Source organism: Methanobacterium petrolearium (assembly GCF_017873625.1).
GTDB classification, from domain to species: domain Archaea; phylum Methanobacteriota; class Methanobacteria; order Methanobacteriales; family Methanobacteriaceae; genus Methanobacterium; species Methanobacterium petrolearium.
Genome location: NZ_JAGGKL010000011.1, coordinates 1 through 57671 on the forward strand (window position 1 = coordinate 1; position 57671 = coordinate 57671).

A 57671-nucleotide genomic window follows, 5' to 3' on the forward strand; every position below is an offset into this window, starting at 1 on the left:
ACTAAAAACTTTTATAAGACTAATCAAAAACACAAAAACTTTAAAATTCTCATTTTTGGAAAAAAACTACATCACTAGAAAAACAGACAGTGTCGGGGTAATAAAAGAAATTTACAATGAAAGTTCGGGGATTTACACTAATCTGACAGATGCCATTCCGGTTAATGGTGCAACAGTAACCATAAAAAATCCCGCTGATGACTCAGTAATTGTTACTGGAACCACCAACACCAAGGGAGAATATGATATCTATTTCTCATCAGCGCTGACCCAGTTCAAGGTGGAAATAGCCTACTCAACATACAAGACCTATCTGGAAAATGTAACACCAACTGGTACACCCATACCAGAATATCAACTGAACCATACTTTCATGCCAGACATTGCCATGTTATTTTCAGATTCTGAAAGAGCAATGGCAATAAAGAGTCTAAATAATCGTAGATTGATCTGTTTAGATATATGGTATGGTTCTTCAGAAAATGACTGGATCATGGAGTACGTGAACTTTGCCTACATAGATATGGCTATGCCCGGATCAGGATGGGGTGACTCATGGTATGGTGAACTACTGCAGAGTCCTGCCAATGCCAACTACATGATCTCCCATGCCCATGGATATCCCTGTGATACTGACACAGATTCTTATGGTGGGGATGGACTGCATATGGTAGGTGGTCATGACACCAGCGATACTGAAAATTCCTTGGAAAACACTTACCTGGGTTCTTACTATAGTTTAGCCACTGGAACTGCTGTACAAACAAACTTGCAGTACATGGTGGAGTATATCTATTACCTACTTGGAGAAACAGCCATTAACCCTACCCATAATGGAAACGGCCCATTGATAGAGACACCTAGCTGGGGCATATATCATCCAGACTATCCCACCAAAACAATGTCTGCTGTCCCGACCCAGGAACAGATAAAAACATGGATAGAATCTAATCAGGGATATACAGATTATGGTAGTTTAAAATGGATGGAAGAGGATTACAACTACTGGTCAGCAACATCAAGAGATACATTATACCAAGAATTCGAAAACTGGTACGATAACAATAAAGCCAGTATTACTGGTCCATATATAGTAATCGTCAGTTACGGTCCTGGTGGTGAAACCATAGATGCCCTGATAAGAAAATATGAAAGTCAGGGTAGAGCGGTTTTAAACCTGTTTCAGAGTGAACAAACCCCTGCTACCAGTGTTTTACTGGAAGAACTGGTGATTGGGATTGGTGGTAATGGACCCCTGGAAAGGGGAGTTTCGGCAATCACATCACTCTACAGTTTTTCACTAAACTATGCAAACTTCACAAATGGAAACGGAGCCCTAAGTGAACTGGAAGCCATTAATCTGGCAGTAATCAAAGGGATCCAGTTATACGAGGAGAGCAGTTTAACCAGTCCACTGGGTGCTCAGGCAGAATGGACCTATGCTGTAACATACCCTTACTTTGAAGGAGTTTTCAGTCCCATTGTAATATCTTACAATGATGAAAATGGAGTGGAACATCCCCTGGATGCAGGAGTGCAAAAATTAGTCACCATGACTAACATGTGGGCCAAACTCAAGGAATTACCCAATACTGAGAAGAAAATAGCCATAATACTCTACAATTATCCACCAGGAAAGGCAGAAATGGGAGCATCCTACTTGAATGTTTTCCAGAGTGTGCATGACCTTCTGGTGAAACTGAAGGATGCCGGTTATGATATTGGAACTGAAAAAATACCCACTGCCAGTGAACTCTTCACACAGGTGGCTGAATTTGGAAATAAGGGTAGTTGGGCACAACAACTTCTAGATCAGTATGTACAAGACAACCTGGAATCACTACAACTCAACGGGCAACTGGTTAATCCAACCATTTACCTAACCTGGTTCAACCAGTTACCAGTAGCTTTACAACAGCAAGTTATAGAAAAATGGGGTGATGCCCTGGGTGATATTATGGTTTCTTCTGAATCGATAGTAATTCCAGGTATAATGTTAGGCAACGTGTTTATCACGGTACAGCCCAGCAGAGGATGGGAAGAAGTAGAGGACTACCATGACTCCTATCTACCACCGCACCATCAGTACATAGCATTCTATAAATGGCTGGAAGAAGTTTTTGGAGCCAATGCCATGATACACATGGGGACCCACGGCACTCTGGAGTGGTTACCAGGAAGGAACATTGGCTTGCAAGAAGATGACTGGCCATTCCAGTTATCTAACATACCAAACATTAACCCCTACATAGTATCCAACCCAGGGGAAGGTTTAGTCGCAAAAGACAGGGCTAATGCACTTATAATAGACCACATGACACCAGCAATGGTAAGGTCCAATTTGTATGGTGACTTGGTGGTTATGCATGATCTGATACACCAGTACCAGAATGCGTTGAACCTGGGCAATAACCAGATTCTATCTGCACTGAAAACACAGATAACAGCAAAATCAAATGAATTAGGCCTTCAAAACCAGCAAAGTGGACAAAACTTTACAGAATGGTTGGAAAAAATTCATCTGCAGTTACACGAAATTGAAAACGACGTCATACCCCTTGGTTTACACAGTTTGGGCCAGGTTTTAACTGGTGATGAACTGGTGGAAGAAATATTCACCATAGCTTCATCCATGACCCACATAATGGATCATATGAAAACTCTGCTTTACCCAGCAATAACAGTGAACTACTATGATATGCAGCAAGACACTCAGTATGAGGATGAACTGGATGCCATAGATACTCAAGTCAGAGCCTACATATCAAGAATAGCAAATGGTGAGGATCCAAGTAATATGGGCATTACCAACGCAGATCTACTGGCTGATCTTGAGTACTGTAAGGAGACCATCAACAAAATCAGGGACAATCAGGAATGGGAAAATCTCCTAAACGCTCTTAACGGAGGATTTGTCACATCTGGATTAGGAGCTGACCCTGCCTATGCAGATGTTCTACCCACAGGTGTTAACTTCTACGGTGCCAACCCCAAGAAAATGCCTACAGAAGCTGCATGGAACACTGCCAAGGAAATAGTAGACCAACTGTTAACAAACTACTACTTGGAGCATGGCAAATTCCCGGAAACCATCGGAATGGTCATGTGGGGAACTGAACTACTCAGAACCGATGCAATATCCATAGCAGAGTTTCTGTACCTTTTAGGTGTCCAACCAGTGTGGAGTGATAATAAAGATGTACAACCAGTACCTCAACTGATTCCACTGGAGAATTTGACCATTACCATTGATGGTGTCACCTTTAAAAGACCAAGAATTGATGTATTCACCACAGCAGTCACTGGAAATGAGATATGGATAAATCTCATGAACAATGCAGTTAAAGTAGCTGCAGAAGCACCAGAAGAAACTGAGGAGGAAAATTACGTCAAAAAACATTTCTCTGAAAATGACTCATTGGATCGTGTCTTTGGTCTTAGAGGGCTGGTTTTAGAGGGAACGGGGGTCTGTGACCTGGTACCTAACACCAGTAAATGGGATACCAGTGATGAATTGGCCAGTGTCTATCTATCCAGGGTTTCATATGCATGGAGATCAACAGAAGACGGAGTCCAGATCAGTCAAAACAGAAACACCTTCCAGTACCTTCTGGGTAACATGGACATGGTAACTCAAACTATTGACAGCACCTGGAGATTACTGGACACTGATGACTACTATGACTGGTTCGGTGGAATGTACTTAGCATCCCAGAACATGGGTGCAAATCCTGATGCAATACTGGCAGATATCCGTAACAAAAACAATGTGATAACCAGAACTGCACAGCAAGAGGTGGAACTGGAGATAAGATCCCAGCTTTTAAACCCCACCTACCAGGACTCACTACTGAGCACGGCCAGTGGTTGGATGGAATATGCCTCCCGTTATGAGAACCTGTTTGGAATGCAAGCCACCACTGGATGCGTATCCAATGAGATGTGGACTCTGGCAGCCCAAAATCTCTTAAATGACAGATTCAATGTAAACTCGGACTATCATGCCTATGCCGCTCAGAGTATGTTGGGATGGGTTGTTGAAGCTTCCAGAAGAGGTATGTGGCAAGCAGATGCACAGTTACTATCTGATCTAAAAGATAAGTACATGCAGATTGCTACAGAATATGGAGTGTGCTGCTGCCACCACACCTGCGGAAACCTAGCATTCAACCAGTACATGATTACAGGTTCATCTCTGAGCACAGCACAATTACAACAGTTTGCTGATGTTTTACAGGGCGCAACCGGGGAATTAGTCACTGTGGGAATTAAGGGAAGTACAGGACAAACTGGTCAGAGTACAGATCAAAGCAGTATTACTGGTCAGACCAGTAGTGGAAGTTCATCCTCTGCTAGTGTTTCTCCAGGAGATGTTGGTGCATCTCAGGAAGTTTCAGCATCTGGAGAACAAACCGGTACCACTGGAGAAGGCACTGCTTATGAAGTCTCACAGGCAGGTCAACAGTCTTCAGACCAGTCTAGCATGCCTGTAGTAGCCATTGTTGGAGTGATAATATTAGTAGGTTTGGTAGGTGTTGGATACTTCCGAAGTAGCATACGGGAATTCTTCAAAAGATAGGAATTTTCCCCTAATTTCTTTTTTTTGGGAATTTTTATTTATTTTTTAAAGACAAAAAACTTAAAAACCTATTAAAATTTTGATTAAGGTTTTTTTTAAATTGTGATGTCACTTTTTTCTACTTGAATCTTAAACAATAAATAAAATTTACTTTAATTGTTATCAATTAAAATGAAATATTTATATAATACAATCCACCTTACCTTTTTTAAAGTGTAGTTGAATCTAATCAATTATGCTTAGAAAAAAACAAAGGAGGTGAAAATATAAGAAAACAAGCGATTTTACTAGTAACGACAATTGTTTTCGCACTGCTCCTGTGTGGAGCGGTATCAGCAGAAGATTCACAGGGGGGTGATGGTAATAATTCAAGTGACTTACCCAGGATTGCCATTGTAACTAGTTATACCAATAACGTGATTACAGTAAACAATTTATCAACAGATCCAGAGATTTCCAGTAAAGTTAATGTAACAGCTTATCCGGGTCGTTCAGTTGATAATTTAACCTATGATAGTTATGATTTGAGCAATCATGATGTAATAGTCTTAGAAGCTCTTATAGCGTCAGTTGTGGATACTGTGACACCCACAGTACTGGAAGCCAGAAACAATGGAGCTTATGTTATTGCCATTGGAAATTCTACTGCAGCTTATAATCTACATAATGTGGACCTTCAAGACCCGCAGTATTCAAATATATCCGAATATTTCCAGTATCCTTCGTCAGCAAACTTCAAACAGCTTTTACTGCTTTTAGGAGTTAAATTCTGTAATTGTACTGCTGATGTACAACCCCCAGTGTCAAGACCCCTTTATGGGATATACCATCCGGATGCAACAGAGATTTACAGTAATTTAACAGATTACCTTAATTGGTACAGTACAACTAGTCAGTATAATCCTTCTAATCCAACAGTAGGGATTGTAACAGGTTCTAAATACACAGATATGTCAAGAGATTCTCCTTTAATCGATGCACTGATCCGATCATTCGAATCAAAAAATGTCAATGTTGTTGCAGCTACCTATACCTCGACTAATCCTAATATAGGATTTTTCATGAAAGATGGAGTGTCATTTGTGGATGCCCTGGTAGTCATAGCAAGGGGAGCTACATTAAACTCCAAAAACCAGTCTGCAGGTATAGAAGATCTGAAAAAATTAAACGTACCAGTGATTAACGGGATCAGATTATTCACATCCACTGTCACTGCTTGGGAAGAAAGTCCCTACGGGGTTCCTACAAATGAACTGTGTTATGTAACCTATGCAGAAACAGATGGTATAATTGAACCTATTGTCATCAGTGGAAAGGAAATCAACCCTGAAACTGGACTACAATACAATAAACCAATTGATTATCAGATTGCATGGTTGACTGAAAGAACCATTTCCTGGATGAATCTCCACAGAATGGATAACTGGGAAAAGAAAATAGTAATCACATATTACAGTGAAGGCGGAGGAAAGGCTAATGTTGGTGCAGATATTGACTACTATTTGGACACACCAGCCAGTCTTGCCAAACTCCTGGCAGCACTCAAAGAAAGAGGATACAACGTTGGAACTGATCCACTACCTGATACAACTGAACTTGCTAACTTAATGACACAAGTAGGAAGTAACATCGGGACCTGGGCTCCAGGAGAACTGGAAAACCGGGTTCAAAGTGGTAATGTAATACTCATACCCGAAACTTTATACTTGCAATGGTTCAGTGAGTTAGCTGCTGATAAACAGGCAGAGATGATAGAACAGTGGGGACTTGCACCGGGAGAACTCATGGTTTATGAGAATGAAACTGGAAAGTACATTGTCATCCCTAAGATCCAGTACGGTAACATTTTATTGGTACCAGAACCAGTATGGGGATGGCTCCAAGATAATTCTACCCTTTATAACACTGGAACTCTCCCACCCACTCATGACTGCCTGGCATTCTACTTCTGGATGAATAGAGTATACGGTGCAGATGCCATATTCTCCATATTCAGTATAGTAGAGCTGATGCCCGGTAAACAGGTTGGTTTATCTGCACATGATTGGGGTGCCATCCTACTCCAGGATATGCCCATAATCCACGTACTGCCTATGGACGCCACAGGACAATTTGACAGACGACGAGCTAACATGCTTATTGTCGACTTTTTAACCCCTATAATCGTTCCATCTGGTTTGTACGGAGAGTTAGCAGATTTGGATCAGGACATAAATCTTTACAACTCAGCAACTGATTCAGCATTAAAAAGTGGATATAAAGATGATATCATAGAGAAATGCGAAAATTTAGGTCTTGATCAAGATTTAAACGTAAATCTAGATAGCATTGCCAATGACACTTCTTTATTTGAATCATTTTTAGGTTCGCTGAAAAGTTACCTGCAGCAGTTAAAAACAACTTACATGCCCTATGGTTCCCACACACTCGGTGAAACACCCAATGCTACCAATCCTTTAAACGGCACAGCTTTAGTGGCCATGATCGAGGCCATGTTAGGTGATGACTTTAAAGGTGAAGTGGCCCTGATAAATCCAACAGAAGGACTCACCACACAACTTTTGAGTGAAGTTCTCATCAACAATCTTACTCCGGAAGCTGCTCAGAACTTGGTTCTGGGAACAGTGTCCAGTGATGTTACTACCTACTTGAACCTGGCATTGGACTATGCCAGCAGGATAGCAGACTGTAGCTGTGAGATAACCGGAATTTTGGATGCTCTGGAAGGTAAATACATCCCACCAGGCCCCAACGGAGATCCGGTAAGAAATCCAGATGCTTTACCCACAGGAAGAGATCTTCATACTTTTGATTCAAGGATAATACCCACTAAACAGGCACAAGATGATGCTAAAGTTTTGGTAGATCAGTTACTGGCTGATCAACTCCAAAAAAATGGAAGTTACCCTCAGAAGGTGGCATTCGTGCTCTGGTCTGTTGAGACATCTCGACATCAGGGTATAATGGAGTCTGAAATATTCTATCTGCTGGGAGTAAAACCAGTAAGGGATTCAAGAGGTAGAGTTAAGGATGTTGAACTCATAGATTCTGCTGAACTAGGAAGACCTCGAATTGACGTGGTGATCACAGTCTCTGGATTATACCGTGATATGTATTCTAATGTGGTACAACTATTAGACAAAGCAATTCGCTTAGCTGCTCAGGCCAATGATACAGAATACTCTAACTATGTCAAAGAACACTCCGAAGCAATATACCAGTCACTTCTCAGTGAAGGTTACAGTGAAGATGAAGCCCAAAGTCTTTCAATGTCCAGGATATTCTGTGAACCACCCGGTGCATACTCACCCGGAATTCAGGAAGTGATACCTGCCAGTGAAACATGGAATAGTACTGATGAGGTGGCAGATTTTTACCTGGAAAGAATGAGTTATGTATATGGAAATGACATGTGGGGTGAACATTCAAGCAGCTTGTTCCAAAAAGTCCTTAATGGAGTGGAAGTATGCGAATTTAGCCGTTCTTCGAATGTGTATGGTGTTTTGGACCATCCAATGGTTGCTGCATATTTCGGAGGAATGGGTATGGCCATTGAAAGAGTTTCTGGAACTTATCCTGAGATGTACATCAACAACTTAAGAGAATCCGGTGACTATAAAGTCCAGACTTTGAGTCAGTTCTTCTATCAAGACCTTCGTACCAGGTATCTGAATCCTAAATGGATCACTGGTATGATGGAACATGGTCAGGATGGAACCCGATATATGGATACGTTCGTTGAAGATGTATGGATGTGGCAGACCACAACACCAGGTCTGGTCACTGAAGACACATGGGACAGTATTTATGAGACTTATATTCTGGATAAGAATAATCTTGGTCTAAAAGACTACTTCAACACCCACAACCCCTATGCCAAACAATCCATCCTTGCAAGGATGGTGGAAACCATAAGAAAAGGTTCATGGAACCCTTCATCACAAGTGAAAACTGCTCTCATCAATGAATTCATTGAGAGTGTGAATGAATATGGTGTAACTTGCTGCCATCACACTTGTGGAAATTTGGTATTGAACCAGATGATGGTTACAGGTTCAACTTTGAGCGCAGAACAGCTTCAGCAGTATGCTGCAGCTTTTGCAAGTGTAACTGGTCAGAGTTTGAAACTGGGAACACCTGGATCCACACCCCAATCTAGTGCCTCACAGGCAACTGGAGGGGTCTCATCTTCAGTTGGTGCTTCATCAAGTATTGAAGCTGCTACTGAGAGTGGATCTACTACTTCATCTGCATCAGAACCAGTATCAGATTCAGCTGGTTCTGAAGGGTCTTCCAAGTCCTATGAAGTATCAGAAGCAAATCAACAGTCTTCAGGTCAGTCCAGCATGCCTGTAGTAGCCATTGTTGGAGTGATAATATTAGTAGGTCTGGTAGGTGTTGGATACTTCCGAAGCAGTATCCTGAGATTCTTCAAAAAATAAATTTAATTCCCCCCTTTTCTTTTTTTTAGGGATGTTTTATTCTTCTAAATTATTATCACAAAATATTTATATTCAAGTTTATTTTAAATAATCTAAATAACACTTGAATGTATTGTTTAAGAGGTGATAATAAACTACAAAAAATAAATTAATATTTATATGGCAATTATTATTCTATTTTAAGTTCCTTTAACTATTTTAAGGTAAAAATAAAATGGTTTTAATTAAAATTAGGTAAGAAATTGCACTTGAGCTCGATATCTTATTACTTCTTGCAAGAAAACTGAAGATATTGTAATAAATCAACAGGTTGTATTATCTATCACTGGGATTTTTACTAAAAAGTAATAATACTTAATAAATCGAAAATATTATAAGCTATTTAATCAAAGTTTAGTTTGGCTAACCGTGATGGTGGGTGATTAACATGATGGAACTACTATGGAAACTGGGAATACTCTCAGTAGTAATGGTTTTCGGTATAAAAATTGGACTGGCAATGGGATTCGCAGGTCTTTCAAAGAAAGTGGCGGCAGCAATAATTTTAGGTTATGGAGGCGGCATCCTGCTACTTACATTCATTGCAAGTCCTTTTGTTGAGCAACTCCAGGGATTTGTTTATGGTTACAGTTCTATTTTAGGAATTGCAATGGGTGCAATAATCTTATACGCAGGATTCCACACCCTTAAAGAATGGAAAATTAACCAAAATAATAGTATCTCGAAAACATGTATGGCTATGATTGCACCCTGTCCTTGCTGTTTTGGAGCAGCAGTTGCAGCGATCATTATCGCCGCGCCCTATGTAGGTGCTTCTGCCTTTGCTATTGGGGAATATGCTGCTGTTTTTCTCATAGTTGTCATGGGGATATGTTATCTAACATCAGGATTGATTGGACGCGCATTAAACAAGCCTTATCCCGTTTTGTTGGGCAATTTTATGATGTTTGCAGGATTTTACTTTTTAATATCAGCCATAGTAATCCCTAATATTAGCACGGTTTTAAGCGAGGAAATGAGTCCTATAGACATTCCAGATATTTGGACTTTTGTTTATGCAATTATAACTGTGATTGTACTAGCAGTGGCAGGTTATTACATATCCCGTAATAGAAGCCCCTTTTTGAAACAATCATCAAAGACCAGTGAAAAGTAGTAATAATACCAATTAGATAAAAAAATTTAAAAATAACGATCTAAACTCATTAAACTGAGTTTGAACCAAAATAATTCAAGAAAATTAACAAGTGATAGTTATGGTAGCGGTTCCAGGCAGTGAAATGTTAAGTTCAATTTTGCATGTTATATCACAAAGCCTCCTTATACCAGTTATTGTGGGGCTTTTGGCCTTTATGATTTATGCCATTATAAGTTTCGGTGGCTTAATATCTGAATATACAGGTAGAATAAGGATAAGTACAGACACAATGGAAAAGATCATCAGTGATTTTGCTAAAAAAGGCACGCCTGATGGAATTAAAGAAGTAATGGAAGCCAGTGATCTTCCTTCTACTTACAAAAACATAGTCATTAAAATTGCATCACACCCTGAATTGGGTAGTAAATCACGGGAAGCCCTCGCCCGCAAACTCATTGAAAAGGAAGAAGGCATAGCAGCCAAAAGTCTAGAAAAAACGGATATGGTGACTCGATTAGGTCCCACAGTAGGTTTGATGGGTACATTAATTCCTATGGGTCCTGGTTTAGCAGCATTAGGTTCTGGAGACATTAATACCCTTGCCAATGCAATTATAATAGCTTTTGACACAACAGTTGTTGGTTTAGCTGCGGGAGCAATAGCTTATGTGATATCTAAAGTTAGAAGAAGGTGGTATGAAGAATATCTCTCTAATTTGGATGCCCTCTGCGAAGCTGCACTGGAGGTGATGGATCATGGTAAGGCGCAAGCGCCGTATGTTGGATGATCAGGGTGAAGATCCCACAGCAGGAACTTCTAACTTGGTGGATGCCATGTTGGTACTGTCAGTTGGATTCCTGATATTTCTGGTCATGTCATGGAACATGCAAAGCGTAGTTTTTGCCGATATGACTCAGGAAGAACGTGAACAGACCATGGAAGCCATGAAAGATGTGGCTGAGATCCAGCAGGGCAGTGAACTCAATGAAACACCTCAAACAGAGTCAGGATCAGGACAAGGATATGCTAAGAAGGGAACAGTGTATCAGGACCCTACAACTGGAAAACTGATAATGGTGGAGGGTTGACGTTTGGGTGGGTTTGGATCCCACCACAAATGTTTTTTTCTTATTATAGTTCTTATTATTCTAAACTAAATTATGTCAGAGCAACGGATAATACTTTTTAATCTCGTAATCAGTCACTTGTCGGTTGAATTCATCACATTCTGCTTTTTTAAGGGTTATAAACCTTTCAAATGAGTGTGGCCCCAACGTTTCCATCATTAATTCTGATTCTTCAGAATATTTGATAGCTTCCTGTAAAGTGGAGGGTAAAGTTAAAATTCCTTTCATAACTCGTTCTTCTTCACTTAAACCGTACAAGTTCAGTTCCATGGGATCTGGCACTTCACATTTTTCTTTGATTCCACTCAATCCTGCCATTAGCATAACTGCCAGCTGCAGGTATGGGTTGCCTGAAGGGTCAGGGCAGCGTACTTCAATGCGAGTGGCTTCTTCTCGGCCTGGTTGATAATGGGGAACTCTCACCAGGGCTGAACGGTTACTGCGTGACCAGGCAATATATACCGGAGCTTCATATCCAGGTATCAGTCGTTTATAAGAGTTAATCCAGGGGTTAAGAATGGATGTTATTTCTTTTGAATATTTAAGAATTCCTCCCAGGTAAGCACGGGCATGTTCAGAAAGATTGTAAGGGTCATCACAGTCAAAGAAAACATTCTTATCTTTCTTAAAAAGGGATTGGTGGGTGTGCATCCCAGAGCCGTACTCATTGTTTAAGGGTTTTGGCATGAAAGTGGCGTAAACTCCGTGCATGGTGGCAATTTCCTTAACAGTCAGTCGGTATGTGACCATATTATCAGCCATCTTCAATGCATCATCGTAGCGCATGTCAATTTCATGCTGGGAAACTGCGGCTTCATGATGTGAATATTCCACTTTTATCCCAATCTTCTTAAGAGCCAGTACGGTATCTCTTCTCAGGTTTGAAGCAAGATCTCGTGGTGTTAGGTCAAAATAGCCACCATTATCCAGTGGAATGGCTTTTTGGTGTGATTTGAAATAAAAATATTCAAGTTCTGGCCCAACATAAAAATGGTCAAAACCCATGTTGGTCATTTTTTTAATGGCTCTTTTTAAAACATAGCGGGGATCCCCTTCATAGGGTTGGCCATTGGGTCGTAATATGTCGCAAATCATTCTGGCCACGGATTTTTCCTGAGGTCTCCAGGGTAAAAGTGTGAATGTCTCTGGATCAGGCATTGCAATCATATCCGATTCTTCAATGTCCTGAAAACCAGTGATACTGGATCCATCAAAACCCATCCCGCGGTCTAATGCGTTTTCAAGTTCTTCATTGGTAATTGCGAAGCTTTTCAAAATACCGTTAAGGTCAGTGAACCATAAACGGATGAATTCAACATCTTTATCATGGACCTGTTCTACTATCTCATCTTTAGCTGACATATTAGTCCCTCTCTATTTTTAAAACGCCTATATAATAATTAAGTTATTTTACATATTAATATAGGATTATAAGATTATTTATTTTAATTAACATTTAATAGTCTATTTGCATCATTATGTTTTTAGCTTTTTCATTCAAAAATGATCATTTATTTAATGTGATAATATGTTTTGATAGAGAAAAAAAGAACAGGTAATTTTAAGAAAATATCAGATGATTAATGTAATCATAGTAACTGAAATTAATGTGATTTAATAGATCAAGGAATAGTTGCTTTAGTAAATAATGATTTATAATATAACGTTTATCCATGGTGGTTTTATGATAATACCAGTTTTAGACATAAAAGATGGATTAGCTGTTTCCGGGAAATCTGGAAATAGGGAAGAATACCAACCATTAAAAACTGTTTTCCATTCTTCTTCGGATCCTTTGAAAATTTCCAAATCCCTGAAAAAAGCAGGTGCATCGAAGGTATACGTCGCTGATCTGGATGCCATTGAAGGCATAGGATCAAACCGGGATATGGTTGGGGAAATTAATCGGTTCCTTCCGGTAATGCTGGACTGTGGAGCCAGTGATCTGGATTCAGTTTCTGAAGCTCTTCAAGTAGCCAATAATGTGATAGTGGCCACAGAAACCTTAAAAAATCTTGCAGATCTTGATGAAATCTTTTTTAAGGTTAACAGAGAGCAAGTTACCATAAGCATTGATGTTTTGAATAATAAAATCCTCAGTAAACACCTTGAACTTGATTTTAAAATACTGAAGGATTGTTTAGAAAAATTAAAACCATCAATGGTGATCATTTTAGATATTTCCAATGTGGGAACAGAATCTGGAATCAACTGGCAGTTAATGGATTATTTTAACGGACTGGAAAGTTCCCTTATTTTAGGAGGGGGCATCACCAGGGAGGACCTGCCAAAATTATCCATGTATGGTGTGGATAATGTGTTGGTTGGCACCGCACTTCATCAGGGGAAGATAGAACCTAATTTTTGAATTTCTTGAAAAACCTCTCCTTTTTGGGGTATAATGTTAAATTAAAGTTTGTAACCTGTAACCTGGCATTCAAGTTACAAAAACACTCTTTTTTGGAGTATAGTGTTAAATTAAAGTGTAATGTTAAAATATGCTAAAATTGAGTGTCCGACTTTGTTTAATTTTTGATTTGTAAAGTCTAATCCTCAACCTTATTAATCAATCTAACCCAAGTTATGTTATGTCTAAATTTTTGATTCTGGGACCAGTAACTCATGACACCATCATGAAAAGTGGTTCAACATGTCATGGGATAGGAGGGCCTGTTTATTACCAATCAAATGTATTATCTACCCTTAAATCGGACGTTACGGCTGTTATAACACTTGGAAGGGATGGTAATGATTTAATTGATTATTTTCCTCCAGATATGGAGTTAGTAACAATCTGGAAGGATGAAACCATGGAATTTGAAAACTTTTACCCGGATTCGAATCCCAATCACCGGGTTCAAAGAGCGCATATACCTTTAAATTCCATTAAAGTTTCCCATATCTCCAATATAGATATGGATGCATTTGACGCTGCGCTGGTTTCACCCCTTTCACCCGGGGATATTCCCTCCCAAACATTAAAATACATTTCTCAACAGGGATTACCAGTGTATTTAGGAGTTCAAGGTTATCTCCGTCATCTTGAAGGACATAAAGTTATTCTAAAGCCCTGGAAAAATCATGAAAAGTTTTTAAAATATGTTGATTTTCTGTTTATGGACGAAGTTGAAGCTGGTGTGATGATGGGCCAACTTCCACTTTCTCTGGATGAAATTTCATCAAAACTTTCTCTACTTGGCCCGGAAGAGGTTATTATCACCAGAGGAAGTAGGGGATCTGTTATCTATTCCCAAAGCAGGGATGACACCTATCGAATACATGCATTTCCCTCAAAGCAAACGGTTGATCCAACTGGTCTGGGTGACACTTACTTGGCTGCCTATGCATTTAAAAAACAGGAATCATCTGATCCGCAGGAATGTGGAATTTTTGCTTCCCTAGTGTCATCTTTAAAATTAGAAAAAAAAGGAGCATTCCAGGGGAGTATGCAACAAATTGAAGAAAGACGTTCCCAATTTGTTCATTGATTATTCTTTTTAAAAATTGAAACTGAATTCATAAAATTGGAAAAAAAGAATTAGGTAATGTTCATGTTCCTATAACCAGGGGCAATATTAAGAATGGTAGGGTACCTGCAGCAAAGAAGAGTACAATCCCTGCAATGGCAAAATTTTTTTTCCGATCCATGATTCCACTGCAAAGTAATATCACTCCTATGAATGCCAATGTGAGGGGAATTACGTGGGAGTAAATTAATGATCCAATAACAACGGTATCTGCCATTTTTTCAATCTCCATTTAATATTATCTAGGCCTAATATTTCTTTTTTTTCTTCCTCAACTACTTGGTTGAGAGTCAGTCATGAAATAAATTCTCTCAGGACCAACACTGTAGTAGCCACTACTGTAGGGATAGTAAGTTGAAAGGATAGTGTTTATGTTGTAATACACCTGGAAAGCACTTTTCTTTTTAGTGGAGTAGATATTAATGTTTATATCGGTGTAGTTATTTGTGAGGGTCATGGGTGTTTCTCTAGCGGTGCGGTAGTAATAGACTGGGAACTGCCTGTATTTAAGGTTAGGATATTTTTCTTTCATTTTTTTCATACCCTCATAACAGGCCAGATGGTCAATGTTACCATCACCGGTTACAGTGTAGAACACAGTGTAACCTTCACTAAGGTAAAGGTTTTCCATGGTTGTAAATACGATATCTGAATTTAAGGTTCCGTCATCATATCCATGCATTTCATAATCATCACAGCCATAAATATCCATCACTCTTTTAAATGAATCCTGACGGATAAGTTTCTTCCTATATTCTGATGAGGCATTTGCAGGAATTTTTATATTATAATAATTGTTAACTGTGAGTAATTCAGATGTTACTGCATCACCAGATGTCATAAGTTCAAAGTGGACTGTTGACCCGTTTTCCATGATTCTTTGAATGGTTCCACCGGCACCAATAGTCTCATCATCAGGATGGGGTATAATAAATGCCACCTTTTCACTTTGAGATACATTTCCAGTGACATTTTTTTCTGTGGATGATTTATTGATGGTTGTATTGTTATCTTCAGAAGAATTTGCTGAAAATATGGGATAAAAGGCGATTAATATGATTAATGGAATTGTTATAAGTAATATAATCTTTTTATTCATATTATTAAACCTTGAATTTATTTAGATAGGGTGATGATTCAGTAATACTTTTAAGATCGTGTTAATTTGGGCTATCAACTTAATTTAGGGGGTCTACAGAGCTTAATTTACAATGGGCATATCTTTCTGCTGCAGTATATCCTTCAGGCCAGCAGGTACCAAGTACCAGTTCTGTCTTACCAGCAGGAAATTCGATTAAATTAGTGGTGTAATCGTATCTTATATCATCATTGGAAACCACTTGGTAAGTATATTTCTTTTGAGTAAGATAATCGTTGATAATAACAGTATCTCCGGTTTGAAGTTTATCTACATTGTCAAATGGGGCTGAATAAAAGGTGTGATGTCCAAGCAAGCCTACAGATCCTTTTTCTCCAGGATAAAAGCTTTTTGGTAGACTGCTTCTTGGTAAAGAATAATGGTAAACAGAATTCATTGCATTTAAAGTATCATATCTTATGTTCCATGTTACTCCAAGTTTTGGTATGGTAACTGTTGCAAAGGAGGGTGTACTGGTAAGTGTGGTGTTATTTATATTCAAACTGTTTCTAACAGCCTCAAAAGCAGCATCGTTTTCGGATTCTCCATTTAAAAAGGATTCAATGCTTATTTCTTCCTGCGGGTAATTATATATGATGCTGTAGAGCGCTCCATTAATGTTTACCCATAATTCTCTTTGTTCTATCGTAGAGCCATTTTTTTCCACATGGTAAACGTTATCATAACCTTCTTTCCCATTTATCTCGATTTTGTCATTTGCCACTAATTTTAAGTTACTTTCAGACTCTTCAATTAGTTCCGGTACAAAATTTTCTGGAGGATTGTATCCAGGAGGTATTGTTTGACGGTTTACAGTAACGTTTAAATCGGATTCAGGATCTTCAAATGCCACAACTTCGGACCCTTGAGCTGAAACTTCCTGCCAGGTGGCAGGATAGTCAAAAGAAATTTCACCATTTTCATAATGTTTAGTTTCAATGTTATTGGCATTACCAAAAGGAAGTGTAAAGGCAAGTATAATTGCAGCAAAAATAACAATTCCAAAAATAATATATTTTTTCAAATAAAATTCTCCCTAAAACTTTTAGCTATTTTTAATTTAAGCCCATTCCAATCTTTTAATTTGTGTAAGTACTCCACACTTAAATAAGTTGTGGTTCTTCTGTTTTTTAATCATTTTGACCTTTATTATATTAATGTCGTAGGCCTATTTCTTTGTAAATAATGAATTACCAGTTTAGGAGTGTTCTCCTAAGTTCTTTCTCGGATTCAGCGATTAAATCTATTTTTTCCACCTTGATGCCCTTATCTGTGAGGTAATTTGCTAATTCCACAGGACTGGTACTTTCGTCCATATCAACCAGTATTGAATTGTTTTCATAGGATAAGCTACTGGCACCATAATGGGATAATTCATGGTAGGTTTTTTCCAGATCATCGGTTTTTATCCGGAATGAACGGGATTTATGTGAGATTTGAGCTATATCAATATTCATCCTTTGCAGTACAATGAGAACGTGTTTATCTAACGATGCTTCCATTACTTCGGTGTCTATAGTGTCTTTTTTTCGATTAATACGCACAGACTGGCAGATTTGGGCTAAATCTCTTGAATGTGCGAAACTTGGCTGCAAGCCTTCGCCACCCTCTTTTGTGGGTTGATAAACTTTCATGAACCTTTCCATAGCTTCCGGTTCGTAACTTTCACCTAGATTGTTCAGATTTCTTCGGAAAACCTCGGCCACTTCTTCAATCTCTGGATTTTTAAGGAAGATGTGGAGGGGTGCTCGGCGAAGGTGAGCTTCATCCATAATGCTGATATCTAGATTGGTGGAGAAAGCAGGGATGAAATGGGTTTGCAATACCACAGGAATACCACGAACATAGACCACGTCTTCTTTATTTTCCATGGGTACAATAAGACGGTTGAGGATTAGTTCATGATCATCGCGCTGTCTTCCCAAATCATCAATTAACAAAATGCCGCCATTGGCCTTAATCAATGGAGATGTTTCGTAAACTCCTTTATTCGGGTTGTAATTTGTTTCTAACTTGTTCAAACTTAGTTCAGCACCTGTTAAAACAAATGGTGCGTAAATTTTAACCCAACGGGGATCGTTAGGTTGTTCGTCACATTCCTTATGGAAATCAGAATCGTAAAGTTGTATAACTTTACCACCGAATTCTATGTATTTGGGGATTACCAGTGGTGGTAAAAGTCCGGGCATGGTGCTTACTATGAAAGTTTTACCAGTTCCTGGGGGTCCGTAAACAAAAATTCCCTTACCGATTATGCATGATTCAATTAGAGCTTCTTTGGCGTATTCTACACCCACCACATCTTTGAAAGTATCCTCCACTACTTCTGAGGGTATTTCAAGGGGATAGCGGTGATGTATCTGGAGTTTCATGATCTGAAAGTATTCTTCGTAGGGTACTGGTGCGATACCTATGTAGGGATTTTCTTCGACAATACCCTTTACTTTTTCCCGCCCTTTCTTGGTTATGGTGTATTCAACACTAGAAAATAGAAACCCACCACTCACCGGGGCGCAAAAACCACTTTTTTCCAGTTGACTTAAAGTACTCTCTAAAATATCCCAGTGGATACCTGTTAACTCATTGATGGTGCTTGTTTTCACGGTACCGTAGCTGGAGATGATCTTGAGTATTAAACCTTTGACAAAGCTGTCTGAAAGCTGCAGATCCTCCAAATTTTTTGGTTGTTTAAGGGCGTTGAAAATTTTTTCCATCTTTTTATCATGATAATAACTCATAAGACCACCATTATTTGATTTTTTTTAGAATTGTAACCGATAATTTATTAATTTCCCGTTAAAGGAGTTCTTTTACTTGGCCAATGTCAGAAACTACTTGAACATCTAGTTTTTCTTTTTTAATCTGTTCTTTTTCAGCATCAGTTAGTTTGGAGTTAACCAGTATTGCAGACATTCCGGCATTAATAGCACCAAGTATATCTTCACTGAATTTGTTTCCCACCATAACTGATTTATTGGCCTGACATCCCATTCGATCCAGGGCGAGCTGGAATATTTTGGGGTCTGGTTTCTCGGATTCTGCTTCCTGGGATGTAACAACATCATCAAAAAAATGGTAAAGTCCCAGTCGAATGAGTTTTTCCCACTGTTTTATGGTTAAACCGTTGGAAATAACCCCTAATTGATAATTGTTCTTTTTAAGATAGATTAGGGTGGACATGGTGTCTGGGAAGAGCCGTAATAAAGCAAATTTAACATTATGGTAAGTGATCATTCCAAGGGCAATAAGGAGTGGGTTTTCTTCCCCAAATACTCTTTTGGTTAATATGTTGAAGTGTTTATCGTAGTTGGAGCCCTTTTCTTTGATAATTTCCCTTAAAAGTAAGTAGGCCTCATGAGGGGATAAGGGCAAACCAGCATCTATCATTGTTCTTAGAGCTGCTTTACGGGCCAACTCAGCAAAACCAGAAGTATCATATAATGTATCATCAATATCGAAAAAAACAGCTTTGATCATTTATATCCGCTCTATTATTTATGATATCATCCATTATAGTCTCATTATTGATCAAATTACTTATTAAACCACGCAACCAATTATTTTTAACATATTTGCCGTTTAAATCGGCTTGAATTTTTCCAAACCGATTTTGTAATGTTCATTTAATCTATGATCTTAGGTATACAAATTTTTTATGGAATTATATTATTTGTATTTGTTTTCATCATTCAATTTTTGCGATGATAATGATTAATTTATGAAATGTGTAGAGAATGAATGTATTACTGTAATTGTATTTTAACTTTATCATATTATTTTATTACAAGTATCTAAAAAATTACAGGTATGTACTAAAAAAGATCACATGCATTTAACTAAAAAAAGCATCTAAATTGCTCTGTTTCTCTTTATGAACAATTTCATCATGGGAATAACCAAGAGAGTCAATTATCCTGGAAATTGCCGGTAGAACCTGGTTGTCAATGTAGTAAGAAGGATCATAGTTTGCCACGTCGGCATCTTCTAAGGGTTCTGCACGCTGGCTTATAGGGCTTTTGCCTTTGACTACAACATATCTGATTATGGAGCCACGACCCACTTTTCTACCTCTTTTGATGGCTTTTTTAGCAGCGAGTACGTGTGGAGCCATTTGTTGGTATTTATCTGGGTTTTTTGTTAGTTGAGTATGGATTACCAGATCTTCAAGGGGTATCTCACCATTTTTGATTCGTTCAATGACCTCTTTAATGATCTTAGCGGCTTTTTTAGGCGATCCATCCTTTAAGATTGCCATCATCACCTTTTCCTGAGTTTTTTTTGCTACAGGAGCCCAATCTCTCCTAACCAGTTCCAAACCTTTAACTACGATCTTATCATCATGTATCAGAGCGTACCTTTTTTTGGTGACAAAAAAACCTCGTTCATAAAACCCCTCAAACTCCAGTTCCATTCCAGGGGGTAGTTCTTGGTTAACTGAAATGAGAAAATTATCAACCTTTTCCTGAATTTCTTGACGCAACTGGCACACCCTATTAATATTGAGAATATTCAATCGTGAATGTTAATTGATTATTCTCGGTTAAATAGTTGGGATGATGGATATTTACATGCAAACCATACGTTACATGTAAATAATCATTTTAATCTCTATTCTGCAATAATTACTCCGTTAATAATGCCCTCTTGTCCAGGTCGAGAGGTTACTTTAACTTTACCTGCACTGGTTTCCACAACAGCCCCTTTCGTGATGATGTTTCTCCTTACAAAGTGACTGTTTGCACTGTTTTCTACCACACTGATTATCTCGGCTAACTTGACCTTCTGTGTTTTAGGGTCAACTACGTTGATACTTTGTTCATTGGTAAGGCGGATTTTCTCGTTGCCACCTTTGGTTCTTATGTTTTTAATCCTGCGGTCTCCGATTTTGGTTTCAGCAGGTTCCCTACCAAATTCCATTTTTCTTTTGTTGCGATTACTTTTAGCCCGTGCACCTGTTGGTTTTCTCACGGCTGTTCCTTGCCATATTGCCATTAAATTCACCTCTATTAACTTAAAATATTTTTTACATCTATTTTAACAAAAAATTACGGAAATTCATCCTATGAATAATCCTTTCGGAGCGTAAAAAAGTCTTTTTATAAGTCTTCATCTCCAGATATAATGATTTATTTATGTATGCTATATTAACCTTTCCCCTCTCTTTAGGGTTATCTTGTAAAATTGACAATAACATAACATGGGATCACATCCCTTAATAATTATCTCAGCATTGTTTTGAAATAATAATTGAATTATTTACTGTGTTATTCAGTTTACAAGATAGTCATTTTTACGGTTTTTGGATTACTAGATGATTTCTGTTCAAAAAAAAATAATAGGTAGATTAAATGTATATAATAGTATTTATCTCTCAAATTCAAAAATTTCATGGCTTCATGATACTTGTTTCCTGGAGAAAATACTGTGAATAATGTACTGGAATTAAGAAAATTTGTTGCTCCAGAGTTTATCTTTGGGTCAAATGCAAGTTTATTGGTAGGGCGTTATGCTAAAAACTTGGGGGCTCGTAAAGTCTTAATTGTTACTGATCTTAATGTTCTTGATTTAGGATTGGTTAATCCTGTTTTTGATGCTTTTAGAAGTGAAGGGATTGATTATAAAATATATTCTAATACCAATCCAAACCCCACGGTTAAACAGGTTATGGAAGGATCTGAAGTTTATCTTAATGAAGATTGCAATTTTATTGTAGCAGTGGGAGGAGGCAGCCCTATGGATTGTGCTAAAGCCATAGGAATTGCCAGTTCCAACAATAAAGACGTGCATGAATTTGAAGGTGTGGATAAAGTTGCTGTTCCTTCACCACCCCTGATCTGCATACCCACGACCGCAGGAAGTGCGGCGGATGTTTCACAATTTGCCATAATAACAGATGACCGGCGGAAATTGAAGATGGCCATAGTCAGCAAAACTGTGGTGCCTGATGTGGCATTGATTGATCCAAAGATGACCCTTACCATGGACCGGTTAATAACGATATACACTGGCTTTGATGTTTTAAGCCATGCTATTGAGGCATATGTCTCCAATGCCAGTTCTCCCCTCACAGATTTATATGCACTGGAATCCATTCGCCTGGTAGCATCAAATCTTGTTCCCACCACCAATGATCTCACTAACATTGATTTAAGGGGGCAGATGATGTTAAGCTGTTTATATGCTGGTTTGGCGTTTTCCAATGCGAGTCTTGGATTGGTACATGCCATGGCCCATAGTTTAGGCGGGTTTTTGGATTTACCTCATGGAGAATGCAATGCTCTACTACTGGATCATGTGATGGAATTCAACTTTGAAGCAGAAGTAGAAAAATACAGACAAATTGGCAACGCACTGGGATTAGAACTTATGGGGCTGGATGATGACGAGGCCAAAAAAATTCTTATTAACAGAATAAGGGATCTGAAGGCTCAAACTCATGTGAATTATTCCCTTAAAGATGTGGGAGTTAGCCCGGATGATATTGGTGAACTTTCAAGTAAATCCATGAATGATGCCTGTATTGTTACCAATCCCAGAAGACCAACACAGAGTGATGTAGAGGAGATATTTAAAAATGCGCTGTGATCCTGATGATAACTGGGATTCTATTCGTGAGAAAATAATTGGGTTAGGAGAACAATCCAGTAGAAAAAGCTATTACCCACAATTACAGCAACGTCTTTCAGAATTAGAGCGGTTTCGAGCATTATTGGATGAAACCAATGATGCTATATTTCTTTCAGACGTTCCTTCACATAGATTTGCTGATTTTAACAATTCTGCCTGTGAACAACTGGGATATTCCCCCCAGGAAATGATGAAAATGTCTGTGGAGAATATCATTGCTCCTGACGAAATCCAGAAAATGAAGGATCTTATCAGTAATTTGATTGAGGGAAAACATCTAAAAAATCGTAAAACCATTGAAACAGTACTGCTTAGACAGGATAACTCCCTGATCACTGTGGAAATAAATATTAGTTTGGTGCGGTTTAGTGATGATTTTTATATGGTAATGGTGGCTCGTGATATTAGCGAGCGCAAAGAGTTTGAAAATGCACTCAAATCTTCCCTTGAAGAAAAGGAAGTTTTAATTCGTGAAATTCATCACAGGGTTAAAAATAACATGCAGATTATCTCCAGTTTATTGAACCTGCAAAAACATCATGTAAAAGATAAAGAAGCCGCAGATGTCCTTTTAGAAAGCCAGAATAGGGTTCGATCTATGGCTATGATCCATGAAAAACTCTACAAAACCCAGAACTTCTCACAGATAAATTTCACAGACTACATCAAAAACCTGATAGATGATATCTTCCATTCTTATAATGTAAATCCTGCCCAGATTCAAAGGGAAATTATTTTAGATGAAGTGATGATGGGTTTGGAAACAGCCATTCCATGCGGCCTTATAATAAGTGAACTGGTAACTAACACCATCAAATATGCCTTCCCTAACCATATGACGGGGAAGTTTAGAATAAAACTTTATTCAGTTGATGATTTATATCATCTCATTGTTGCTGATGATGGTGTAGGCATACCCCCTCACATTAACTTTGATGAAACAGAAACCCTAGGGTTACTGCTGGTTAACACTTTGGTGAGGCAGTTAGACGGCACAGTTGAGTTAACTTGCAACAATGGAACTGAATTTAAAATTCTTTTCCGAGAGTTAGAGTACCCAGAGAGAATTTAACTCCATTTAATAATTCAATTGAATCTCATTCCCTACACATTTTTTTAAAACTTAATAAATATTTTTTACCACCCATAATCAACAATTTTCATTTTTTTTAGAAAAAAAGTGAGTTGTGCTTGTTATTTTATACTATGGGTAGATTTAAATATCGTAACATCCCAACTCACTACCAGAAGAATAATTATTATATTCCCCACAAAACACTTTAAAGGTGTTGAAAAAGATTGATAACACATTCAATCTTTTAATAGGAATATTAAACTTAATAAAACTGGTGAATCAATGAAAATCGGAATGTCACATGGGGCTGGCGGAGAGATAATGCAGAGCCTCATCTCGGATATGATACTAGGCAATATCAAAAACACGAAAGTCAATGGAGGAGTGGGACTGGAAGAACTGGATGATGGTGCTACCATCCCCCTGGGTGAAAACGAAATTGTAATCAGTACTGACAGTCATACTATTGACCCATTATTCTTTCCAGGAGGAGATATTGGCAGAATAGCAATGGCAGGTACTGTGAATGATGTTTCCATGATGGGTGCTCGTCCCCTGGCCATAGCAAACGCCATGATCATAAGTGAAGGATTCAGTGGAGAAGAACTGGAACGCATAATCAAATCAATGGATGAAGTGTGCCAGGAAACAGGAGTAGCCATTGTAACTGGAGATACCAAGGTAATGGAGAATGATAAATTAGATAAAATGATCATCTGCACCACTGGAATTGGTGTTGCTCCTAAAGATGCCATCACCCCTGATTCTGGACTGGAAGTAGGGGATAAAATCATTATCTCAGGAAGTGTGGGAGATCATGGTATTTCTTTAATGTCCTTCCGGGAAGGCTTTGGATTTGACACGGATCTTAAATCAGATGTGGCCCCAGTATGGGGTATTGTGGAGGCAGCACTGTCTATTGGAGGAGTGCATGCTATGAAGGACCCTACACGTGGAGGGATAGCCAATGCCCTTAATGAAATGGCCTCCAAGGCAGGTCTGGGCATGTTCCTTGATGAAGAGAAAATACCAGTTAAAAGGGAAGTTAATGCTGCATCAGAAATGCTGGGAATCGATCCCTTTGAAGTGGCCAATGAAGGTAAAGTTATCATGAGCGTGGATCCACAGAAGGCTGATGAAATTTTGGAAGTCATCCGCAAAACCAAGTACGGAACAGATGCTCAGATAATTGGTGAAGTAACTCAAGATAAACACGTGATTCTGGAGACCATGATGGGTGGTAAGAGGATACTGGAAGCACCCATAGCAGATCCAGTTCCCAGAGTATGTTAAATTAATAAAAATTTGCGTGAATACTTCCACTAATTAAGTGAATATTTAAAATTAGGTTAAACCTTGATATAAAAAAATATTAAGTAAAAAGGTGATTAAAAATGCAGGAATTTTGGGGTAGGAGACTGGTGGCTTTAATAGTTGATGCAATTTTCATCACTCTTTTTTTATGGGTTTTAACAGCAATAATTTACCCAGTAGTTGCATTGCTTGCCATTTACCCAATTTTTAATTTCTGGCTTATCATGCTGGGAGTAATTATCCTGATATACTTCACCCTAATGGAAGGAAAATGGTCCACAACTCTGGGTAAGGGTTTGGTGAACTTGAAGGTACGATCCATTGAGGGGACTATGACCTATAAACAGGCATTCCTCCGTAATATCTCCAAGTTCCTCTGGATTCCCCTGGTAGTGGATGTAATAATAGGATTTGCCACGGCTGCTGATGGGGAAAAAGGCCGATATCTGGACAAAGTTGCCAAAACTAGAGTGGTACTTAAGGAAGTAAAAACAGAGCAACTAAAAGAGCAGATTAATCCAAATTAACTGGATTTTTTTTAAAAAATCTAGAAAGAGTATTCCTTTAATAACTCTCTAAAAAAAATATTAAGTTGATACCACACGAGAAGGTGGTATCCCTTAATTATGTATTTTTACTTTCAAGATCTATTCAACTATTCTAACTTCCTGAACAGCGGGTTTGGCTATGGCTCGGCCGATTAAGATGGTTGCAACCACGGCAATTACGGTAATGATAATTGCATATATGAATAAACCGGTTGTGCCATCTTGTTGTGGAACTAACTCCAGAATAAGTGCTTTTATAGCATCATTCCATGCTAATGCTGCAATTAATCCAAACGCGGTGGTTAATAGAGTTGCAATGGTCTGAAGTACCTGTCCTTTAACCTCTTCTGCCTGTTTTTTCACATCATCCCCTCCATATAAATAAAATCGTTGTAACTATTATGATGATAGTGATTTATATAAATTAAGCCTTGAACAGACAGTTTGGATGTCCAAACTTGGTGTAAGTAAAGAATCTTATCATGGGCCCAGACTTTTCCAATATTTTGGATAAATGGCAGTTCAAGCACAAAACCAGAAAGTTGTTTTCAAAGTGGTTTCAATCTAGATAAGCGAACCTTGACAATCCTTCATGAACAATTATCCTGGTTTAGGAACTAAAAATTCTGCCACACCATAACCTTCTTTACCCTCCCAGTTATATCTGGAAAGAGTTTCAATGAGAATCATCCGTTCATCAACAGGAATCATCCCCAATCGGATAACTTCACCATTAACTTGGTATATGGATCCTTTTTTGTCAAAGAGGGACATTTTAAAGGTGGAAGGAATTCCATTATCAAGTTTCACATCTATATCGGATTTTATGAGTGGTTCATTAACTGAACCAGTGTAGAAATATCCTGCATCCACATCCCCCTCATCAATGGAGAGTTTAGTTATGTTTAAAGCTTCATTATGGGAAAACTCAGAATTAATCCACATCCACATCTTAGGAGATCCCCAATCCCTCACACCACGGCTAAGATCTCTTTCACCCAGTGCTTCAATTTCAAATATCTCGTCATCTATTTTGACTATTCCTGTAGCCTTTCCAAACTGTTCATAATGTTCTGATGCCACATTTAATGACATTTCAGTCTGTTTTTCATCAACACAGTCAACATAATCCATGACTGGGTTTAAAGCTTCCCAGAATATATTCATTTTAACCTTAAATTCTTGAGGAACTTCAGATAGAGGGTCAAAAATTGAACCATCAAATTTAAGTTTCCATTTACCTGATGCCATTTCTTCGTAGTTTAAACCAGCAATATTTAATGGTTTATCATCACAGGGAGTTTCCAGTTTAATCCCAGCTATCACTTGAGGAGTCATTAAAAAGAAGAACATAGATTTTTCATTTTTGTTTATTTTATTTCCTATGCGCATAAAAGCGGTTAAATCATTATTTTTATCATGAAAATTAAAATAGTAACTTTCATTCCATTCTTCATGTTTTTTCAGGGTTTTTAAATCATTATCCATATGATCAACCATCCTAACCTTTTTTTAATCCTTTTTAACCCTCATTAATCCTCATTAATCCTCATTAATCCTCATTTAATCCTCATTTAGTCTTCATTTAGTCTTCATTTAGTCTTCATTTAACCCTCATTTAATCCTCATTTCTTACTTTTTTGTAAACGACTCCATCATTACCATCCACAACTAACTCTTCACCAGTTTTAAAAATGGTTGTAGCTCCTTTAACAGCAGTTACTGCGGGTATTCTGTATTCACGAGAAATAACCGCACCATGGGATAGTATTCCTCCAGTTTCTGTTATAAGACCACCCACCTTTGAAAATACTGCAGTCCAGGCAGGATCAGTGTTGCTGGTGATGAGAATTTCATTATCTTCCAGTTGTGATAACTCTTCAATGGATTCCACCACTCGGGCTATTCCATTGAATGTTCCTGGACTGGCTGCTGCACCATGAACTGCACTTTCATCAAATTCCATAACAGTATCATCAAATTCAATCCCATTTTTCAGGAATTTAGGGGGGAGAGATGATTCATATCGGTAAAATTCAGTTTTCCTAAGAGAAATCTCATCTTTTAACTCTGATGTATCATTTGATGCTATTTTTTCATCTAATTCTTTGAGAGAAGGGTTTGTCTCGAAAAATGACATCAATTCTCTTTCATAAATGAAGAAAACATCATTTACCTCATCAATAATTCCTTTTTCAAGTAATCGTCTCCCCATATCTAGTAACATTAATCTCTGACGGAAAAGTAGGTGATCCAAATAGAATCTCTGATTTTCCCGGAAGGTTAAATATGTTTGAGCTAAATTAAGCACAATTTTAAACAATTTTGCTTTGAAGAATCCGCCATTCTGTTTTTTTATTCTACCTAAAACTTCTTTTTCCGTTTTAAACCTGTTTTCACGACTTTCTAATTCTTTTTCCCCTAAATCTAAGTCGGAAGAAGATAATAATTTAACCACTCCTAATACGTAAGATTTATTTTCCTTCCAGCGAGGATACAGTATTTCACGAGTATTGGATCGGTGACCATAATCAGCAATAAACTGGTGAAAATCTTTATTAAAATCTGAATTAGAAGAGAGTAATGTATCGATCTCAACTTCATTTAAAGAATTCAAGTCATCCATGGAATTAATTTTGTCCAATAATCTGTCATCTTCCCTTAAGGTTTTAGCCAGATCTGAGAATCTAATGTTCATAGTTACAGTTTTATTATCATCCAACCCGGAAATTAAACCAGCATAAAGTGAACCATCCTCATCATCCAGCCATTTTATCAGCCAGTTTTTAATCATTAGATTGGTGGCTATGGAATGGGAAACCATACCGTATCTTATCAGTTGGTAGTGTTTGATCCCTGCATTTTCAATATCGTGGTAGAGTGATAAGATTTCCCTGTCACTCAGCACAGTTAAGTCTGTGTTGTCAAATTCTGAACATTTTTCCATGAATCCTTTGGCCCATTTCCGGTAGACTTTATCTGTCCTGTGCATCATTCCATCCGGGTCTCGGATGGCAATTAAAATCTGGGAGAGTAAGGTTTTATGTAATATGGAGGGGTACTGTGATATTCTTTGTTGATCTTCCAGGGGGAAATAATTCAATAACTCCTGGGACCTTGCAAACTTCGGGTAGTAGGAGAAAGCTTTTTCCAGAACCCATGTATTAAAATAAACCCTTGACTTATGAAGTTTTAAGAGTTTAGTGTCTGTTATTTCTGTGTATCCCATTATACGGGCGCCTTCATGGTTAACATAGTCAGTGAGCATCTTACCCATAACATCATAAAACAGTGGAGTGGTGGCATCAGCCCAGTACTCATCCCCATAAGCCCGGGTCCACAAAATATCATCCTGATTTGAACTATCTGTAAGAGTGGTAACTGGTCGTGACTGGAGAATGTAAATAGTGGGAGAGGTTGTTTCATGGTTTTGTGATGGTTTTCTGTTATTTAACCCATCAGTTTCATATTCAAGGGCCCATTCAATATCCTGCGCTACACCAAACAATTCCTCAAGTTCCACTCCCATCTTCAATAATTTTTTAAGAAGTTCATGATTAAGGGTTGGTTTTCCCATATTCTCTTCATTTATGGTAATTAAAGTGTTTTCACCATTTTCAAGGAAGTATCCTTTCTTCTTGGGTTTGATGTTTTTTTCAACTACATTACCTTCCCTGTCCACAACAAAGATATCTGGTGTGACTATTCCGGAAGCAATAGCTTCACCCAGACCCCAAGCAGACTCAATAACCATATTCTTGCTTCTGTCAACTGGGTTGGTAGTGAAGGTCACTCCACTTACATCTGCATCAACCATTTTTTGCAATACTACTGCTAATCCTGCTGCTGACATTTTGCTGTCTAAATGTCTGATGGATGCATCATGCCTGTATTTCACAGCACGATCATTCCAGTAAGATGCCCAGCAATCAACAACTTTTTCAGGGATGTTTTCCTTTTTTATATTCAAAAAACTATCCAGTTGCCCTGCAAAACTGGCATCATCAAGATCTTCAGCCACTGCAGATGATCTTACAGCATAATATCCATCAGAAAGATTTTCGATTTTATCATTAAGTTCAACACAAAGATCCTGTGGTAACTTTTCCTGTTTAATAATATTACGAATCTGGGAACATCCATCAGAAATAGAATTTTCACTGGTAAAATCAACAAAATCAAGGATTGCTGATATTTCATCCTCAAATCCTTTTTTAATAAAAGAATCATATGCATCTACGGAGACAACAAATGCTGGGGGGATATTAAAACCTGCAGATGACATTTTAGCCAAGTTAAGTGCTTTACCCCCAATTTTTTCAATGGACAAATCTTTCTCTGTAAGATCTATCACCCACTTACCTTCATCTGCCATACTATCACTGCCCACAGTAATAATCACTATATTTCCAGTATTTATTCTAAAAATAACTAGAATTCTAAAATTTATTTTAAGAATAAGTACAATATAAAACAGTATGATCCTGTTTTCAAATACAAAAAAATAAGACTAAAAATAATTTTCATCTTTATGTTATGATAAATAACTAAATCTAAATAATAGAAATTAAAAAAATGTAGAATGAACCTGGAATAATTTTAGGATTAAGTTTACAATACTTAAATGGAAAATGAAGGGAATAAGTCCAATTAATGGTATGGAAAGATAGTTATGAAACCGATGTTCATGGGCGCGTCCACCAAACAGGGCTATGAAATTGCAGAAAAGAGCAGGGAAATTGTCAGATCCCTAATTGACCCCAAGACCAAGAACCTGACTCCAAAGGAAAGATTGATCGTGGAAAGAATCGTACATTCCACTGCAGATCCTGAATATGCTGATATAACTAGGATGAGCAGTGATTTTGTTAAAAAAAGTCTTGAAGCCATTTCTGAAGAAAAAGACGTCCTGACAGATATCAACATGGTGAAAGCAGGGATAAATAAATACCCTGGAAATATCGAGTGTTACATAAGTCATGAAGAAACCATCAAACTGGCAAAAAAAGAGGAAATCACCCGAGCAGCTGCAGCCATGCAGGTGGCTGCTTCTAAAGGTTTTGATGGTGTGGTGGTCATAGGTAATGCCCCAACAGCGCTTTGGAAAGTGATGGAACTGGTTGAAACTGGTGTAATGGATGTTAAATCTGTTATTGGTGTTCCAGTGGGTTTTGTGGGTGCTGCTGAATCCAAAAAAGCACTTCAAGAAACTTCAATACCATATCTGGTCACTGAAGGGCCTAAGGGTGGGACTCCTGTGGCAGTGGCTGTGGTTAACTCGTTAATAAATATTTTACGTACAGAATAGTATTTTAAGTGGGTTTATAAAGACAAGGAGATTAAGGAGTGAGTTGTGTGAAATCTGAGGAATTATTTAACGATGCTAAAAATTATCTTCCAGGAGGAGTTGATTCTCCAGTAAGGGCATTTAAACCATACCCTTTTTTCGCTCTTAAAGGAGAACGATCCCGTCTTTTTGATGTTGATGGGAATACATACATTGACTATTGCCTTGCCTACGGGCCTCTGGTCTTAGGACATGCCTATCCTCCGGTGATGAATGCAGTTAAGGAACAACTTTTGAAGGGTTCAGCTTATGGTGTTCCCACAGAAAATGAGATAAAATTGGCAAAAGAAGTTGTAAGACGCATGCCATGTGCTGAGATGGTTCGTTTTGTTAATTCGGGTACCGAAGCTACGATGAGTGCCATCAGATTGGCCAGGGCAGTTACTGGTAAAAAAAAGATAGTTAAATTTGAAGGAACCTACCATGGTGCCCATGACTATGTGCTGGTTAAATCGGGCTCTGGTGCCATGGGGTTACCTGATTCTCCAGGAATTCCGGAAGAAACAACTAAAAACACAGTTCTCATTCCATTTAATGATGAAGAAGCCATCACAGCCCTTGTGGAAAGACAGGGTGATGATCTGGCTGCAATTATCCTTGAACCAGTAATGGGTAATGTGGGATGCATACCTCCTAAAAAAGGTTTTTTGGAGTTTTTACGAGAAATAACCCTGGAAAATAATATTATACTGATCTTTGATGAGGTAATCACTGGTTTCAGGATTGCTGAAGGTGGAGCTCAGGAATATTTTGGTGTGACACCAGACTTGGTTACAATGGGAAAGATTCTTGGCGGAGGATTTCCCATGGGTGCATTTGCTGGTAAAAAAGAATTTATGGAAAGAGTTGCCCCTGCTGGCGATGTTTATCAGGCAGGAACATTCAACGGAAATCCTATTTCAATCACAGCTGGTCTTGAAACATTAAAACATCTTGATAATGAATTTTACCAGGAATTAGACATAAAAGGACTGAAAATGCGCAGAGGAATAGAAGACATATTAGAAGATGCTTCACTTGACTATCAGGTGGCTGGTTTAGCCTCTATGTTCCAGTTGTATTTCACCAATGAACCAGTGTGGAATTATGCCCAAGCAAAAACTGCCAATACAGATAAATTCCATAAATATTTCCATACTCTGCTTCATGGGGGAGTTTTTATCCCACCATCTCAGTTTGAATGTTGTTTCATATCCAAAGCTCATTCATCAGAAGACATTCAAATATCATTAGAAATAATGGAAAAAGGAATAAAAACCGCTGAAAAGAAATAGTTTAATGGATATCGCAGGGTTTTAACATATCGCAGGGTTTTAACAAAATCATTAATTCTATTTTTTTTTTATTTAGTTGGCTACATCAAATAGTTTCGGGATGATTTTACAAAGCAGAATATGGTGTTAACTTTTTAACAAATATTAAATCAGCTCACCAACTAACATCAAAAGTAGGACAATAACTAATATCACTATTGCCGTGCTTAAAAATCCGACGGGTCCTATTCTGTGTGAAATCGATTTCCACTTGGATGGACTACTATTTTCTTCAAGAGCTCTTTTCTGGTCAACAAGCATCATAAAACGATCTATTTCTATGACATCTCTTTTACCAGTTGAGTAGACCTGTTCTTCACTGTTATTATACTGACCTATAAAATCCCATAAATCCATTTTGTCCTGCTGCATACTGGTTAATGTTTCTTCAGTTACAGTATCCTGATGGGTTAACTGATCAATTATCTGTCTGTTGTCAGGCAATGGGTTATTCTTAGTATTGAGCTGATCTTCAATTTTTAGGTCTGAAGATTCGTTATAACTGTTAAAAACCGGTTTTTTGCCAAGTTTATCTGAATCGGGATTATTAATTCTTGAACGGAATTGTGTCGAGGTTTGATATTCCAGTGGACTACCACACTCACAGCTCACAAAGTCATCAGGACTTTCACCTTCCTGCAGTTCATAATATCCTCTACAATTAGGGCATACTAAATATCCCCAATCCCCCTCTGGAAGATCAATAGATTCATTATTTTTTTCATGGCTTAAAACCATTTAAACACCTTTATTTTTAAGTGCGGGATTTAATGAATGCAGTATTTTTCTTAATCTTTTCACAGTAATAAAGAATTTTTTTTTAGTAATTTCCCACTATAATATATTCTTATTTTATTTATATAATATGGTTAAACTTGCATCTATATGAATAGAAGATACTGTTGTATTTTTAAAATAAGTAAACACCGTATAATTTATATAAATGTTTATAAACCCTTTTGAACCCTCTTGAATCTTTTGTTTGCGGATAAATTCCTTTAACCGAATTTTTTAATGATTTTTGAATATTCATTACATTTTCTTTCATTATATTTTATTCAAAAAAATGATTGTAAAATTATGTTCTATTGTTTATCAAAACCTCTTCATTTTGTTTACAATTATAAATAGTTTTAAATGAATAAATATGGTTATCATGAAAATTGCAGCGGGTGTGGGTGAAAATCAGGCCATAATCAAGGCAGCCCAGAAAGTTGATTTTGAAGTGATTCTGACAAAATCTGAAGAACAACTTTTAAATCTATTATTAAATGGAGATGTCAATGCAGCAGTAAGGGGGTCACTTAGTGCCTCTTGTTTCATGTCACAACTTCGAAAAATATATTCTGAAGTTTCAAGGGCATCTATTTTAGAGTATAATGGGCAACTGTTCCTTTTGGCCCCGGTTGGTATTGATGAAGGTGATACTCTCCAACAGAAGGAGAGAATAATTCATAATGGGGCTGAATTCTTGGAAAAAATTGGTATAGATCCTAAAATTGCCATTCTTTCCGGTGGAAGGCCTCAAGATGTGGGCAGAAGTTCTAAAATAGACAATAGTATAATGGAAGCCAGAGAGCTTACCATGATCACAAAGGATAAATATCGGGTTAAACACTATTTTATACTGATAGAAGATGCTGTTTCTGATGGCGCTAATTTAATACTAGCACCAGATGGTATATGTGGAAACCTGATTTTCCGCAGCCTTGTTTTAATAGGTTCTATTAAAAGCCATGGGGCAGTAACTCTGGGAATTGAGGAAATATTCATTGACACATCCAGATCCCAGAATGAAGAAGGATATATAAGATCTCTTGAACTAGCAAAAAAACTTGCAGAATCAATTTAAGTTAATGATATTAAATCAGATAAGGAATTTAAAATGTCACCATTAAAACCTCTTTACAGATTATATGAATGGTATATCTCTCGTAACCTTCGACCAGAAAACATGCCAAAACATGTGGCTATTATTATGGATGGAAACCGCCGATTTTCCAAAATCCAGGGTAACATGGATACAGTAGAAGGGCACATGAAAGGTGTTACTACCTTAGAACGTGTGCTTGATTGGTGTGTTGATCTGGGTATTGAGATTGTTACTGCCTATGCTTTCTCCACTGAGAACTTCAATAGACCCCCTAATGAAGTGGAGGGGCTCATGAAACTTTTCAAAGAAAACTTTGAGGGAATAGCCCGAAACAAAAGAATTCATGATAACCAGGTCAGAGTCAAAGCAGTGGGGAAAATAGAACTCCTCCCTGAAGATGTTAGGGAAGCCATTAATATTGCCGAAGAATCAACTGCAAAATACAATAAAAGACAGGTAAACATCGCTATTGGTTATGATGGGAGAACCGAAATTGTAGATGCTATAAAAAAAATAGTTAAAGAAGTTGAAGAAGGCAAAATCAGTCCTGAGGATATTGATGAAACCATGGTTAATATAAACCTGTACACTGAGGGTCTGGATGATCCCAACCTCATCATCAGGACCAGTGGGGAAGAAAGACTAAGTGGATTTCTGTTATGGCAATCTTCTTATTCGGAACTCTACTTCTGCGATAGTTTATGGCCAGAACTTCGAAAAGTTGACTTTTTAAGAGCTTTACGTTCATATCAGCAACGGGAACGCAGGTTTGGAGTTTAGATCATTTGAATTATAGTATTCTTAGAGTTTAGATCAGATCAAATATGGATGGGATACTATTAGTTGGATGGGATTAGCTGGATGGGATACTATTAACATTAGTTTAGGTTTCATTGTATTTACTGAATAACATTAACTTCAAAATTTAAGTTTAGATCCTTTTTGGATAATATTAGTGGATATGGATTTGATGTTGTCTTAAATTTGATTGTGAACTGATTTTAAGGTGATATTAATGATTGACAGTCACTGTCATGTTGATTTCAAGGTCTACAATAAAAACCGGCTAGAAGTAATAAGAAGGGCACAGGATAACCTCACAGCCATTGTAAATTCGGGAGCTTCCTTGGGTGGCAACCGACGCACCCTGAAACTTGCAACAGAAAATAAAGATTTTGTATATCCTACACTGGGATTTCACCCATCAAACGCGTCAAAATCAGATGAATCTGTCATAAAACAGGTTTTAAAAGAACTGGAATCTAATATTCACCTTGCAGTTGGTCTTGGTGAAACTGGACTGGATTTTAACCAGTTAAATGATGAATCAGCTAAAAAAAAACAGATAACTCTTTTTGAAACTTTCCTGGGCTTAGCTGAGGAGTACCAGATGCCCCTGGTCATCCATGCACGGGATGCTGAGGAAAAAGCCCTGGAAATGATCAAAAAGCATAAAACAATCCCTGATGTCATATTTCATTGTTATGGGGGTGATTTGGTAACTGCACAGAAGATCGTGGAGAATGGATATTACATCTCATTATCTACCATTGTATGCTTCTCAGATCACCATCAACAACTAGCTTGTGAACTCCCCTTATCCCGGATGCTCACAGAAACTGACAGCCCATACCTCTCTCCATTTAAAGGACAGAGAAATGAACCTGCTTTTGTGGAAGAAACAGTTAAAACCATCGCTAAAATTAAATCAATACATATAGAGGAAGTGGATAAAGTAACTGAATCCAATACAAGGAGTATTTTTGGGTTCTGATCCACTTTATTGGTACGATTTGCGATTTTTTTTAATTATCAAATGGTTTTGGGTTAATTTTTCATGATTATCCCTAAATCATCTCCATCACTCGATTTTTTCGTTTCTTTCCTGGAAAACTTCATCAGCAGAGTACAAACCATTTATGGCTTTGGGGAAACCTGCATAAACTGCCATCTGGATTATAACTTCCACGATTTCCTGGGGAGTGCAACCTGCATTTAAAGCCCCGTGTACATGACTTTTAAGTTCCATCTCAGCACCTCCCAGAGTGGTGATGGAAGCAATGGTTATTAATTCTCTGGTTTTCAAATCCAGGCCTTGTCTGGAATAAATATCTCCGTAGGCAAATTCTGCAACGTAACGTGCCATATCAGGCGCTACATTCTCCAGGGCCTTTTCAAGGTTTCTGAAAGAATCAGGATTCATGGTTTTTAAATGTTTAATCCCTTTATTGTATCTATCTTCACTCACAGTAACACTCACCTTTTTAACTCTATACTCTCTTGTTTTTAGGACTAAGGATTTTAACTGAGGAGTTTATATATTAAAGTATATATTTTTTTAAGGTATACAATTTGATATTTACCTAATCCCATAACTGTAATTATAAATTGTATGCGATCAATACTGATTTGAGGTATTGATTTGATAAATATCGATAATGGTGATGAGACCGGATATGATATTAAATCTCTAGAGAGGTGGTTTATATGGGAAGGTTAATTATGAGTTTTTACATAATTTTGTTGGTTTTTTTGATGTTACAACCAGTTATGGCCGCTGAACAGTCAAGTTTAGGTGATATTAAAAATGATGCGGATCAGGCACTTCAAAATGTAAGTAAAGTGACCAATGACACTGCTAAAGAGGTTCAAAACACCCTTAACCCCATACAAGATATTGTTAACACCATCAGTTCAATTGTACAGCAAATTCAACAGATTTTACAGGATTTATCATATATAATTAATGGTGGCTACTATCAGTAAAAACAGATTAATAAGTCAATTCGATTATTAATGAAATCTTTTATGAAACCAAAGGGGAGGATTTATCATTAAACCTAAAGTGATACTCAACGCAGCCATGACCTTGGATGGTAAAATCGCCACCAGAACTGGCAGTTCGGAAATATCAGGTCCGGAAGATTTATTAAGGGTGCACAAGCTCCGGAAAAAGATGGATGCCATAATGGTTGGGATAAACACTGTCCTGGCAGATGACCCGCGTTTAACTGTTCATAAAATATCTTCAAAATCTGAAGATAACCCGGTCAGGGTGGTGGTGGATAGTAAAGCACGTACCCCTCCAGGTTACAGGATTCTTAACCCTGATGCACCCACCGTCATCGCCGTCTCTAACCAAGCACCCCCAGAGAAAATTAAATCATTGGAAGCCAGAGAAACTACAGAAGTTGTTATCTGTGGGGACAAACAGGTTGATCTTAATTGTTTAATGGAAAAATTAGGGGAAAGAGGGATTAAAACCTTAATGCTTGAAGGAGGATCCACCCTGAACTATTCCATGTTCAATGCAGGATTGGTAAGGGAAGTAATGGTTTGCATTGCTCCTATGATTGCCGGAGGAATCAAGGCTAAGACCCTGGTTGATGGTGAAGGTGTGGATTATATGAAAGACGCATTCAGATTAAGATTTAAAAAGAGCTACAACTTGGGAAAAGATCTCATAGTAGAATATGAAGTACTATAAAATATGAAATAGGGAGTAGTATAATTTGAAAACATTATACTTTTCAAACATTACAATATGCCTTTTTTCTCCAGTATTTGAAGAGGATTATCTCTCAAAACTTTTTTAACTTCTTTTTCATGCAACCCTGCACCTAATGCTATGTTGGATGCCATTTCATAGTTTATCAGGTCTTCTGGTGCATGAGTATCGGTATCCACCACCAGATTGGCTCCCACTTCCTGGGCCACCTGGGCCACATGGCCATTACCAAGACTGTGACCCTTTCTGGCGCTTATTTCTAAGGCTATATCATTTTTTTTAGCAACACGTGCTTCTTCATGAGTTATAAGTCCAGGGTGTGCTAGCACATCAACATCAGGACAGTTAACCGCACTCCAGTTGGTTCCCTCAATCACTGGTTCCACCAGGGTTTCACCGTGAACCACAATAATCTTTGCCCCTAATTCTCTGGCTTTACGTGCCAGTTTAGGGATTATTTCAGCAGGAACATGGGTTATTTCCGCCCCGGGAATGACTTCAATATCCCAGTTTTCCCGAATATCCAGAACTGCGTTGATAATGTTGCCCACACAATCTATGTTGGTTGCATCCACATGGTCAGTGATGGCCACTGCCTGATGACCTAAAACCTGGGCTCGGCGAGCAATTTCTGATGGTAAAAGTTCCCCATCACTGAATATGCTGTGGGTGTGCAAATCTATTCTCTTTCCCATAAAGCTTCTCCTGATTTATGTAAATTATCTTTAATATTATGTTAATCTTTCCTGCTTATTTATTTATCAGAGAATATAATAAATGTGGTGATAAATTGCAATCTGTAGTATTCGCCCCCTCTCATATAACCGGTTTTTTTGAGATCATTGATCATCCCAACCCCCTGATCAGGGGATCCCGAGGCGCGGGAGTGGTCCTGGATCAGGGAGTTACAACCCGCCTAAATATTAGTGAGGGTAGTGGTGAAACCATTATTAAAACCAGCGGGAAGCTCAGTGGCCAAAAACACCCACTGGAAGATTCAGTTACCTATAAAACAATAGATTTACTCAGACAAAAATTCCCAAAAGAAATAAAATGGGATGATTTAAAGATAAACATTCAGCATGAGACCCAGGTACCTATTGAGGCTGGTTTTGGAGTGTCAGCAGGATTTGCACTGGGAACTGCTTTAGCATTATCAAAACTTCTTAAACTACCCCTTACATTTAACCAGGCAGCTGCAGTAGCACATCATGCTGAAGTGGAGTTAAAAACAGGCATGGGTGATGTTATGGGTGCGGTAGTTGGAGGTTTCCCCATAAGATTAGAACCGGGTGCCCCAGGTTATGGTAAAGCGGACAAAATACTCAGTGGAACTAAAAATAATGATAACAATAATGAAGAGGAAAACGGACTTTTTGTAATATCTAAAAGTCTGGGAACCATTGAAACCTCATCTGTACTTCGAGATCCGGCCATGACCAGTAAGGTGAATACTGTAGCACACCATCTACTTGGAAAATTACTTTCAAATCCTCATGTGACACATTTCATGGATTTATCCCTTAACTTCTCCCAGGAAACTGGTCTCATTGATCCAGAAGTTATGGAAATTGTGGAAGTGCTTAAAGATGAGACCATGGGTGCATCCATGGCCATGCTTGGAAAAACAGCCTTTGCAATATCAGAAACTCCAGATTCCAGTGTTGAAGGGACTATGGTGGCCAGAGTGGACGATTGTGGTTGCAGAATTGAGTAAAATGATATGAAAGTGGATTCACTTTTTAATGTCAGTGACATCTTCAATCACATAACTGATTCCTTCGGCATCCATTTTTTTGGTTAAACTTCGGGTCATTTTACCCACAGTAAAGACTAGCACGTTTAAACCTCTTTTAGCAGCGGCAATTGCTGATTGGGGGGTGCCAAATTCAAAATCAGGTTCAATTTCCAGTTTATCTGTCAGAGCTCTGGAAACTGTACCCATTATACCCACCCTTTGAAAGGGTTCTGGATATTTTTCCAAAATTTCTCGAATTTGATCCAGGTTACAAACCCGGGAACCACCTTGGTTGATAGTAGGGAGTTTAATAATAACAATAAATCCAGGTTTCAATTCTATTGTACCGCCTAGGCTTACCAGTGCCACATCTTCACCTTTTTTGGCATCGTGCAGCACCTTAGCATGGGCAGAGGTTTTTTCTTTTCCGGCGTACAATACACCTTCGTCCATTTTAAGCCACACTGTTTCCCCTTCTTTCAAATCTTCCCTGGAAAGGGCCGGCCACACAGATTTATATGTAGTCATGGTATCTAGGACCTGATCAGCATATTTGCGGAGATCAATAGCCCCTATTTTCACTTTTTCAACCCCACGCTTGGTTATATTGTAACGTGGCTGTCCACTACATGTTTCCACCCATCCTTCATCAACCAGTGTCTTCAAATTTTCTGAAACTGCCTGGACTGTGATTCCCAATTTATCAGCAATATCCTTCTGACGTAGGTGTGGTTGGCCTTTGGCAATCTCAGCCAAAATTTGAAACTTGGTGAGTTCCCCTTTTTTCTTAAAAACCTTCATAAATCCACCATCTTTGATTGAAATATTAATTTAACTTTTCAATATTTAAAATTCTTCTGTAGAATATCTTTAGTTTTTCATAGTTTAATTTTTCATGGTTTGATCATTTGTATGAACCAACTGATAATACTATATTCTAATGGATTAAATGATTCCATTCAGAGATTCATTGAATATTTCCAGAAATTTTTCCTCTTTGTCCAGGGGGATGTAGGCACCACAGGCTGTAGAGTGACCACCACCACTACCCCCTACCTTTGATGCCACCTTGCTTATCATCTGGCCGAAATTGATTCCATCAAAGGCTAAAAGCCGGGAACAACGCAGTGAAACTTTTAAATTATCATTTTCTTCATTTATACTGGTAAAACCTAGCATAGGTTTTTTCCAGTCACCATAACTTAAAATCATGCCGGCTATGGTACCAATGACCTCACTTTTTATTCCGTTCCCATGGAAGTACTGCAGGTTTTTCAAACTTTTTATACGATCTTCTTCCTGGATCCACTCCATCTTCTGTGCAAGGTAACTGCGGTGTTGTTTGCCTAACTCTTCCATTTCATCCAAACTGCTACTTCTATCACCTTTAATAACTTTTAAGGCTATTTCAGGATTTTTATGTCTACTGCAAGCATTTATGGCTGTGGAAAACTCACTGGCATCACGTAGTGGTGAATATTTTTCTTCTCTCAGAAATTCATAGTAGTCCCCTGAAACCAGACGGGGAACGTATTTAACATAACGAGGAGGTACAGCCCGGCTCATCATTCTAACCAGTTCATTGAAAAGTCTTCTCTTTTCATCGATAGTAAGATCGTAGAGGGTACGTTCTTTTTTACCATTTTTAATTGGAATATCCAGTTTTTTTAATAATTGGATGGCTTCATTACGGTTATTGGTAATTGGGAGATTAACATCACCAAAATAGGAAAGAGCCACAAATAGGGGCCGGGTCTGCCTTCCATATATAGCCAGATCACTGGCTGATTCTAACATACCCCTATTAACGCTATCTTTAACTATTTCTTGATTAACACCCACTAGTTTCCCTGATAAATTGTTTTGCATGTCGCCTATGGCACTCAAAACACCAATCCAACTCAAATCATAAAATTGGAACGTTTTAGCCAGAAGGTAACACATACCTCCACCTGAAACTTCGAAAGAACCATCAATACCATGATAATGGGGATTTACCTCCAAAAAACCCTTTTCGTCTGAAACTTTCCTTAATGGGGGATGATGATCCAGGATAAGAACTCGGGACTCTGAGGTTTTGAAATGATCCAGATTTTGCCCTGAACCCAGATCAGAGAATATGGTAAGTTCATTCTCTTTTTTTAAATCGGGAATCATATCCAGGCTTATGAATTCTATTTCATGATCTATTTCCAGGCGGTCAAGGGTTGATGACAAAATTGCTCCTGATGATATGCCATCACAGTCTATGTGGCTATATATTTTAACATCTTCTGCATTTTTGACTATTTCATGGGCCTTAGACAGTGATTTATTCATAGTATTCGGAATAACGGTCATCAACATCCCTTTTATAATATAATCCAGTTTCAATGGTTTTTTAAAATTAAGTCATTAACTATTAGAATTATTTAGTCTGCTGTTATGATCTGGAGCCATTGATTAAGTTGCTGATTTTAATGAGAACTTCATTTTTAGTCATTTTTTTATCCACAATTACCCTTCCAGATTTTTCCCACCATGAGGGAGGATATGATTTATATTTTTCTACAGAAGGATTCAAACCCAGTTTTTTAGCTGCCTGGGAGATTTCACGTATTTTAGGTGAGCTTACCGATAGTTTTTTGGGAATTTTCCTTCCCTCAGATCTGGTCTTCTTAGAATCAATATAATCAGGCCAAATGATTGTTCTTTTTTCATCCTTCATGTTAATTCTTCCTTCACAGCTCCAAATTTAAGTCATACCCTTCATTTCATCCATTAATTTCATAAGCATGTCTTTTACAGTGTACTTATTGGGTGCAATGGATTCTATTCCCATATTATTCAGGGGTTTCTGGGTTATGGGGCCAATAACTGCCACCATGATTTTTTCATCTTTTAAATTTTCTATTAATCTATTTTTTTTATTTCCAGCCATTTCAAAAAGGTTGGTAACAGTAAGGGGGCTGGTAAAGGTTATTGCATCTATATTTCCCTTAATGACATCATCGATAAGTGTTTCAACTTTACTTTTATCCTTAGGCTGGATTGATTTATATGCCTCTGCCAAAATAACAGTGGCCCCCATGTTCTTCAAGCCTTCAGGAAGCACATCTCTCGCTTTAAATGTCCGTGGAACCCCTATTTTTTTATCTTTTATATCAATCTTCTGGAACTCTTTCAGAAGTCCTTCAGCAGTATAATCATCAGGCATAATATCGGTGTTCAACCCATATTTATTCAAAACCCTTTCTGTGCGGGGTCCTATAACTGCAACCTGACATTCAGGATTAAGATTTTCTTTGAAATCGTTACAGTATTTGAACAATGATTTCAGTGATGCAGGGGATGTGAATATTATCCAATCAAGATTTTGGGCCTCAGAACAAAGATATATTAAGGATTTACTGGGGAAAGCCTCAAGTTCCAGTGTAGGAACCACCAATGGAATGCCCCCGTTGTCTTTAACTATCTCAACTGCGGGTTGTGCCCTTTCTATAGGCCGGGTTATGGCAATAGTTTTACCTTTAAATCCTTCTGATTTGTTCATGCCATATCCTCTGACCTATTATTTTGAATTTCTCTAAATACATCCACCACTGGCCCGATAATCACCAGGGCAGGAGGATTGATATTTTTTTGGTGAATGTCTTCTAGGGTGCCCAGAACAATCCTTTCATCGGGACTGGTTCCATTCTCAATAACACAGACCGGAGTTTTAGGATCCTTATGTTCCATTATTTCTTGTATATTTTCTTCTAGGTTAGCAACACCCATGAGAATAATAATTGTATCAGCATTATAATTCCATTTAACCTGTTTATCTTTCTTGGTGGGATCTTCATGACCAGTTACCACAGTAAAAGAGGTTGCCACTCCTCTGTGGGTTACAGGCAATCCTGCTGTAGTGGGAACACCAACAGCTGATGTTACTCCAGGTACCAATTCCACAGAAATTCCTTCCTTTAATAGGGCCAGCATCTCTTCACCACCCCTTCCAAAAACAAAAGGATCTCCTCCCTTAAGCCGAACTACTACTCCATGTTTTTTACCCTGTTGGATGAGTATCTCGTTTATTTCGTCCTGTTTTTTGGAGTGGGCTCCTGCTCTTTTACCCACATAGATCATTTCGGCTCCATTAGCGTAGTTTAGGATTTCCTCATTGGCCAGACGATCATAAACCACCACATCTGCTTTTTTCAGGGTTTTAATAGCCTTAAGAGTCACTAAATCGGGATCTCCTGGGCCTGCTCCTACTAAATATACTACCATTAATTCACCGTGAAAATTTAATTGAAATATTTATCGATTGGTTATTATCTATCCTTCAATTCTTTTTATCAGACTCAATTTATTGATTAAATTTTAATAATTAATAATGCCCTTGAAAAACTTCAAACCATCATCTGATCCTAAGATTGATTCTGAGGCTCTTTCTGGATGGGGCATAACGGCACAAACCAATCCTTCAGGATCACATACTCCAGTAATGGATTCCATTGAACCATTAGGATTATTTCCTTTGAATCCGAGAACTATCTGATCCTGATCATGGAGCTGGTCAATATATTCAGTGTAATACCTGCCTTCAGCGTGGGCAATGGGCATTTTGATGACTTCGTTTTCCTGGTACAGGTGAGTGAATGGTGTTCTGTTGGTTTTAACCTCAAGTTCCACCCATTCACAGATGAATTGGGCCTTTTGGTTTAAGGTGAAGACTCCTGGGACCAGTCCCACTTCTGCCAGTATCTGGGCACCGTTACAAATGCCTAAAACTGGTTTTTCATCCTTCACAACCTCTTTAATTCCTTCAATTACTGGGGTGATTGCTGCTATGGCTCCTGCCCTGAGATAGTCTCCGTAGGAAAATCCTCCAGGGATAACGATTGCATCGAAGTTGGATAGATCTCTCTGGTTCCACCATACATACTCTGGTTGGCCACCAGCCAACTCCAGGGCGCAGAATACATCCCGGTCACAGTTAGAGCCAGGGAAGCGTATGATCCCCACTTTCATTTTAGTCCCCCGTGGGATTGATTTGGATATGGTAGTCGTGGATAACCGGGTTGCAGAGCAGCCGTTCACACATCTCCACCACCTGGTTTTGGGCCACATCAGGATTTGTTGCTTCCAATGTGAACTTTATAGTTTCCATGGTAGATGTATCTTCCACCTGGTAATCCAAAAGAGCCAGTGCCCTCTGGATAGTGGAAGCTTCTGGGTTTAGCATTCCTTTTTTCAGACTAATTTCTACTTTTGCATTGTATTTCATAGCATCACCAGAATTTTTATTAGGATATGTTTTTTTTATTGTTATCTGAATTTTTATTAGTTTTAATTGGTTATCTAAATAAATTTATATGAATCAATTAACTTTATCTCAATTAACTTGTATCATGGGATTTATCCTGAGAATCAGTCAGATCTCTGATTAATATGTATCAAAAATCCAAATTCCATCTTTTTTTATCTTTTTCATCCAATATTATGTTAGTCACCTTCTGGTAAGCTTCAATAACTCCGGATTCCCCCTTCCTGAAGAGATCTTTATCCATAATGTCTCGGGTCTTCTGATCCCAGAAACGACAGGTGTCTGGACTTATCTCATCACCAAGAACTATATTCCCCATATAGTCTCGACCGAATTCAATTTTAAAATCAGGGAATAGTAACCCTCTGCTTTCTAGGAAATCTTTTATAACCTGGTTAATTTTCATGGTTATTTTGCGGATTATTTCCAGATCCTGATTGCTTGCAATTCCCAGAGCATGAATTATATCATCATTTAACATGGGGTCATGGTATTCATCATTTTTAAAGTCCATCTGGATGATGGGTGGATTGAAAGTTTGCCCTTCCTGGAATGGGAATCTCCTTAGGAGACTTCCTGCGGCGATGTTCCTAGTTATCACCTCTAGAGGTATCATATCCAGTTTATGGGAAAGCATAAAGCCAGGTTCAGGTAAATCAATGTATTGGGTTTTTATCCCGGCATCTTCCAATAACATGAAAAGTTTAGCTGAGATCAGGGAATTGTAGTAACCCTTCATTCCCATAACTTCTTTCTTCGCACCATCACCAGCTGTTATGTCGTCTCGGAATTTCACCATAACTTGCTGAGGGTGGTTGGTCTGGTACACATCTTTGGCTTTACCCCGGTACAGGAGATTTTCCTTATCAAGATTCATGTTCAACTCCATTTTCTTTATTTAGTGTCAAATGTTTATATAGATATTAAACTACATTAAGATAAAACTACACTAGAAATTTATTATAGATTAAGATTGTAATAGATGTATAGCATCAAAATGAGTTATAAAATTAGGTAAGATTATATTCATTTATTCAAAAGTAGAAAATTTTTCTCAAGGTGAAATTCGTGTGTGGAATAGTGGGATGTATACTTAAAACTAATAAAGCAGCACCAGTACTCCTGGATTGTGTGCAACGCTTGGAATACAGGGGGTACGATTCAGTGGGTATTGCTACCTGCTCATCATCGGGAATCCGGATAAAAAAAGACAGGGGAAAAATAGACGAAGTTTCACAGAAACTTCAACTAGATGAACTCCCAGGAGAAATGGGCATAGGACATGTTCGTTGGGCTACCCATGGCCTTCCAACCCAGGAAAATGCACACCCTCACACCGATTGTGAGGGAAAAATTGCAGTAGTACACAATGGAATCCTTGAAAACTACAAAGAACTTAAAGATCGTTTAGAACGTGAAGGACACCATTTTACTTCTCAAACCGATACAGAGGTTATTGCCCACCTCATTGAAAAATACCATAAACAGGGGTTAAGTCTTGAGGAAGCCATGAACCAGACCATTGATAAACTCCACGGTTCATATGCATTTGCTGTTATATCCTCTGATGAACCCAATAAAATCATGGGTGTTAGAAAGGAAAGCCCACTGATTCTAGGTTTGGGGGATGGTGAATATTTCCTGGCTTCTGATGCTCCTGCCATATTACAGCACACCAGGAAGATCATCTACTTGGCAGACCATGAAACTTTCATCATGGATGATGAGGGAGTCACTGTTAAAGACCGTGATGGTAAAGTAGTGGACAAAAAGATTGAAAACATTAAGTGGACTCCTGAAATGGCTCAGAAAGGCGGATACGATCATTTCATGTTAAAAGAGATTCATGAACAGCCAAAAGCAGTTAAAAATACCCTATTCGAGGTTTCAGAAATTGAGAAAATCGTCAGCAAATTCCCTGAATTTAAAAGAATCACCTTTGTGGCTTGTGGAACATCATACCATGCTTCCATGGTTGGGAAATATCTTTTTGAAGGACTTTTAGGTCTACCCACTGATGTGATGTTGGCTTCTGAGTTCGAATTTGCTGCAGACGCCCTGGACCCCGAATCCCTGGTTATATTCATCAGCCAGTCAGGAGAAACTGCTGATACATTAAAAGCACTTAAAATAGCCAACAAAAAAGCAGAAACACTGGCCATTGTCAATGTACTTGGCAGCACAGCTACCAGAGAAGCAGATCATGTTATATTCACCCGAGCCGGTCCAGAGATCGGTGTGGCCGCTACAAAAACATATATCAGCCAGTTAACCTGCATATATCTCTTGGTAGCATGCATGGGTCGAAAAAAATGGCTATTAGAACAACTTCAGAATATTCCAGATTGCATGGAAGAAGTACTATCTTATGAGGATGAAATCCGCAAAATGGCTGATAAATACAAAGATTCGAATGATTTTTTCTTCATTGGCAGAGGATTTTCCTATCCCACAGCAATGGAGGGTGCACTAAAACTCAAAGAGATTACATACATTCATGGTGAGGGATACGCTGCTGGAGAGCTTAAACACGGACCATTAGCATTAATTGATGATGAAGTTCCAGTGGTAGCTGTGGTGCCTCCTGGTAAAAGTCATGATCGGACACTCAGTAATGTTGAAGAGGTAAATGCCAGAGGAGCGCGGGTTATAGCCCTGGGAGCATCTGATGATGATGTTCTAAATTTTGAAGCTCATGATATGATAAAATTCCCTCCAGAGATTAGTGAGTTATTATCACCCCTAATTTATGTGGTACCCCTGCAGTTATTATCGTACCATATAAGTGTTGCCAGGGGTATTGATCCGGACAAACCCAAAAACCTGGCTAAATGTGTTACTGTGGAATAAAAAATTATATTATTCCCTTTTCAATATATCCGTCAGATTTTTACTATTTTAATATAATCAGTTCCAAAATTGATATTTTTCAGGTGCTGGTGATAATTGGGTGGATGATCACATATTTAAAGGTGTTTTGAAATAATATTCTATATATAAAAAAATTTAAAATTCAAAATATAGAGAGTATACTAAAAAATATAAAGAAACTTAGATTTGGCAAAAAAAAATTCAGATTTAACACCAAATTCTAAGTTACAATCCATAACACTTAGAATGGTAATCCACAGAATTTGGTTAATTAAATGAAATTTATGTTATGTTTATGAATATAGGGTAATTTGAATGACACCTAAAAAATCTGGAACAATTTTCATTGTTTTAATGATTGCTATGATTGCATTTGGTGCTGCTTCAGGTGCTAACGCTTTAAACATAGGTACAGATATTGGTGTGGGTTTAATTCCGTCTGATCTCAATTTCAATGGTGAACAGAAGATCAGCCAGATAGGTGATTCTGATTTTTCACCGGTACATATTTACCGACATGTTCAGATAAACACCACCAACACCACCAATAAAACCACCAGTAACACCACCAAGAAGGTTAATAACACTACAACTAACAATACCAATTAAACTTACAAAAGTTAAATTAATACCTAACTTACTAATATCAAACATTTTTTCAGGAAATTATCTATTATTAACGATGGATGTAATTTTTAGCCGAAGATTGATGTTGAACTCTTTAAGAAACTCTTTAAGAAAGGTTAATTGGTGAATTATCTTTTAAATATATTATCCCTTCCTTTAAGAATAATGCAAATTAAGTGTTGTATAAATTTGGATACTGGATGAAATTAGTGATTTACTTGTTAAATTTATGAATTAGATGAATAGGTGATTTAATGTCCGAGGAAAATAAAGTTGGAGTGAAGATTCGTCAGGTAAGAGAAGATCGTCAAATGTCAGTTGAAGAACTGGCAGAAGCCAGTTATAGCAGTGTTGAATTAATTGAAGACTTGGAAAGCGGTGCACTGGTGCCGTCATTAACTCCTCTTTTAAAGATCGCACGGGCACTGGGTGTGCGTTTAGGCACATTCCTTGATGATGCCCCTCAAAGTGGCCCATTCATGGTCAAATCTGGAAAATCAGATAACATAATACGATTTTCAGGACAAGGTCTTGGTGAACACAGTAACAAGAGTGCTCTGGAATTCTACTCACTGGCTTATGGGAAGGGTGACAGGCACATGGAACCATTCATTATTGATGTTCATCCCACAGAAAACCAGGATTATCAGTTAGCATCCCATGAAGGTGAAGAATTTCTTTACGTTATACAGGGAAAGATAGAAGTACTTTATGGGCAGGAAAACTACATTTTAGAGGCAGAAGATAGCATATATTATGATTCTGTTGTCCCCCACCATGTTCACGCCAAAGAAAAAGATTCAAAGATGTTAGCGGTGGTTTATACCCCATTTTAAAGGGGATGTCAATACATTTGGAGAATTAAATTAGATTTGGAGAATTATTAATGTATACAATAACAGTTACCCCTCGTTTCGGAGACGCCGATGGTTTAAGACATATAAACAACATAGTCCTTGCAGAATGGTTTGAACTGGCAAGAAATCGCATTTATCGTTTATTCACACCTGATTTAGACTTGAGTTATGAAAAATGGAAACTCATAATGGTGAAAACAGATTTCGAATTTTTAGGGCAGATGTACTACAACGGTGATGTGAACATAAAAACCAGCATCATAAGAATAGGTAACAGCTCATACACTACCTACCACGAAGCATGGCAGTCTGGCCATATTAAAGCAAAGGGAACCGCAGTTTTAGTGAACTATGACTTCATTCAACAGAAATCAATGCCAATACCCCATGATATAAGGGAAAAACTGGAAGAATATCTGGAAGACTGCCCAGAATGAATTTGTCAGTTATCTTGAATATTTGAAAAAAATCCATCTAATAAGATCATATCTAATCATACTTGATATCATTAGAAAATGAGCACATAATTAAATGGGATAATTAAACAGAGGTTTTAAAATGGTTTTCACGGAGCTAACTATTGGTGATTACCTGGAAAAAATGGTCAAAAAGGATCCCAATCATGAATTTATGGTTTACCCTGATCGGGATCTCCGTTTTACTTACAAAGAGTTTGATGAAAGGGTTAACCTTCTGGCTAAAGGTTTACTTGCAATCGGGATAAAAAAAGGTGACCATGTGGGCATCTGGGCCAAAAATGTACCGGACTGGCTCACCTTCATGTTCGCCACTTCCAAAATAGGAGTAGTGCTGGTCACAGTAAACACAGCTTACAAAAGCCATGAACTTGCTTATGTTCTGGAACAGTCAGACATGAAAGCACTGGCTATTATTGACGGATTTCAGGATGTAGATTACCTTCAAATAGTTTATGAACTGGTCCCTGAACTAAAAACCCAGGAAAGGGGAAAACTAAAAAATAAAGATTTCCCATTTTTGGAAAATCTCATATATGTGGGCCAGGAAAAACACCGGGGAATGTATAACACCAACGAACTCCTATTATTAGGGAAACATGGAGATGAGGAGAAATTTCAGAAGATCAAGGCCTCTGTTAATAATGATGAAGTGGTGAACATGCAATACACTTCAGGAACCACTGGATTCCCCAAGGGAGTGATGTTAACCCACAGGAACATCCTCAACAATGGTTACTACATAGGGGAACGACAAAAATTCACAGAAAAAGACAAATTATGCATAACAGTCCCACTTTTCCATTGTTTTGGTATTGTACTAGCAGTAATGGCTGCCTATAGTCATGGAGCTACCATGGTGATGGTGGAAGTCTTCGACCCCCTATTGGTTCTGGCAGCAGTTCAAAAAGAACGCTGCACAGCATTATATGGAGTTCCAACCATGTTCATCGCCGAATATAGTCATCCCATGTTTGAAATGTTCGACCTATCTAGCCTACGCACCGGTATCATGGCAGGTTCCACCCCACCCATTGAAGCCATGAAAAAGGTGGTCAACGATATGAACATGACTGAAATCACCAGTGTATACGGTCTCACAGAAGGATCACCAGGATTCACTCAGACCGGTGTGGATGATCCCCTTATAAAAAGAGTGGAAACCGTGGGTAAACCATTACCTGAATGTGAAGTAAAAATAGTTGACCCAGAAACCGGTGAAAATTTGGGAACCGACCAGACAGGTGAAATATGTTGTAAAGGTTACAACGTAATGAAAGGGTACTATAAAATGCCAGAAAAAACCCGTGAAGTTATAGATGAAGATGGATGGTTACACAGTGGAGATCTGGCAACTTTAGATGAGGATGGGTATTATTCCATTGTAGGTCGTATTAAAGACATGATTATTCGTGGTGGAGAAAACATTTACCCCCGCGAAATCGAGGAATTTTTATACACCATGCCTGGAGTCCTGGATGTTCAGGTAGTAGGGATCCCTGATGAGAAGTATGGGGAAATTGTAGGTGCCTGTATCATCCTGGAAGAGGACTCAGAACTCACTGAAGAAGATGTACGGGACTATGCCCGAACCAAGATTGCCCGTTTCAAAGTACCTAAACATGTTTTTGTTGTAGATGAATTTCCACTCACTGCCAGTGGCAAGATACAAAAATTCATACTCAGAGAACAGGCAGAAAAATTATTAAAAGAGAAACTGGAAAAAGAAGAATCTTCCCTGTAATTTTTCCAAAAACATCTTTTTCTAAGCTTTCAACATGTTTGCATTTAGTTGATGAGTTAATATTATATTTAAGGATTTAAAATTATATTTAAGGACTTATTATTAATAATTGAAACGTGATAAAAAAATTAGACATGATTATAATCCTCAAATTCAATCATTTTTTATACATAATTGTAGAAGTTTTTACACACATAATGGTGGAAAAATATGTCACTTTTAACGTTAGCATATCCCAAAATCAGTGAAGAGGACTATCAATGGATTCAAGGATTTCGAGAAGAAAATGACGAGCTTTACCATGGAGTAATGGAACCTCACTTCATTTTAGTATTTCCAGTATTTAACCAGAGACCAGAGACATTTATAGAGGAAATTAAAAGACGTGCTGCCGGTCATATGGAGATAAACTTTGTTTTAAGATGTGCAATTATGGATAAAGATGCATTCACTCCTTACTGGCATGTCTACCTGGTGCCAGATGAAGGGTACAGTCAGATCATTAAACTCCATGATAACTTATATTCTGGAAAACTGGCCGATGAATTACGCCTGGATCTGCCCTTTATTCCCCATATTGTAATTGCCAATTCAGTGGAGAAATGGACCTGCAAGGAACTGGTAGATCAGATAAATGGTTTGGATATCCAAATAAAGGGGAGTATCATGGAGCTAGATGTAGTTGAATATCAAGATGAACAGGTTGAAACTCTTGAGAAAATAAAATTATCAACTCCCTAATCATCATGGCAATTTTCAAATCACTTTATTAATACATTAGATAAAATCACGAATAATCACTTGAATTTAATTGGGTGAATCATTTAATATTTATTGGATAAATCACTTTAAATTCAATTGAATAAATAATATGTAAAAACAGATAAGCATCAATTTTTTTCCAACACGAGAAAATGATAATAATAAGAAGAAAAAAGAAAATAGTGGAGTTATTTCCCATTGGAAGTTCTAAAGGAGCTTTAAATAACAGGAGAGAACCCCTTTTTTATGGTTACATAAAGCTTCGTCGTGTTGAGGGTCAACTAAAGATTCACAAATTCATAATTAAGAAAGATAAAGAAATCATCCTACCCCCCAGTGAGGCAATAAAGATCCTCAGAAAACAGAATGTATTCATGGTAGGCAGTGACTCTGACAGTGAAGAATTCCTCCATTCATTAAATATAAAATATAAACACACTCTTATCTGCAGACACTGCACATTCGAAGGCTTTATCACACTCATCCAAAAAGAAAAATCATATTTTTATCATGGAGATTATCTCTGCCGTTTATGTGCAGAAAACGAGATAAAAAGGGAGTTAAAAGCCCGATCGTATGATATGAGTACTTTTCCCAGATTCAGGAGAATATTGGATGAAACCGGAGATCTGGCCAAGGTGTTAAGTGTTTTTGATCCACGATTTGACCCCCTAAAAAATCAAAAACTCACATTATACGATAAAATAACCACTAAAAAAGCAGATAATCTTCCAAAAATTAGGATAGACACCCTCAATATTCCTGAAAAACTTAAAGATTCTCTCAAAACACAGGGCACTTATCTGCTGCCAGTGCAGGTTCTGGCCCTTCAGGCCGGACTCCTGGAAGGAGAGAACCTCCTGGTGGTTTCAGCTACTGCCAGTGGAAAAACACTGATCGGGGAGATGGCTGGAGTATCACGCGCCCTTGAAGGAGGAAAACTTCTCTTTTTAACTCCACTGGTGGCATTGGCCAATCAGAAATACAGAGATTTTGAAAAAAGATACCAGAAAATGGGATTAAAAGTTTCCATAAGAGTGGGAATGAGTAGAATAAAGGCCAAAGAAGAGCTCATCCTTCCTGATGAGAAAATAGATGATGCTGACATTGTTGTGGGGACATATGAGGGTCTTGATTTTCTACTACGTGCCGATAGATCATCCCAACTAGGCGATTTGAAGACCGTAGTGGTGGATGAAATTCACATGTTAGGGGATGATGAAAGAGGCCCCCGCCTCAGGGGACTTATTCATCGTTTAAAAACCCTTTTCCCCCATTTACAGTTAATCGGATTATCAGCCACCATAAAAAATCCCCAGAAAATCGCCCAGGAATTTGGCATGAAACTGGTTGAATATCCATTGCGACCCGTGCCACTGGAAAGACATCTGATATTTGTCAGAACAGAAGAGGAGAAAAATCATCTCCTTGCCCAATTATCCCGTGTTGAATACCAACACCGGTCAAATAAAGGATATCATGGTCAAAGCATCATTTTCACAAACTCACGCCGCAAAACTCATATTCTTGCTGATTATCTGGTTCGAAGGGGTGTTAAAACAGCAGCCTATCATGCTGGTTTATCATATGCCAAAAAAAATAAAATAGAGAAAGATTTTGGAAATCAGAAACTGGGGGCAGTGGTGACCACTGCCGCACTGGCTGCTGGTGTTGATTTTCCTGCTTCGCAAGTGTTATTTGAGAGTTTGACCATGGGAAACAAGCAACTAACTCCAAATGAATTCTCTCAAATGCTTGGCAGGGCTGGCAGACCCACATATCATGATCAGGGAAAGGTGTACCTTTTACCAGAAGTGGGAAGAAGCTATGGGGATGAAACTGAGGAAGCACAGGCCATGAACCTTCTATCCAGTGAAGTGGAACCGGTTAATGTCACTTATTCTGAGGACAGTCAAATTGAACAGTTCCTAGCAGATGTTTGTGCAGGATGTGTTGACACCTTCCTGCAGATAGAACAGAATTATGAAGATGAAGAGTTACCCTTACCATTTGAAGAGGCTTTCAATATCCTGTTAGATTATAGTTTGGTGAAGGAAAAAGAAGGCAAAATAACACCTACTAAATATGGTAGGGCAGTTGCTATGTCCTTTTTAGATTACCCCTGTGCTGAATTTGTTCGCAAGAACCTAGTAAAGATGCGTCCTATGGATATTGCACTGAAACTGGAGCCTTTTGAAAATGCATATCTTTCCAATAGAATCACCACCCAAATGGGACGTATTCTTAAAATAAACATGTCCAGTCGTTTGTTTGCTGACAGCACCCTTGACATCCTCAGCTCAGGTACCGCAATTTCTAAACTGGAACCACATCTTAGGGAGCGTCTGATGAAGCTTCAAATGGATTTTTACACCTGCAAATGTAAGGAAAGACCATTTTGTGGTTGTTTTCAAAGGGAACTTTCCCGAAAAATAATTAAACAGAGACTTCAGGGGAAAGATCCAGTGGATATCAGCAGAAAACTCATGCGCGAATATGAAATCCATGCCTATGCTGGTGATATTTTCAGCTGGTTTGACTCCTTAATCAGGATGTTTGAGGCAGTGCGTAGAATAGCCAATGTTCATGGGAATAAAAAGGTTATTCGGGAGTGTGATGGATTGATAAGGAAAATAGAAAAGTAATTTTCCAGATTTACCCACAAATAAACTCCCATAATACGTTTTATATCTGTAATAACTATTAAAAATATTACAAATATTACAAATTTTCATGATAAATCTAGAAATCAACTTCAGGAACCTCTTCTGCGTAGTCTTCATGTTCGAAGAATTCAGCTTCCTGGAATTTAAAGAAATTAGACACAATATTATTAGGGAACACTTCACGTTTGTTGTTGTAGGTTAGAACAACTTCATTGTAAAATTCTCGGTACTTGGCGATTTTATCTTCAGTTTCTGATAGCTGATCCTGCAATTCTAGGAAGTTCTCATCAGCCTTCAGTTCAGGGTAGTTTTCTGCAACTGCAAAAAGACTTTTTAAAGTACCCTTTAAGGCATTATCCGCCTTTTCATTTTCTTTAACTGTTTCTGCGTTTTTTAAATCGGAACGGGCTTCACTAACTTCTTGGAATGTGGTTTTTTCATGGGTTGCATAACCTTTAACTGTTTCAACCAGATTTTTAATCAGGTCAGATCTTCTTTCCAGTTGAACATTTATCTGTGACCAGGCACCTTCAACTCCATTTTGAAGTTTAACCAGACTATTATAGATTCCAATGATGATTGCAAAGAATATAATAATGATTAAAACTACTACTCCGAATCCAATTAAGTTCCACATTAAATCACCTTTAAAAAAATCCTTTATTAATTATTAATCCTCTTATAATCTGTGTTATTTAAATATTTTTATGTTGCTAAAGTAATGGAGAATTCCAATAAACAACAGTAATACTCCATTTTATAGATTTGATATTTGGACTAATTTTTAGAAAATAAAAGATAGTTATAACTTAAAATGGTTGATAATTATTTAAATGTTACTATATTGTAAAATAAAAGGAAGAAAATGGTAAATGAGGTAAAAAAATGAGGTAATTAATTACCAGATTTACCATTGCTCCATCATATAGTATCCCAAACTCAGCATATATATTTTTTGAAAAGAACTTATTATTACTTTTTCACAAAATATAATGCCAAAACATGTGGCATAAAAAACTATGAAAATACCTTCGTTTTGGATAATAATGGTTTAAAATGGATATATTTCCTATAAAAGAGTAATAGTTCATGTAATAATGGGCCCGCTGGGATTCGAACCCAGGACCTCACGGTTATCAGCCGTGCGCTCTACCGCCTAAGCCACGGGCCCCTCAAATAGTAGTACAGCTTTTCGGATAGGATTAATTTAATTAAATTTAAAAACTGCAGGGGTAGATGCAAGATTTAGAGTTCATCCTATATAATCCTTGTGCTGCCACGGTGAATTTTTGTTAAAAATATGATATTTATTATGGTCAAAATCTCATTTGATCAAATTTTAATCATTATTTTTTTCACCATGATCTCTATTTCAGGACTGATGTTTTTATTCTAAGAATTTCAATTTATTAGTTCAATATTAGTTATGAGTTCAATATTAGTTATGAGTTCAATATTAGTTGTTAGTTCAATATTAGTTTTAGTTGTTTTAGGCAGATTTCAAAATCATTGTTATTCACTATTGCCAAGTTACAACCTAAACGTGCTGAAATATTTATCATGGCAAATCTCAACATCTTAATATGTTCATTAAGATGACTTTGCCTGTCTAAAAACCTTTTTTTAGAAGAATCAGTAAGTCTCCGTTTAATAATGTCTTCATAGTCAGATTCTATGATGATTATTAGATCAGGATTCATGATTTCAAAGGGTAGTGAAATCAGATATCCCTCTTTAAAGCAGTCTACACCATGAAGATCTAAAAGAACATTTTTTCGGTCCTTGATTTGAAAAGCAACTGTTTTCCAAATGTCATATTGGATTGAAAGTTCTAAACGAAACATTTCAACCAGAGTTGTTGCTAAGCCCCTGTTCTGGGCTGTTTTCAGCATTAACTCTCCATAGTTTATGTGGGAGTAATCTGAATTAAGGGAGACAGCCTTACATAGTGAAGTTTTCCCGACTCCCGGAACTCCCACTACAGCAACCCGCTCCCAGGGCCTCATTTTAAACACAACTTATATTGAGATTAATATTGAGACCTCAACACCAAAAATAGCGTTAATTATTTGTTTACCATTTCATTGATAGCTTCAGCCATCATATGGCCTTCAATCTCGATTTCTGCCTTGTCAATACCTTCTACTTTCTCTGCAGCAATTCTGGCTTGCATAGCCATGTTGGCAGCACTCATACAACCCGGATTTGTGGGTTTTATCACAATTTTGGCGGTTTTATCACTTTCGTTTACCTGTATATCGCTTACAAGTCCCATTTCCACAATACTGATTCCCATATGAGGATCAGCCACCTGGGAAAGAGCTTCTCTAATCTTAACTGTTAATTCTTCGCTCATAATCATACCTCAAAATTGGTTTTTATGGATTTTACACATTTTGATGTGGTTATAAAGTAAAATCACTTTAAAAAAACTTTCATATACATTAAATAAAGGTATTCTTTTATTTCCATATTAATAATATTTATATTTACTGCTTTTTTGATTATAATTTTTCACATATTTCTTGTTATTTACATGTTATCTCATTTTAATGGGCTATTAATGGCATATTCAAATCTTTTAAAGTTGGAACATGGGGGGATTAATAGTATAAATATTAATTTAACAGTTTTTCCTGGAAAAAAAGCTTTTTTTTGAAGTATGAGATAATATTAGAAGTATTTTATTGTTAGAAGTGTATATGCTAATTGGATAATATGGAAATGTTAGTGGAAATGGGTACTTCAGTAAAATATTTGCAATATTTTTTTGCAATATTTTTGATCATTGTATAGTAATCTCTTACACCGGCACTGTACCCTGCCAGATAACTGATAAAGTAACTGTTTATGGGGAATACATGTTTCCCATTGGAATTAATTCACCTCCAGAAGCAGCAAATAAAGATTTAGCAGGTATAAAAGCAGGATATATAGAAAAATCTTAAAATTTTTTAAATTTTTTCCTTTTTTTAGAATAAAATAATAGGGGTAGAAATAATCAAATCTAATTTATGTGCGGTTAGAGTTTTAACCATTATTCTTTCTCTTTATAAAAGGTTAGTTTATAAAATCTCAGCT

Annotated in this window: 51 protein-coding genes and 1 tRNA gene; 26 read left to right on the forward strand and 26 right to left on the reverse strand. The window is 37.7% G+C overall.

Annotated features, from left to right (window positions below; translation table 11 throughout):
* Window positions 1-55: 55 nt before the first annotated feature.
* The 5 genes from J2743_RS09960 (at window position 56) to J2743_RS09980 (ending at window position 11247) form a co-directional block, all read left to right on the forward strand.
* Window positions 56-4579, forward strand: a complete 4524-nt coding sequence (locus J2743_RS09960; RefSeq protein ID WP_209626772.1) for a cobaltochelatase subunit CobN — start codon at window positions 56-58, stop codon at window positions 4577-4579.
* A 416-nt stretch (window positions 4580-4995) separates the two neighbouring features.
* Window positions 4996-9021: a cobaltochelatase subunit CobN gene (locus J2743_RS09965; protein ID WP_209626774.1), complete on the forward strand. Its 4026-nt coding sequence runs from the start codon at window positions 4996-4998 to the stop codon at window positions 9019-9021.
* A gap of 427 nt (window positions 9022-9448) precedes the next feature.
* Window positions 9449-10177 carry a DUF2162 domain-containing protein gene (locus J2743_RS09970; protein WP_209626776.1) on the forward strand — a complete coding sequence of 243 codons (729 nt, stop codon included), beginning with the start codon at window positions 9449-9451 and terminating at the stop codon, window positions 10175-10177.
* A 100-nt stretch (window positions 10178-10277) separates the two neighbouring features.
* Complete coding sequence (locus J2743_RS09975) at window positions 10278-10946, forward strand: MotA/TolQ/ExbB proton channel family protein (RefSeq protein ID WP_209626778.1); 669 nt, start codon at window positions 10278-10280, stop codon at window positions 10944-10946.
* A complete protein-coding gene (locus J2743_RS09980) occupies window positions 10915-11247 on the forward strand; it encodes a DUF2149 domain-containing protein (RefSeq protein ID WP_209626780.1) in 333 nt (110 codons plus the stop codon). The genes J2743_RS09975 and J2743_RS09980 overlap by 32 nt, the downstream gene beginning before the upstream one ends.
* A gap of 75 nt (window positions 11248-11322) precedes the next feature.
* On the opposite strand, the gene J2743_RS09985 is transcribed toward J2743_RS09980, so the two are convergent.
* On the reverse strand, window positions 11323-12648 hold the full coding sequence (locus J2743_RS09985) for a glutamine synthetase family protein (protein WP_209626782.1): 1326 nt from the start codon (window positions 12646-12648) through the stop codon (window positions 11323-11325).
* 322 nt (window positions 12649-12970) lie between these two features.
* Here J2743_RS09985 and J2743_RS09990 point away from each other — a divergent pair, with 322 nt between their 5' ends.
* Together J2743_RS09990 and J2743_RS09995 are read left to right on the forward strand one after the other, a co-directional pair.
* Complete coding sequence (locus J2743_RS09990) at window positions 12971-13654, forward strand: HisA/HisF family protein (RefSeq protein ID WP_209626784.1); 684 nt, start codon at window positions 12971-12973, stop codon at window positions 13652-13654.
* A 220-nt stretch (window positions 13655-13874) separates the two neighbouring features.
* Window positions 13875-14774, forward strand: a complete 900-nt coding sequence (locus J2743_RS09995) for a PfkB family carbohydrate kinase (protein ID WP_209626786.1) — start codon at window positions 13875-13877, stop codon at window positions 14772-14774.
* Window positions 14775-14835: 61 nt separating this feature from the next.
* Here J2743_RS09995 and J2743_RS10000 read toward each other — a convergent pair whose 3' ends face one another.
* The 7 genes from J2743_RS10000 to J2743_RS10030 form a co-directional block, all read right to left on the reverse strand.
* Window positions 14836-15030, reverse strand: a complete 195-nt coding sequence (locus J2743_RS10000) for a hypothetical protein (RefSeq protein WP_209626787.1) — start codon at window positions 15028-15030, stop codon at window positions 14836-14838.
* A 54-nt stretch (window positions 15031-15084) separates the two neighbouring features.
* The gene (locus J2743_RS10005) at window positions 15085-15912 is read right to left on the reverse strand and encodes a PIG-L deacetylase family protein (protein WP_209626789.1); all 828 of its coding nucleotides are present in this window, start codon (window positions 15910-15912) and stop codon (window positions 15085-15087) included.
* Between the two features lie 79 nt (window positions 15913-15991).
* The gene (locus J2743_RS10010) at window positions 15992-16975 is read right to left on the reverse strand and encodes a sortase domain-containing protein (RefSeq protein WP_209626792.1); all 984 of its coding nucleotides are present in this window, start codon (window positions 16973-16975) and stop codon (window positions 15992-15994) included.
* A gap of 166 nt (window positions 16976-17141) precedes the next feature.
* A complete protein-coding gene (locus J2743_RS10015; RefSeq protein ID WP_209626794.1) occupies window positions 17142-18689 on the reverse strand; it encodes an ATP-binding protein in 1548 nt (515 codons plus the stop codon).
* 58 nt (window positions 18690-18747) lie between these two features.
* Window positions 18748-19428, reverse strand: coding sequence for a TIGR02253 family HAD-type hydrolase (locus J2743_RS10020; RefSeq protein ID WP_209626796.1), 681 nt, complete (start codon window positions 19426-19428; stop codon window positions 18748-18750).
* Between the two features lie 355 nt (window positions 19429-19783).
* Window positions 19784-20440: a DNA polymerase domain-containing protein gene (locus tag J2743_RS10025; protein WP_425342814.1), complete on the reverse strand. Its 657-nt coding sequence runs from the start codon at window positions 20438-20440 to the stop codon at window positions 19784-19786.
* A gap of 119 nt (window positions 20441-20559) precedes the next feature.
* Window positions 20560-20943, reverse strand: a complete 384-nt coding sequence (locus tag J2743_RS10030) for a 30S ribosomal protein S8e (protein ID WP_209626799.1) — start codon at window positions 20941-20943, stop codon at window positions 20560-20562.
* A gap of 432 nt (window positions 20944-21375) precedes the next feature.
* On the opposite strand from J2743_RS10030, the gene ercA reads away from it, so the two are divergent.
* The 4 genes from ercA (at window position 21376) to J2743_RS10050 (ending at window position 25494) form a co-directional block, all read left to right on the forward strand.
* The gene (ercA, locus tag J2743_RS10035) at window positions 21376-22536 is read left to right on the forward strand and encodes an alcohol dehydrogenase-like regulatory protein ErcA (protein ID WP_209626801.1); all 1161 of its coding nucleotides are present in this window, start codon (window positions 21376-21378) and stop codon (window positions 22534-22536) included.
* Window positions 22526-23650: a sensor histidine kinase gene (locus J2743_RS10040; protein WP_209626802.1), complete on the forward strand. Its 1125-nt coding sequence runs from the start codon at window positions 22526-22528 to the stop codon at window positions 23648-23650. The genes ercA and J2743_RS10040 overlap by 11 nt, the downstream gene beginning before the upstream one ends.
* A 285-nt stretch (window positions 23651-23935) precedes the next feature.
* Complete coding sequence (gene hypE, locus J2743_RS10045) at window positions 23936-24946, forward strand: hydrogenase expression/formation protein HypE (RefSeq protein ID WP_209626804.1); 1011 nt, start codon at window positions 23936-23938, stop codon at window positions 24944-24946.
* A 101-nt stretch (window positions 24947-25047) separates the two neighbouring features.
* Complete coding sequence (locus tag J2743_RS10050) at window positions 25048-25494, forward strand: RDD family protein (RefSeq protein WP_209626806.1); 447 nt, start codon at window positions 25048-25050, stop codon at window positions 25492-25494.
* A gap of 120 nt (window positions 25495-25614) precedes the next feature.
* On the opposite strand, the gene J2743_RS10055 is transcribed toward J2743_RS10050, so the two are convergent.
* From J2743_RS10055 to J2743_RS10065, 3 genes are all read right to left on the reverse strand, one after another.
* Window positions 25615-25878: a DUF5654 family protein gene (locus J2743_RS10055; protein ID WP_209626808.1), complete on the reverse strand. Its 264-nt coding sequence runs from the start codon at window positions 25876-25878 to the stop codon at window positions 25615-25617.
* Between the two features lie 237 nt (window positions 25879-26115).
* The gene (locus J2743_RS10060) at window positions 26116-27003 is read right to left on the reverse strand and encodes a DUF7065 domain-containing protein (protein WP_209626810.1); all 888 of its coding nucleotides are present in this window, start codon (window positions 27001-27003) and stop codon (window positions 26116-26118) included.
* Between the two features lie 130 nt (window positions 27004-27133).
* Window positions 27134-29890 (reverse strand): PEP/pyruvate-binding domain-containing protein, encoded by a 2757-nt coding sequence (locus tag J2743_RS10065; RefSeq protein ID WP_245248241.1) that lies wholly within the window; start codon window positions 29888-29890, stop codon window positions 27134-27136.
* 297 nt (window positions 29891-30187) lie between these two features.
* Between J2743_RS10065 and J2743_RS10070 the strand changes: the two genes are divergently transcribed.
* A complete protein-coding gene (locus J2743_RS10070; protein ID WP_209626812.1) occupies window positions 30188-30823 on the forward strand; it encodes a cobalt-precorrin-8 methylmutase in 636 nt (211 codons plus the stop codon).
* Between the two features lie 47 nt (window positions 30824-30870).
* Window positions 30871-32136 carry a glutamate-1-semialdehyde 2,1-aminomutase gene (gene hemL, locus J2743_RS10075; RefSeq protein WP_209626912.1) on the forward strand — a complete coding sequence of 422 codons (1266 nt, stop codon included), beginning with the start codon at window positions 30871-30873 and terminating at the stop codon, window positions 32134-32136.
* Window positions 32137-32280: 144 nt separating this feature from the next.
* On the opposite strand, the gene J2743_RS10080 is transcribed toward hemL, so the two are convergent.
* Window positions 32281-32913, reverse strand: coding sequence for a hypothetical protein (locus J2743_RS10080; protein WP_209626921.1), 633 nt, complete (start codon window positions 32911-32913; stop codon window positions 32281-32283).
* Window positions 32914-33331: 418 nt separating this feature from the next.
* On the opposite strand from J2743_RS10080, the gene mtxX reads away from it, so the two are divergent.
* The 3 genes from mtxX (at window position 33332) to J2743_RS10095 (ending at window position 35822) form a co-directional block, all read left to right on the forward strand.
* Window positions 33332-34027 carry a methanogenesis marker protein Mmp4/MtxX gene (mtxX, locus tag J2743_RS10085; RefSeq protein ID WP_209626814.1) on the forward strand — a complete coding sequence of 232 codons (696 nt, stop codon included), beginning with the start codon at window positions 33332-33334 and terminating at the stop codon, window positions 34025-34027.
* A 33-nt stretch (window positions 34028-34060) separates the two neighbouring features.
* Entirely contained in the window at window positions 34061-34828 is a 768-nt protein-coding gene (gene uppS, locus J2743_RS10090; RefSeq protein ID WP_209626816.1) for a polyprenyl diphosphate synthase, read from the forward strand.
* Window positions 34829-35063: 235 nt separating this feature from the next.
* Window positions 35064-35822: a TatD family hydrolase gene (locus J2743_RS10095; protein WP_209626818.1), complete on the forward strand. Its 759-nt coding sequence runs from the start codon at window positions 35064-35066 to the stop codon at window positions 35820-35822.
* Window positions 35823-35909: 87 nt separating this feature from the next.
* Here the strand turns inward: J2743_RS10095 and J2743_RS10100 are convergent, their stop codons facing one another.
* Window positions 35910-36296: a carboxymuconolactone decarboxylase family protein gene (locus J2743_RS10100; protein ID WP_209626821.1), complete on the reverse strand. Its 387-nt coding sequence runs from the start codon at window positions 36294-36296 to the stop codon at window positions 35910-35912.
* A gap of 239 nt (window positions 36297-36535) precedes the next feature.
* On the opposite strand from J2743_RS10100, the gene J2743_RS10105 reads away from it, so the two are divergent.
* The gene (locus J2743_RS10105) at window positions 36536-36814 is read left to right on the forward strand and encodes a hypothetical protein (protein ID WP_209626823.1); all 279 of its coding nucleotides are present in this window, start codon (window positions 36536-36538) and stop codon (window positions 36812-36814) included.
* A gap of 67 nt (window positions 36815-36881) precedes the next feature.
* The gene (locus J2743_RS10110; protein ID WP_209626915.1) at window positions 36882-37535 is read left to right on the forward strand and encodes a 2,5-diamino-6-(ribosylamino)-4(3H)-pyrimidinone 5'-phosphate reductase; all 654 of its coding nucleotides are present in this window, start codon (window positions 36882-36884) and stop codon (window positions 37533-37535) included.
* A gap of 50 nt (window positions 37536-37585) precedes the next feature.
* Here J2743_RS10110 and J2743_RS10115 read toward each other — a convergent pair whose 3' ends face one another.
* Window positions 37586-38251 carry a histidinol phosphate phosphatase domain-containing protein gene (locus J2743_RS10115; protein ID WP_209626825.1) on the reverse strand — a complete coding sequence of 222 codons (666 nt, stop codon included), beginning with the start codon at window positions 38249-38251 and terminating at the stop codon, window positions 37586-37588.
* Between the two features lie 95 nt (window positions 38252-38346).
* On the opposite strand from J2743_RS10115, the gene J2743_RS10120 reads away from it, so the two are divergent.
* Window positions 38347-39273, forward strand: coding sequence for a pantoate kinase (locus tag J2743_RS10120; protein ID WP_209626828.1), 927 nt, complete (start codon window positions 38347-38349; stop codon window positions 39271-39273).
* A gap of 18 nt (window positions 39274-39291) precedes the next feature.
* On the opposite strand, the gene J2743_RS10125 is transcribed toward J2743_RS10120, so the two are convergent.
* The 8 genes from J2743_RS10125 to purC all read right to left on the reverse strand — a co-directional run bounded on the left by J2743_RS10125 (window position 39292) and on the right by purC (window position 45464).
* Window positions 39292-40095 (reverse strand): DUF7839 domain-containing protein, encoded by an 804-nt coding sequence (locus J2743_RS10125; protein WP_209626829.1) that lies wholly within the window; start codon window positions 40093-40095, stop codon window positions 39292-39294.
* Window positions 40096-40239: 144 nt separating this feature from the next.
* Window positions 40240-41634, reverse strand: a complete 1395-nt coding sequence (gene recJ, locus J2743_RS10130) for a single-stranded-DNA-specific exonuclease RecJ (protein ID WP_209626831.1) — start codon at window positions 41632-41634, stop codon at window positions 40240-40242.
* A gap of 82 nt (window positions 41635-41716) precedes the next feature.
* Window positions 41717-42001 carry a signal recognition particle protein Srp19 gene (locus tag J2743_RS10135; protein ID WP_209626833.1) on the reverse strand — a complete coding sequence of 95 codons (285 nt, stop codon included), beginning with the start codon at window positions 41999-42001 and terminating at the stop codon, window positions 41717-41719.
* Between the two features lie 27 nt (window positions 42002-42028).
* Window positions 42029-42826: a uroporphyrinogen-III synthase gene (locus tag J2743_RS10140; protein WP_209626835.1), complete on the reverse strand. Its 798-nt coding sequence runs from the start codon at window positions 42824-42826 to the stop codon at window positions 42029-42031.
* Window positions 42823-43548, reverse strand: a complete 726-nt coding sequence (gene cobA / locus J2743_RS10145; RefSeq protein WP_209626837.1) for a uroporphyrinogen-III C-methyltransferase — start codon at window positions 43546-43548, stop codon at window positions 42823-42825. Before cobA ends, J2743_RS10140 begins: the two co-directional genes overlap by 4 nt.
* 93 nt (window positions 43549-43641) lie before the next feature.
* A complete protein-coding gene (gene purQ, locus J2743_RS10150) occupies window positions 43642-44292 on the reverse strand; it encodes a phosphoribosylformylglycinamidine synthase subunit PurQ (protein WP_209626839.1) in 651 nt (216 codons plus the stop codon).
* A 1-nt stretch (window position 44293) separates the two neighbouring features.
* Window positions 44294-44548 (reverse strand): phosphoribosylformylglycinamidine synthase subunit PurS, encoded by a 255-nt coding sequence (gene purS, locus J2743_RS10155; protein WP_209626841.1) that lies wholly within the window; start codon window positions 44546-44548, stop codon window positions 44294-44296.
* A 169-nt stretch (window positions 44549-44717) separates the two neighbouring features.
* Window positions 44718-45464 carry a phosphoribosylaminoimidazolesuccinocarboxamide synthase gene (gene purC, locus J2743_RS10160; RefSeq protein ID WP_209626843.1) on the reverse strand — a complete coding sequence of 249 codons (747 nt, stop codon included), beginning with the start codon at window positions 45462-45464 and terminating at the stop codon, window positions 44718-44720.
* A gap of 191 nt (window positions 45465-45655) precedes the next feature.
* On the opposite strand from purC, the gene glmS reads away from it, so the two are divergent.
* The 7 genes from glmS (at window position 45656) to J2743_RS10195 (ending at window position 54569) form a co-directional block, all read left to right on the forward strand.
* Window positions 45656-47437, forward strand: a complete 1782-nt coding sequence (gene glmS / locus J2743_RS10165; RefSeq protein ID WP_209626846.1) for a glutamine--fructose-6-phosphate transaminase (isomerizing) — start codon at window positions 45656-45658, stop codon at window positions 47435-47437.
* Window positions 47438-47773: 336 nt separating this feature from the next.
* On the forward strand, window positions 47774-48067 hold the full coding sequence (locus tag J2743_RS10170) for a hypothetical protein (protein ID WP_209626848.1): 294 nt from the start codon (window positions 47774-47776) through the stop codon (window positions 48065-48067).
* 272 nt (window positions 48068-48339) lie between these two features.
* Window positions 48340-48921, forward strand: coding sequence for a helix-turn-helix domain-containing protein (locus tag J2743_RS10175; RefSeq protein WP_209626850.1), 582 nt, complete (start codon window positions 48340-48342; stop codon window positions 48919-48921).
* 50 nt (window positions 48922-48971) lie between these two features.
* Window positions 48972-49379: an acyl-CoA thioesterase gene (locus J2743_RS10180; RefSeq protein ID WP_209626852.1), complete on the forward strand. Its 408-nt coding sequence runs from the start codon at window positions 48972-48974 to the stop codon at window positions 49377-49379.
* Window positions 49380-49500: 121 nt separating this feature from the next.
* Window positions 49501-51162: an AMP-binding protein gene (locus J2743_RS10185; protein ID WP_209626854.1), complete on the forward strand. Its 1662-nt coding sequence runs from the start codon at window positions 49501-49503 to the stop codon at window positions 51160-51162.
* Between the two features lie 210 nt (window positions 51163-51372).
* Window positions 51373-51903, forward strand: coding sequence for a 2'-5' RNA ligase family protein (locus J2743_RS10190; RefSeq protein WP_209626856.1), 531 nt, complete (start codon window positions 51373-51375; stop codon window positions 51901-51903).
* Between the two features lie 173 nt (window positions 51904-52076).
* Window positions 52077-54569 (forward strand): DUF5814 domain-containing protein, encoded by a 2493-nt coding sequence (locus J2743_RS10195; RefSeq protein ID WP_209626858.1) that lies wholly within the window; start codon window positions 52077-52079, stop codon window positions 54567-54569.
* 97 nt (window positions 54570-54666) lie between these two features.
* Here J2743_RS10195 and J2743_RS10200 read toward each other — a convergent pair whose 3' ends face one another.
* The 4 genes from J2743_RS10200 to J2743_RS10215 all read right to left on the reverse strand — a co-directional run bounded on the left by J2743_RS10200 (window position 54667) and on the right by J2743_RS10215 (window position 56946).
* Window positions 54667-55227, reverse strand: a complete 561-nt coding sequence (locus tag J2743_RS10200; protein WP_209626861.1) for a LemA family protein — start codon at window positions 55225-55227, stop codon at window positions 54667-54669.
* A 461-nt stretch (window positions 55228-55688) separates the two neighbouring features.
* Window positions 55689-55761 (reverse strand) — tRNA-Ile (locus J2743_RS10205).
* A gap of 292 nt (window positions 55762-56053) precedes the next feature.
* On the reverse strand, window positions 56054-56596 hold the full coding sequence (locus J2743_RS10210; RefSeq protein WP_209626863.1) for an AAA family ATPase: 543 nt from the start codon (window positions 56594-56596) through the stop codon (window positions 56054-56056).
* Between the two features lie 59 nt (window positions 56597-56655).
* Window positions 56656-56946 carry a metal-sulfur cluster assembly factor gene (locus tag J2743_RS10215; protein ID WP_209626866.1) on the reverse strand — a complete coding sequence of 97 codons (291 nt, stop codon included), beginning with the start codon at window positions 56944-56946 and terminating at the stop codon, window positions 56656-56658.
* Window positions 56947-57671: the final 725 nt, after the last annotated feature.

Excerpts from the sequence above, each read along its gene's own strand:
- purC (WP_209626843.1), bottom strand. The coding sequence starts at position 45,464 with ATGAATCTTGATAAGGAAAATCTCCTGTACCGGGGTAAAGCCAAAGAT.
- J2743_RS09990 (WP_209626784.1), top strand. The coding sequence starts at position 12,971 with ATGATAATACCAGTTTTAGACATAAAAGATGGATTAGCTGTTTCCGGG.
- J2743_RS10215 (WP_209626866.1), bottom strand. The coding sequence starts at position 56,946 with ATGAGCGAAGAATTAACAGTTAAGATTAGAGAAGCTCTTTCCCAGGTG.
- J2743_RS10105 (WP_209626823.1), top strand. The coding sequence starts at position 36,536 with ATGGGAAGGTTAATTATGAGTTTTTACATAATTTTGTTGGTTTTTTTG.
- J2743_RS10210 (WP_209626863.1), bottom strand. The coding sequence starts at position 56,596 with ATGAGGCCCTGGGAGCGGGTTGCTGTAGTGGGAGTTCCGGGAGTCGGG.
- J2743_RS10080 (WP_209626921.1), bottom strand. The coding sequence starts at position 32,913 with ATGGTTTTAAGCCATGAAAAAAATAATGAATCTATTGATCTTCCAGAG.
- J2743_RS10140 (WP_209626835.1), bottom strand. The coding sequence starts at position 42,826 with ATGAACAAATCAGAAGGATTTAAAGGTAAAACTATTGCCATAACCCGG.
- J2743_RS10070 (WP_209626812.1), top strand. The coding sequence starts at position 30,188 with ATGAAACCGATGTTCATGGGCGCGTCCACCAAACAGGGCTATGAAATT.
- J2743_RS10015 (WP_209626794.1), bottom strand. The coding sequence starts at position 18,689 with ATGAGTTATTATCATGATAAAAAGATGGAAAAAATTTTCAACGCCCTT.
- J2743_RS09975 (WP_209626778.1), top strand. The coding sequence starts at position 10,278 with ATGGTAGCGGTTCCAGGCAGTGAAATGTTAAGTTCAATTTTGCATGTT.
- hypE (WP_209626804.1), top strand. The coding sequence starts at position 23,936 with ATGAAAATCGGAATGTCACATGGGGCTGGCGGAGAGATAATGCAGAGC.
- J2743_RS09980 (WP_209626780.1), top strand. The coding sequence starts at position 10,915 with ATGGTAAGGCGCAAGCGCCGTATGTTGGATGATCAGGGTGAAGATCCC.
- J2743_RS10170 (WP_209626848.1), top strand. The coding sequence starts at position 47,774 with ATGACACCTAAAAAATCTGGAACAATTTTCATTGTTTTAATGATTGCT.
- J2743_RS10030 (WP_209626799.1), bottom strand. The coding sequence starts at position 20,943 with ATGGCAATATGGCAAGGAACAGCCGTGAGAAAACCAACAGGTGCACGG.
- J2743_RS10095 (WP_209626818.1), top strand. The coding sequence starts at position 35,064 with ATGATTGACAGTCACTGTCATGTTGATTTCAAGGTCTACAATAAAAAC.
- J2743_RS10200 (WP_209626861.1), bottom strand. The coding sequence starts at position 55,227 with ATGTGGAACTTAATTGGATTCGGAGTAGTAGTTTTAATCATTATTATA.
- J2743_RS10065 (WP_245248241.1), bottom strand. The coding sequence starts at position 29,890 with ATGGCAGATGAAGGTAAGTGGGTGATAGATCTTACAGAGAAAGATTTG.
- J2743_RS10005 (WP_209626789.1), bottom strand. The coding sequence starts at position 15,912 with ATGAATAAAAAGATTATATTACTTATAACAATTCCATTAATCATATTA.
- J2743_RS09970 (WP_209626776.1), top strand. The coding sequence starts at position 9,449 with ATGATGGAACTACTATGGAAACTGGGAATACTCTCAGTAGTAATGGTT.
- J2743_RS09995 (WP_209626786.1), top strand. The coding sequence starts at position 13,875 with ATGTCTAAATTTTTGATTCTGGGACCAGTAACTCATGACACCATCATG.
- J2743_RS10195 (WP_209626858.1), top strand. The coding sequence starts at position 52,077 with ATGATAATAATAAGAAGAAAAAAGAAAATAGTGGAGTTATTTCCCATT.
- J2743_RS10180 (WP_209626852.1), top strand. The coding sequence starts at position 48,972 with ATGTATACAATAACAGTTACCCCTCGTTTCGGAGACGCCGATGGTTTA.
- J2743_RS10175 (WP_209626850.1), top strand. The coding sequence starts at position 48,340 with ATGTCCGAGGAAAATAAAGTTGGAGTGAAGATTCGTCAGGTAAGAGAA.
- J2743_RS10020 (WP_209626796.1), bottom strand. The coding sequence starts at position 19,428 with ATGATCAAAGCTGTTTTTTTCGATATTGATGATACATTATATGATACT.
- uppS (WP_209626816.1), top strand. The coding sequence starts at position 34,061 with ATGTCACCATTAAAACCTCTTTACAGATTATATGAATGGTATATCTCT.
- J2743_RS10185 (WP_209626854.1), top strand. The coding sequence starts at position 49,501 with ATGGTTTTCACGGAGCTAACTATTGGTGATTACCTGGAAAAAATGGTC.
- J2743_RS09985 (WP_209626782.1), bottom strand. The coding sequence starts at position 12,648 with ATGTCAGCTAAAGATGAGATAGTAGAACAGGTCCATGATAAAGATGTT.
- J2743_RS10050 (WP_209626806.1), top strand. The coding sequence starts at position 25,048 with ATGCAGGAATTTTGGGGTAGGAGACTGGTGGCTTTAATAGTTGATGCA.
- J2743_RS10060 (WP_209626810.1), bottom strand. The coding sequence starts at position 27,003 with ATGGATAATGATTTAAAAACCCTGAAAAAACATGAAGAATGGAATGAA.
- J2743_RS10190 (WP_209626856.1), top strand. The coding sequence starts at position 51,373 with ATGTCACTTTTAACGTTAGCATATCCCAAAATCAGTGAAGAGGACTAT.
- mtxX (WP_209626814.1), top strand. The coding sequence starts at position 33,332 with ATGAAAATTGCAGCGGGTGTGGGTGAAAATCAGGCCATAATCAAGGCA.
- J2743_RS10040 (WP_209626802.1), top strand. The coding sequence starts at position 22,526 with ATGCGCTGTGATCCTGATGATAACTGGGATTCTATTCGTGAGAAAATA.
- J2743_RS10115 (WP_209626825.1), bottom strand. The coding sequence starts at position 38,251 with ATGGGAAAGAGAATAGATTTGCACACCCACAGCATATTCAGTGATGGG.
- J2743_RS10135 (WP_209626833.1), bottom strand. The coding sequence starts at position 42,001 with ATGAAGGATGAAAAAAGAACAATCATTTGGCCTGATTATATTGATTCT.
- recJ (WP_209626831.1), bottom strand. The coding sequence starts at position 41,634 with ATGACCGTTATTCCGAATACTATGAATAAATCACTGTCTAAGGCCCAT.
- J2743_RS10125 (WP_209626829.1), bottom strand. The coding sequence starts at position 40,095 with ATGAAGGTTTTTAAGAAAAAAGGGGAACTCACCAAGTTTCAAATTTTG.
- J2743_RS10000 (WP_209626787.1), bottom strand. The coding sequence starts at position 15,030 with ATGGCAGATACCGTTGTTATTGGATCATTAATTTACTCCCACGTAATT.
- cobA (WP_209626837.1), bottom strand. The coding sequence starts at position 43,548 with ATGGTAGTATATTTAGTAGGAGCAGGCCCAGGAGATCCCGATTTAGTG.
- purQ (WP_209626839.1), bottom strand. The coding sequence starts at position 44,292 with ATGAAAGTGGGGATCATACGCTTCCCTGGCTCTAACTGTGACCGGGAT.
- purS (WP_209626841.1), bottom strand. The coding sequence starts at position 44,548 with ATGAAATACAATGCAAAAGTAGAAATTAGTCTGAAAAAAGGAATGCTA.